Genomic DNA, 56,022 nt, shown 5'->3' on the forward strand with positions numbered 1-56,022 from the left:
CTTAATCCGTCACCGCCCGACCCAAACAAAAACGAGCCTCAGATGAGGCTCGTTATATGATCCCGAAACTGTGGGACAGCAGTGACCTTACGGTGGCTTTTTTATTGGCTTTAAACTTCCTGCAAGCGAAGCTCTTTCGGCAGAGAAAACACTACATTCTCCGGAATCCCCTCAATCTCCTGCGGCTGCTCTCCACCAAGTGAGACCAGTTTTTCCACCACCGCTTTCACCAGCACTTCAGGTGCAGATGCTCCCGCAGTGATACCGACCGCATTTACACCTTGCAGCCATGCAGCTTCGATTTCATCTGCACTGTCGATCAGGTAAGCCTTAGCCCCCATGCGCTCACCCAGTTCGCGTAAACGATTAGAGTTTGAACTGTTCGGCGAGCCAACCACTAACAGCAGATCACAATCCGCTGACAGTGTTTTTACAGCATCCTGACGATTCTGTGTGGCGTAACAGATATCGTCCTTACGCGGTCCCTGAATATCCGGAAACTTCGCGCGCAGCGCATCGATAACACGTGAGGTATCATCCATCGACAACGTCGTTTGCGTGACGTAGAACAGCTTCTGAGGATCATTAACATCCAGATTGGCAGCGTCAGCTTCATCTTCCACAAGATAAATATGACCACCCTTACTGTCGTCGTACTGGCCCATGGTTCCCTCAACTTCCGGGTGACCTTTATGACCAATTAACAGACACTCACTGCCATCCGCACTGTAACGGGCAACTTCCAGATGAACTTTGGTTACCAATGGGCAGGTTGCATCAAATACGCGCAAACCACGGTCTGCTGCATTTTTCCGCACCTGCTGCGATACGCCATGAGCAGAAAAAATAACGATACTGTCGTCCGGCACTTCATCAAGTTCATCGACAAAAATTGCGCCGCGATCACGCAGGCCATTCACCACGAATTTGTTATGCACCACTTCATGACGCACATAAATCGGTGGTTCAAATAAATCGAGCGCGCGGTTAACAATGTCAATCGCCCGGTCAACACCGGCACAGAATCCGCGTGGATTGGCCAGTTTAATCTTCATTGCTGACTTCCAGAATCTGTACTTCGAAATCCAGAGTTTTACCAGCCAGTGGGTGGTTAAAATCAACCGTCACCCAGTCGCCTTCTACGGCTGAAATTACACCAGGAAGCTCAGCACCCTGCGCATCAGCAAACGAAACCATGAGACCTTCGGCAACCGGCATATCCACCGGGAAAGTATTACGTTTCATTTCCTGCACATTTTGCGGATTTGGCTGACCAAACGCTTTCTCCGGCGGAATCTGCAACGTCTTATGATCACCCGTCGTGAGACCAAGCAGATACTCTTCAAAGCCCGGCAGCAGATTGCCATCGCCCAGTGTAAATTTCGCCGGCTCACGCTCGAACGTGGAATCAACCACCTGGCCATCTTCCAGTTTCAGCGCAAAATGCATGCTGATCTGACTACCCTGGGAAATAACTCCAACACTCATAATCGTCTCTCTTGTGTTAAGGCTGCTAACACTAATCAGTTCAGGACTGCGCCTGTTTTCGTTCCTGCCAGAATTCGCGTACCACATCGAGGGCCATCATGGCTGCTCCGACTGTAATCGCTGAATCCGCCAGATTAAACGCTGGAAAATAGGATTTATCCCAATGCACAGAGATAAAGTCCACTACATGTCCGTAAACGATGCGGTCGAATAAATTGCCGACAGCACCACCCAATATCAACGCCAGCGCAACCGGCAACCAGACCTGTTCGCGTGGCAGGCGCTTGAGCCATACCGCCAGCATGATGCTGACGGCGACAGAAACGGCGGTAAAGAACCAGCGCTGCCAGCCTCCCTGATCAGCCAGGAAACTGAACGCCGCGCCCGGGTTATACAACAGTGTGAAATCCAGCACTGGCAGAACATAAACCGGCTGGCCATATGTCAGCACAGATTCCGCCAACACCTTAGTGGCCTGATCCAGCAAACAGACCACAACCGCCAGCCACAACCAGATCAGCGCAGAACGATTATCAGCCATCAGCCAAAGCGACGAACTTCTCCGTCGCCCTCCACGTTCTCTACACAACGACCACACAGAGTAGGATGCTGCTGGTTCTGGCCAACAGAATCACTGTGGTGCCAGCAGCGCTCGCATTTCTCATGCTCAGATGCTTTCACCGTCACACGCAGATCACCCAGCTCAGTTTCTACACCGGCGCTTTCATCGAAGTCGCACAGCTCAACACCTGAGGTAATCAGAATAAAGCGCAGCTCATCACCCAGCTTTTCCAGCTGAGCTTTCAGGTCATCGCCGGCGTACAGTACAACTTCCGCACTCAGGCTGGCACCGATGGTTTTATCGGCACGGGCTTTTTCCAGCACGCCGTTAACAGCAGTTTTGGCTTCCAGAATATCGTTCCAGAAAGTGTCGTCGAACTCACTGCTGCCAGTATCCGGAAACGCTGTGTACCACTCAGCCAGCATGACAGATTCTTCACGCTTGCCTGGCAAACATTCCCAGATTTCTTCTGCGGTAAAGGACAGTACAGGCGCAATCCAGCGGCTCATGGCTTCCAGCACATGGAACAGTGCGGTCTGCGCACTGCGACGTGCCAGACCGTCGGCCTTACAGGTGTACTGACGGTCTTTAATAACGTCGAGGTAGAAACCACCCAGCTCTGCCACACAGAAATTCATCAGCGCTTTAGTCAGGCCTTTGAAGTCGTAGTTGTGGTAGTAGGCAATCACTTTATCCTGCAGCTTGCGGGTGAAGTTCACCATCCACGCATCCAGCGGCAGCAGTTCATTACCCGCAACCATATCGGTTTCCGGATTAAAGCCGTTGATATTGGCCAGCAGGAAACGACAGGTGTTACGTACACGACGATAAGCATCGGCGTTACGCTTCAGGATCACGTCGGATACCGTCATTTCACCGCTGTAATCGGTATCGGCTACCCACCAGCGCAGGATGTCACCACCGAGCTGGTTAATCACTTTCTGCGGCTCAACGGTGTTGCCCAGCGACTTGGACATTTTGCGGCCTTCACCATCCACTGTGAAACCGTGGGTCAGCACCGTTTTGTATGGTGCTTCGCCATAAGCGGCAACGCTGGTCAGCAGGGAACTCTGGAACCAGCCACGGTGCTGATCCGAGCCTTCCAGATACATTTCCGCCGGGAATTTCAGTTCCGCACGCTGACGCAACACCGAGGTGTGAGTGACACCGGAATCGAACCAGACGTCGAGGGTATCGGTTACTTTGACGTACTGATCCGCTTCGCCACCCAGCAGTTCAGAGGCATCCAGGTCGAACCAGGCATCAATGCCTTTTTCTTCGACTTTCTGAGCGACTTTTTCAATCAGCTCAGACGTATTCGGGTGCAGCTCACTGGTTTCTTTGTGAACGAACAACGCGATCGGCACGCCCCAGGTACGCTGACGGGAAATACACCAGTCAGGACGATCGGTCATCATGCTTTCGATACGGGCTTTACCCCAACCCGGTCGCCATTCAACGGTGTTTTCCACTTCGTGCATGGCTTTATCCAGCAGCCCCGCCTGATTCATGCTGATAAACCACTGTGGTGTCGCACGGAAAATGATCGGGGATTTATGGCGCCAGCAATGCGGGTAGCTGTGCTTGATTTTTTCTTTCTTAATCAGCGCGCCTTTTTCTGCCAGGATGCCCAGCACCCGGAAATTACCTTTGTCAGCGGTACTCAGGCCACTCAGCTCCAGAGCGTCCAGCGCAGGGGTAGAAATAAAGTTACCGTCTGCTCCCACCAGCATCTGCGTAGAGCTGATGCCGTATTTGTTAGATACCACAAAGTCATCAGCACCGTGCATTGGCGCAGTGTGAACAGAACCGGTACCGGAGTCGGCGGTTACATGGTCGCCAGTGATAACCGGAACCATTTTCGCACTGCCATCTTCAGCCAGCATAAACGGATGCTGCACAACAAACGGCGCACTGGCCTGGTCTTCAGTCTGACCGAAGGCTGAACCTTTGGCGGTTGCCACTACTTCAAATTCTTCGATGCCGTAACGCTGCATAGCATCTTTCACCAGGTCAGCTGCCAGCAGCAGGATTTCATCCTGCTCTTTCAGCAGCACCAGGGAATATTCCAGCGACGGGTGAACCGACACGCCTTCGTTAGCAGGTAATGTCCACGGAGTAGTGGTCCAGATAACGATGCTGATATTTTTAGCCGCCAGTGCGCTGTCGGCAGCAAATGCCGCCAGCAGACCTTCGCGGTCAGCAAAAGCAAACTTCACATCGATAGCAATGGACTGCTTGTCGTGATATTCCACTTCAGCTTCAGCCAGAGCAGAGCCACAGTCAGAACACCAGTTAACCGGCTTAAAGCCTTTCTGCAGGTGGCCGTTATCGGCAATTTTACCCAGCGTGCGGATAATGTCGGCTTCAGTTTTGAAGTCCATGGTCAGGTATGGATTATCCCAATCACCCAGCACCATCAAACGCTTAAAATCACGACGCTGGCCATCAACCTGCTCAGCGGCATACTCGCGGCAGTGTTTACGGAATTCAGCAGCAGTAACCTTGTCACCAACCTTGCCAACTTTCTCTTCAACTTTCAGTTCGATCGGCAGGCCATGGCAGTCCCAGCCCGGAATGTAAGGAGCATCCTTACCACTCAGCGTCTGAGATTTAACAATCACATCTTTCAGAATTTTATTTACTGCGTGACCAATGTGGATATTGCCGTTCGCGTAAGGAGGGCCATCGTGCAGAATAAACTGATCACGACCCGCACGTGCCTGACGAATTTTCTGGTACAAGCCGGTCTGTTCCCAACGGGCGAGCATTTCCGGCTCACGGTTGGCCAGATTACCGCGCATAGGGAACTCGGTATCCGGAAGATTCAGCGTCGCTTTGTACTGGCTTTCCACTTTATCGTTCATAACTGGGTCACTTATAAATTAAATTCAGTAAAACCAAATTCACACAGAAGATTTGGCAGCGGCAAAATAATCGCGCGCTGATTGTTTATCGTTTTCGATGGCCGCTTGCAGCTGCTCAATGCCGGCAAACTTCTGCTCATCACGGATTTTATGCATAAATTCGACAGTCAGATGGCGGTGATAAAGATCGCCATTAAAATCGAACACATGCACTTCCAGAGAAGGCTCTGGCTGACCAGCAACTGTCGGCTTAACACCAATATTGGCCACGCCGGTAAACTGCCGACCGCTTTCCTCAATTGTTGCCTGCACCGCATACACTCCGGTAAACGGCAATTTACTGCGACGAACCATCACGTTCGCAGTTGGCGTATTCAGCTGTCGTCCCAACTGACGACCATAAATCACCCGCCCGGACATGCGGTACGGACGCCCCAGCAGATGAGCAACCCGCGACAGATTATTCACCTTCAGCTCAGAACGTACGCGCGTACTGCTTACGCGCTCGCTATCCAGCTCCAGCGTCGGTGTATCCTGCACGCTGAAGCCATGCTCGCGGCCGGCTGCTGCCAGTGCATGATAATCACCACTGCGATCGCAGCCGAAACGAAAGTCATCACCGACAATCAGATGACGAACCGCCAGGGCATTTACCAGAATGTCGTGAATAAATGATTGCGCCGACATAGAACGCAACGCCTGGTTAAACGGCAGGCAAAGTACGTAATCAGCGCCTGCGGCTTCCAGATCCTGCAATTTTTCCCGCAGATTAGCTAACCGTGCCGGGGCTGCTTCCGGAGCAAAGAATTCTTTTGGCTGAGGCTCAAACATCATCACCAGCGTTGGTACACCCAGCTTCTGCGACTCCGCTTTCAGCGCATTGAGGATGCCCTGATGACCAAGATGTAAACCATCGAAGTTACCGATAGTCGCCACACAACCGGGAAAATCGGCCGGGATTGTGTGAAGCCCTCGCAATAAACGCATTCGCGGTTAACCTGCCCAAAGAAAATGCCGGATTATAGCTAACCTGACCTCCGCATAACAGCCATTTAGCCAGTCAGTAACCACTTACATGCTGACGTCAGAACACCTCACCGCGCAGATGTCGCACACGCAGACCAGCACTGACCAGAATCGCGAAATACATAGCGACCGAAGCAACCACAATCAGCGTCATCCACCCTGCACGCTGCGCTGCAGACCAGTCCAGCCATTGCGCCGCCGGCCCCATCAGTACCAGCATCAATGCAACCAGTGCTCCATTGGCCAATAGCAATTTCAGAGCAAAGCCCATCCAGCCCTTCTGGTGCTCATACACCCCTTGCTTGCGCAGGCCGCGATACAACATCCACACGTTGTAATAGGCCGACAACGATGTCGCCAGAGCAAGGCCAGCGTGCTGCAGCGGGAACACCAGAATCAGGTTCAGCACCATGTTCACAACCATGGCCTGAATACCGATTTTTACCGGGGTAGCCGTGTCCTGACGGGCGTAATAACCCGGCGCCAGTACCTTGATCAGCATAAAGGCCATCAGGCCGCAGCCGTAAGCCTGCAAGCTCATGGTCATCTTACCGACGTCATAAGCGGTCACTTCACCGTGATAGAAGATGGTAGACATCAGTGGCATTGCCAGCACCACCAGCGCCAGAGCTGCAGGCAGAGCAATCAGGAATACCATACGCACCGCCCAGTCGAGGGTACGCGAGAAACCGTCTTTTTCATCGGCAGCATGCTTACCCGACAACGCTGGCAAAATGACCACACCGATGGCAATGGCAAAAACCCCCAGCGGCAGGTTATTCAGGCGGTCGGAGTAATACAGCCAACTGACAGAGCCAGCTTCAAGAAATGACGCCAGCAGCGTATCCAGCAACAGATTAATCTGGCTGACCGACACCCCGAACAACGCCGGCACCATCAGCTTGCCAATACGACGTACGCCTTCGTCCTGTGCGTTGTACTGTGGTCGCGCCAGCAGGCCCAGACGGGCAACAAATGGCAGCTGGAATACAAACTGCACCAGACCCGCCAGGAACACACCCCAGGCCAGACCAAACAGTGGCTCCTCAAACCAGTCACTCATCACCACCGCAGCGAAAATAAGGCACACATTCAGCAGTACCGGTGTAAAGGCAGGCACAGCAAAACGCCCATAGGCATTCAGCACGCTGGAGGCAAACGCAGTAAGTGAAATAAACAGCAGATACGGAAAGGTAATACGCAGCAGGTCGCCGGTCAGAGCAAACTTGGCAGGGTCATCACGAAAGCCCGGCGAAAACACCCAGGGCAGATAGTCCGCACCTATCAGCGCCAGTACAGTAACCCCGAGCAAAGCCGCCCCCAGTACACCGGACGTTCTGGCAATCAGCAAGCGAACTTCATCAATCGGACGTAAGCGACGATACTCGCTGAGTACCGGGACAAAGGCCACCGAGAAAGCCCCCTCCGCAAATAAGCGACGGAAGAAGTTAGGAATCTTGAAGGCCACAAAGAAGGCATCAGCGCGAGCGCCAAAGTACTGTGCCACCACCACATCGCGGATCAACCCCAGCACCCGACTGAGCAGAGTCAGCACACTCACAATTGAGGACGAACGCAGCAGACCCGGCTGCTTAACCTCCGCGGATGGAGCTTTCGGCGTAGACTCACTCATATCATTCCCTGGGTGATGTAAAAATGTGATGCTGCATTAGCAGGCAGGACAACAGACCCGCTCACGGTAATTTCGTTCAGGCATAAAAAAACCCGCAAGAGCGGGTTTTTTCTTCACCTGAAGCTGAAATCAGCCTTTCAGAGCGAATACCTTAGCGTTCAGACGGCTCTTGGTACGTGCAGCAGTATTTTTGTGCAGAATACCTTTGTTTACCATCTTGTCGATATAAGGTTGTGCTTTAGTAAACGCAGCCTGGGCTTGCTCATAGTCGTTAGTCGCTACAGCTGCCTGTACTTTCTTGATGTAAGTACGGACCATAGAGCGCAGGGCTACTGTGCGAGCACGACGTTTGATAGCCTGACGGGCGCGTTTACGAGAACCAGCGGAATTTGCCACAGTCGGCTCCTCAAAATTGGTTATTCAATCAAATCTTAGAGGGCCGAGATTATCCAGACGCGCCCCCACCTTGTCAACTGATCAGACAAGACTTTTAAAGTCTGCTGCAGATTAGTCGACGATTACCTTCTCAAATGACTTCACCAGCTCATCAACCGCTTTCATCTGGGCCAGATACGGCTCCAGTTTATCCAGCGGCAGAGCACATGGGCCGTCACATTTTGCTTCAGCCGGATTCGGGTGAGCTTCCAGGAACAGACCTGCAATACCCAGCGCCATGCCGGAACGAGCCAGCTGAAATGCCTGCTGACGACGACCATCTGCAGAATCGGCACGACCACCCGGACGCTGCAATGCGTGGGTTGCATCGAAAATCACCGGAGCCATACCCTTCATTTCGTCCATACCCAGCATATCAACCACCAGGTTGTTGTAACCAAAGCTGGAACCACGCTCACACAGCATCACCTTTTCATTACCGGCTTCGGCAAACTTTTTGATGATATGACGCATTTCATGCGGAGCCAGGAACTGAGGCTTTTTCACGTTAATCGCCGCACCGGTTTCCGCCATAGCGACAACCAGATCTGTCTGGCGCGCAAGGAATGCAGGCAGCTGAATCACATCAACCACTTCCGCTACCGGAGCAGCCTGATATGGTTCGTGAACGTCGGTAATCAGCGGTACATTGAAGGTCTTTTTGATCTCTTCGAAGATTTTCAGGCCTTCTTCCATACCCGGACCACGATAGGAGTTGATAGAAGAGCGGTTCGCCTTATCAAAAGACGCCTTGAAAACGTAAGGAATACCCAGTTTTTCGGTTACCTTGACGTAGTGTTCACAGATAGTCATTGCCAGATCGCGGCTTTCCAGAACATTCATACCGCCAAACAGCGTAAAAGGCGTTTCGTTGCTGACATCCAGCCCGGCTACCTTAACAACCTCAATCATCAGAATCCCCGTTGTATTATCGGATTATTATTTCCATACCCGCCGAAATGCGGATCACAAGACTACCAGATTATCCCGGTGGATAATCTCTGGCTCAGCAATATAGCCCAGCGCAGCCTCAATACCTTTCGTTGGCGTACGCACAATTTTCTGTGCATCAACCTGACTGTAATTCACCAGCCCTTTCGCCACCAGATTGCCCTGCTCATCGCGACAAGCCACAACCTGACCACGCTCAAAACGACCATTTGCTGCCACCACACCAATCGGCAGCAGACTGCGCCCGGATTCACGCAACGCCTTCACAGCACCTGCGTCCAGCACCAGCTCTCCATGAGTTTGCAGATGACCGGCAATCCACTGTTTACGCGCAGCATCCGGCTCGTCGTCAGGCACCAGCATGGTACCAATCAATTCACCTGCTCGCAGACGGGTAAGCACATTATCAATACGCCCCCCCACAATCACAGTATCCGCACCGGAACGCGCCGCCAGGCGTGCAGCCTTCACCTTGGTAATCATGCCGCCACGCCCAAGCGAGCCAGCACCACCCGCCATGGCCATATATTGCGGATCAGCAGCCCGCCCCTGAACAATCAGCTCAGCATCAGGATTGGAACGAGGATCAGCGGTAAATAAACCCAGCTGATCGGTAAGAATGACCAGCACGTCGGCTTCAACCAGATTCGCTACCAGCGCGCCCAGGGTATCGTTGTCACCAAAGCGGATTTCATCGGTAACCACGGTATCATTCTCATTAATCACCGGCACAACACCCAGCGACAACAGAGTACGCAGCGTCGAGCGGGCATTAAGATAACGCTTACGATCACTGAGATCGTCGTGGGTCAGCAGAATCTGCGCAGTCGCACGACCATGACCAGCAAACGCCGTCTCATAGGCCTGTACCAACCCCATCTGCCCCACAGCAGCAGCAGCCTGCAGCTTACAGACTTCATCCGGTCGACTTGACCAGCCGAGACGCGTCATGCCCGCAGCCACAGAACCGGAAGAAACCAGAACCACTTCATGGCCCTGCGCCAGCAGACCTGCAATCTGATCAACCCAGCCCTGCATACCAGCCAGATTCAGCCCCCGACCATCATCAGTCAGCAAGGCACTGCCAATTTTTATCACCCAGCGCTTTTGCTGTGCCAGCTTGCCGCGGGTTTCCTGCCACTCAACAGCGGTCATTTTCGCTCAGTCACTCTCATGTAGCCCTGCCGGGCAAACGTACAGAATCTCAACCTGATGCTATCTGGCATCACTCGCGAACGTAGACAACCTCTACGTCGTAGTCATCATCATCGTCGTCTTCATCTTCAAGCTCACGCAGCTGACGGCGACGCTCGCGCAGCATCTCGATATGCTCGCGCGCTTCCGCTTCCACCTGCTCTCGCTCAGCCTGAATCTGCTGTGCGAAGTCTTCATCTTCTTCCGCACGCTGACGACGCTCTTCAATGTATTTCATGATATCGCCACACAGCGGGAAAGTACCTTCCTGACTGATCGCCGCGATTTTATACACAGGACCTGTCCACTGCAGACGATCAACCACGTCCTGACAGCGAGCTTCGCGCTCTTCCTCTGGAATCAGGTCCAGCTTATTCAATACCAGCCAGCGATCACGCTCAGCCAGACCCGGAGAGAACTGCTCCAGCTCATTGGCAATGGCCTGCATGTTTTCTGCTGGGTCTGAATCATCGAACGGCGCCATATCCACGATATGCAGCATCAACTGAGTACGCACCAGATGTTTCAGAAAGCGCGTTCCCAGGCCAGCACCGTCCGACGCACCAGGAATCAGACCCGGAATGTCGGCAATGACAAAGCTGCGATGGTTTTCAATTTTCACCACGCCCAGGTTTGGCACCAGCGTGGTAAACGGATAATCAGCAACCTTCGGCTTGGCTGCCGATACCGCACGAATAAAGGTAGATTTGCCAGCATTCGGCAAGCCCAGCAAGCCCACATCAGCGAGCACTTTCAGCTCCAGCTTGATGTTACGGGACTCACCCGGCTGACCCGGCTTGGACTGAGTTGGCGACTGGTTGGTACTGGACTTATAACGCGTATTGCCCAGACCATGGAAACCACCGCGCACCACCATCAGACGCTGACCCGGCTCGGTAATATCACCCAGAGTTTCTCCGGTATCTTCATCGATGGCAGTCGTACCAACAGGCACCTTCAGAATCAGATCCTCACCCTTGGCACCGGTACAGTTGCGGCTTGAACCGCCCTGACCATTCTGCGCCTGATAGTGACGGGTAAAACGATAGTCAATCAGTGTATTGATCGACTCACTGCCTTCCAGATACACAGAACCGCCATCACCACCGTCGCCACCATCCGGGCCACCTTTAGGAATGAATTTCTCCCGACGGAAACTCACGCAGCCGTTGCCGCCTTTACCCGCCTGAACGGAGATTGGTGCCTCGTCGACGAACTTCATTTCATAAACCTCAGATGATGCCTGCGATCTGCAGACTGTGTGACAAACAAAAACGCCCCGACCGCAATAAAATTGAAGCCAGGGCGCCGGGTAAGCGGTTTCAGCGAATTAAGATGCTGGAACGATGCTTACGAATTTACGGTTCTGTGGACCTTTCACTTCGAAAGTCACTACGCCGTCAGAGGTAGCGAACAGAGTGTGGTCACGACCAACGCGAACGTTAGTACCAGCGTGGAACTTAGTGCCGCGCTGACGAACCAGAATGTTACCTGCTTTAGCAGCCTGACCGCCGAACAGTTTCACACCAAGGCGTTTGCTCTCGGAATCACGTCCGTTACGGGTACTACCACCAGCTTTTTTGTGTGCCATTGTCTTTTCTCCTGTTCTGGGACCACTACAACTCTGCGGATGCGGCGGTTTGGCTAACCGGCACGGGCCCCTGGATTAATCGATAATTAGCCAGCGATGCTGGTGATTTTCAGTTCAGTGAACCACTGACGGTGGCCCATCTGCTTCATGTGGTGCTTACGACGCTTGAACTTCAGGATCTTCACTTTCTTGTGACGACCGTGAGCTACAACTTCTGCAGTCACTTTAGCGCCTTCTACAACCGGTGCGCCGATTTTAACATCGTCGCCGTTACCGATCAGCAGAACTTTTTCCAGTTCAACAGCTTCACCAGTTGCAACTTCCAGTTTTTCAACTTTCAGAGTCTGGCCTTCTTCAACACGGTATTGCTTACCGCCAGTTACCACTACAGCGTACATATTGTACATCTCCACTTGTGCCCATCAGGGCGCTTAACGACTGCTACTTAAAAGACCTGGCTTCTACTGGCAACGCTCTGGTTTCCATATGGCAGGGAGCAGAATTTCGGGGCGCGAGACTATACCGCATCCCATAAACTGGCGCAAGCCGGTTTGAAACAACATTTCTGACCGCGAACAGGCAGTGTAACGAGCCTATCGCCCCATTTTGCGCAGTCGGTCGTTGTCGCCTGCCGAACGGCTCGTTAAACTCCGCGTCTGCGGGTGGTTTAGCACCACCTGAACTGACCATGGCGGTGATTTCCGACCGACACCTTAAGTACAAGGCTCTATCATTCATGCAGATTCAAGACATTCTCGCGGTTGTGAGCGAAGAATTTCAGGCGGTGGATCGCCTGATCCACGCACAACTGGCTTCACGTGTGCCGTTGGTGGAAAAAATCGCAGACTACATTGTCAGCAGTGGTGGTAAGCGTATCCGCCCGCTGCTGGTACTAATGACCGCCAAAGCCTTTGCCAACAAGGAAGCAGACGCCGTCAAGCTGGCAACTGTCATCGAGTTTCTGCATACCGCCACCCTGCTGCATGACGATGTGGTCGATACCTCCGATATGCGCCGTGGCAATCCGACTGCCAACGCCAAATGGGGCAACGCGCCAAGTGTTCTGGTGGGTGACTTCCTCTACAGCCGCTCGTTTGAAATGCTGGTCGAACTGGAATGCCTGCCTGTCATGCAGATTCTGGCCAAGGCCACCAGCGTGATTGCTGAAGGCGAAGTGCTGCAGCTCACCAACGTCAAAAACCCGGACACCACCGAACAGCAGTATATGGACGTTATCCACGGCAAAACCGCCATGCTGTTTGAAGCGTCTACCTGGGGTATGGCCAGCCTGATGAACCGCTCTGACGAAGAACGTGAAGCGATGCGCATCTATGGCCGCGAACTTGGTTTAGCATTCCAGCTGATTGACGACGTGCTCGACTATGACGGCGATGCCGAAACCATGGGCAAGAACGTGGGGGACGACCTGGCCGAAGGCAAGCCAACCCTGCCACTGATTCACGCCATGGCCAACGGCAGCGAAGAACAGCGCAAACTGATCCGTTCCGTTATCCGTAAAGGCGGACTGGACGATATAAGCGACGTACTGAACATCGTGCATGAACTGGGGTCTATCGACTACACCCGCCAGAAAGCCGATGAATGCATTGAACGCGCTCGTGCTCAGCTGGCAATTCTGCCAGACAGCGAAGCCCGAAATGCACTGGATGCTCTGGCTCTGCTGGCGGTTAAACGCAACCAATAATAATACGGAGTTCCCGTGACCAGACTGATTCAACTGCTGTTCCTGTTCATTGGCCTGCAGGCCACATTGGTTACACAGGCCGGTGTACTGGATAGCCTGGTCGGCAACGACGAACCTGAATTCCTGCCGGTCGATCAGGCCTTCCCGCTTTACTATCAGCTTAAAGATGGCCAGTTACTCGCGAACTGGTCAACGCCGGACGGCTATTACCTGTACCAGCATCGTATCTTTCTGAAGCAGGGTGACGTCAAAGTTGAGCCTCTGTCGTTTTCCCACCCGGGCAAAGAAAAAGAAGACGAAGCTTTTGGCTTGGTCACTGCATTCTACGGTGATCTGGATGTTGTGTTTGACCTTAGCACCCTGCAACCCGGTGAAGTCACACTGAATTACCAGGGCTGTGCCGATGCAGGCCTGTGCTATCCGCCCCAGCGTGAAACCATTGCATTAACAGCTGCAGATATAACCACGTCAGAAGTACTGCCGAGCACTGATAAACCAGCAACGACCAACAACGACAGCTGGTTCGCCAACCGCAGTTTTGCTGCCGTCATTGGTCTCTTCTTCCTGCTAGGACTGGGCCTGACCTTCACCCCTTGCGTATTACCCATGATTCCGATTCTGACCAGCGTGGTGCTGGGGCAGGGAAATACGTCTGGCAAAAAAGGCTTTATTCTCTCCAGCATCTACGTACTGGGCATGGCAATTACCTACGCTCTGGCTGGACTGACCGTTGGCCTGCTGGGTGCTGGCGCCAACATTCAGGCGTGGATGCAGACACCTTCCGTACTGATCGCCTTTGCCATCCTTTTTGGCCTGCTGGCACTGGCGATGTTTGGCGTTTACGAGCTGCAACTGCCATCGGGCCTGCGCAACCGTCTGAACGCCATGAGCCAGAAGCAGCAGGGCGGCCAGGCTCTGAGTGTTTTTGTCATCGGTGTACTGTCTGCACTGGTTGTGTCGCCCTGCGTATCGGCACCTCTGGCGGGAGCGCTGGTGTATATAAGCACCACGGGCGATGCCGTTACGGGCTTCTCCGCCTTACTGGCATTGGGTCTGGGTATGGGAGCACCACTCATTGCTCTGGGCACCACAGGCGCCTCCGTTCTGCCGAAAGCCGGTGGCTGGATGAACCAGATTAAAGTGTTCTTTGGCATTCTGCTGCTGGCCGTCGCCATCTGGCTGCTGAGTCGTATTCTGCCTGCCACCATCAGCTTGCTGCTGTGGGCACTGCTGGCGATTGTTTACGCCGTGGTACTGGGCGCCTTTGAACAGGCCGACAGCGGTCGTGCCCGTCTGGTCAAAGGCATCGCCTGGGTGTTGTTGCTGTATGGTGTTATGGCACTTGCAGGGGCTCTGATGGGCAATGGCAATCCGTTGCAGCCGCTGCATACTCTCACTGCCGGCAGCAACATCAGCAGCACCAATGAAGTACACAAGAGTCTGTTTTACCGCACCGACTCGGTGGCGGAGATTGAACAGCGCATCGGCAACAGCCAGCAGGTGGTGATGGTCGATCTCTATGCCGACTGGTGCATTAGCTGCAAAGTGATGGAAGAAGAAATCTTTGCCCAAAATGATGTTCAGGCAGAACTGGCCGACGTCGTCTGGCTGCAACTGGATGTGACCGACAACAGCCCCGAACAGATTCGCTTTATGCAGAGCCACGGCATTTTTGGCCCACCAACCATTCTGTTCTTCGCCAACGGTCAGGAAATCGAAGCAACGCGCATCACCGGCGAGCTGAGCAAAGACGAATTTCTGCAAAGAACCCGTTTCTGACCCCTTGATTCTTCATTACTCCGGACGCATATAGTGTTTATTCACGCGATTCCGGAGATTCATCATGCACTACACCTGCCCTTCCTGCGGCGCGATCAATCGAATTCCTGACGACAAACAGGACCAGCAAGGTACCTGCGGCCGCTGCAAACAGGATCTGTTCAACGGTGTACCGATCGATTTAACCGACGCCGACTTTCAACGCTTTATAAACAAGAACGATATGCCGGTGGTGGTCGACTTCTGGGCCAGCTGGTGTGGCCCGTGTCAGATGATGGCGCCAATTTTCAAGGAAGTGTGCAATCACATGCAGCACAAGGCTCGCTTTGCGAAAGTTAACACCGAAGTCGCTCAGCAGGTCAGTGCACAGTATGGCATTCGCAGCATCCCAACCCTGATCGTGTTTCACAAGGGGCGCGAGGTAGACCGCCTGGCTGGCGCACTGCCAGCCCAGCAGTTACAACAGTGGATTACTCAGGCACTGATAAAGTCTTCCTGAGCATCACGCACTCCGGCCATATGACGCAGCACCGACAATACCGGCTCAAGCAGCCCCTTCAGGTCGGCACTGCGATGGTACATATGGCCTAGCTCGGTCAGGTGTGCGGTAATCAGCTGGGTAAGCTGAGATTCCTGATCAGCATCGAGGTTCAGCAGCATCAGCTCCTCGACGAATAACATACGCAGTTCAGCTGCTGCATCCCTGGCCATATCAAGTTGGCGCTGTTGTGTATACTGCAAAGACTCAAGAGACTGCTGAACTTCATCCAGCGCCTCCAGCAGCGTCTGCTGCTGGGTATAACGCTGCTCACTGGCCAGCGAAGCGAGGCGTGCATTAGCACCACTCATCAATACACACAGGTGATCCTTAAGCCGACCATAGCGTCCGCTGTCATCAAACGGTGTGTTCTTAATCAGCACAGATACACCCTGATAGTTGACCTGCAGACGCCGCTCCATTTCGACGATACGACCGACACACCGACAGGAACGCATAAGCTCAGCTTCCAGTGGACGAACCTCAGCAGCATGTGAGAAAAAGCCGCCACCCTGCTCCCACACAGCAACCACAGCATTCAGGCCAAAGCTTTTCAGGGTAGCAACCAGCTGTTCCGCCACCTCTTCCGGGACATTACAGGCGATCGACTGTTCGATAAAGCGACACACTTCCCCCTGCTCTGCAGAGTGCGTCATCGCCTCAAATGCTGCCATTCGCGCATCATCTGCAGACACTTGCCAGGCTTTCTGACGCTCAACCTGACGCAAGGCCCGATCAACTTTGGCGCGTAGCTCATCGACATCAAAGGGCTTGCCAATGAAGTCATCACCGCCAGCGGCGTAGCCCTGCAGGCGATCGTGAATACCCGTCTGGCCGGAGATAAAAATCACCGGCGTATGTCGACTTTGCTCTCTGGAGCGCAGCACCCGGCAGATATCGTAGCCACAGGCATCCGGCATATTAATATCCAGCAGGTAGCAATCCACCTCCTGATCCAGACCCGACAGAAAGCCCTCAACATTACGGTATGTCACCAGATCATAATCTTTCAGCGCCAGACTAAGCACTCGCACCGCTGCAGCATCATCATCCAACAGAGTAATTCTTCCCGAAGGCATAACGGAAACTCCCTGATAGTTTTATCCATTTGACTCAGATCAACAGGGGAAAAACCCCTACTAGGACTACGTGATCTACGTCAAGACTGTTTTTCACAGACAAGGCAATCTGAACTCATACAACAAGGAGACCTGCGCATGACTATCGAAAACCACAACCTGCACAACGAATTTCCGGAAATGGGCGATCAGATTCGCGCCCTGAAGATGAAAGACCGTCACTTCGCCCGTTTGTTCGACGAATACCATGACGTTGATCGCGAAGTACGCCGCATTGAAGAGGAAGTAGAACCAGCGTCAGACGAGCGCCTGGAAGGCCTGAAGATACGCCGCCTGCACCTGAAAGATGACCTGTATGCGATGCTGAAGGAAGCCTGATAAGGGCCTGTGTCAGACACAAAAAAGCCCGGTTCATACCGGGCTTTTTTTATCACTGAGGCTCAGATGCTACCGACATCCTCGCCCTGCGCCTGCAGGTCGGCATGATAGGAAGAGCGTACCAGCGGACCACTGGTTACGCGGATAAAGCCCATCTCTTTAGCCATATCACCCAGCTGCTTAAACTCCTCAGGCGTGACAAAGCGCTTCACCGGCGAATGATCGCGGCTTGGCTGCAGATACTGGCCCAGCGTGATGTGATCAATGTTATGCGCACGCATATCGCGCATGACCTCAACCACTTCCTCATTGGTTTCGCCCAGTCCCAGCATCAGGCCAGACTTAGTGATGATATCCGGGTTGCTGGCCTTGTAGGCTTTCAGCAGGTCCAGTGACCACTGATAATCGGAACCCGGGCGACACTCTTTGTACAGGCGTGGCACGGTCTCCAGATTGTGATTAAACACATCCGGTGGGGTTGCACCGAGAATTTCCAGCGCAATTTCCATACGACCGCGGAAATCAGGCACCAGGGTTTCGATCTGAATACCCGGCGAGCCTTCACGGGTCAGACGAATACAATCGGCAAAGTGCTGGGCACCACCGTCGCGCAGATCATCACGATCCACCGAGGTAATAACCACGTACTTAAGCCCCATATCGGCAATGGCGGTTGCCAGATTAGCTGGCTCATCCGTATCCAGTGGGTTGGGACGACCATGGCCCACATCACAGAACGGACAGCGACGGGTACAGATATCACCCATGATCATGAAGGTTGCGGTACCACCGCCAAAGCACTCGCCAATGTTCGGACAGCTGGCTTCTTCACAAACAGTGTGCAGTTTGTGCTTGCGCAGCTTCTCTTTGATTTCAGCAATCTTCGGGGTAGCCGGAATACGAACCCGGATCCAGTCCGGTTTACGCGGCAACTCTTCGGTTGGAATAACCTTAATCGGAATACGGGCTACCTTGTCGGCACCTCGCAGCTTTTCACCCTGAACCACTTTTACTTTATCTGTCATGTCACGCTCCGGGCTGACAGAGATGTCTCAGCAGCTGAACTTCTAATTCACCGGCAACCTCATCGAAGGTGACCGGTGCGGCGGTTTCGGCAACCACCTGTGTCATTTCCATTCCCGCATACCCGCACGGGTTAATGCGATGAAAGGGCTCCAGATCCATGTCAATGTTAAGCGCCAGCCCATGGAAAGACCGACCATTCTTAATCCGCAACCCCAGCGAGGCGATCTTGCAGCCGCCGACGTACACTCCCGGCGCGTCATCGCGCGGCGCCGAATCGATACCAAAGGTTGCCAGAGCAGCAACAATCGCCTGCTCTATGGCTGTCACCAGAGCCCGCGGCCCCCACCCTTTGCGCTTGAGATCCAGCATCAGATACACGACCAGCTGGCCCGGTCCATGGTAAGTAACCTGGCCACCACGATCTGACTGAATAACGGGAATATCGCCAGGCATCAGCACATGCTCTGCCTTGCCCGCCTGCCCCTGGGTGAATACGCGTTCATGCTGCAGAAACCAGAGTTCATCAACTGTGCTGTCATCACGCTCTGCTGTGAAAGACAGCATATCGTCGTAAACAGCGCCATAAGGGCAGACACCCAGCTGACGAACCCGGATTTCAGACATCAGATCACCATTGTTACGTAGTCGTGAGCCATCAGGTCCTGGTGCAGATTGCGCAGCTGATCCATTCCGGTCGCGGTAATGAAAACCGTCAGCGAGCGAAAGGTACCTTTGGCACTGTCGCGCACCTGAATGCGTTTAGCGTCAAACCCCGGCGCGTGGACACTCACGATTTCAAGGACGACGTCAGAATAGTCATCGCAACAGCGGCCGAGTATTTTGACCGGATAGTTTTCACAGGGAAATTCGATTTTGGGAGCTTCAGGCTGACTCAAGACAGTGCCCTCGTAACAGATTAACGCCCATATATGGTTGTAACCCGGATGGATTTCAAGCGCTACCGGACTTTGGGCGTAGCCGGCAGCGCAGAAGAGACAGAATCAGGCGAACAAGCGGGCAAAGAACAGCTTAATACTGCCCCACAGACGACCAAAGAAGCCAGCTTCCTCAACATCATTGAGGGCAATCAGCGGGCGCTCAGCACGTACTTCACCTTCCTGGCTCAGAACCAGACGACCGACGACCTGACCTTTACTGATCGGTGCTTCCAGGAAGTCTTCAGTCACGATGTTCACATCCAGCTCGCCTTTCAGACCGCGTGGCAGAGTCAGATACAGCTCATCTTCAATACCGATGTTCAGCTCAGCTGACTTACCCAGCCAGACCTTGCTGGTTTTCAGCGAGTCACCGGCGCTGTAAACCTTACGGGTTTCAAAATAGCGGAAGCCATAGGCCAGCAACTTCTGAGTTTCACGGGCGCGAGCCTCTTCACTGCGAGTGCCCATCACAACGGCAATCAGTCGGGTATTTTCTTTTACCGCCGACGCCGCCAGACAGAAACCTGCTTCATCAGTATGGCCTGTTTTCAAACCATCAACCGAAGGGTCACGCCACAGCAACTTATTGCGGTTGGGCTGGCGAATGTTGTTGTACTCAAAGTACTTCTCCGCATACAGCGAGTAGTAATGCGGATGATCTTTAACAATACGCAATGACAGAGTCGCCAGATCACGCGCAGTGGTCAGGTGATTCTCGGCCGGCCAGCCAGTGGCGTTTACAAAATGCGTGTTATTCATACCGAAGCGCGCCGCGTACTGATTCATCCACTCAGCAAACGCATCTTCAGAGCCTGCAAAATATTCCGCTACCGCAACAGATGCATCATTACCAGACTGAACGATAATGCCGCGCAGCAAATCAATCAGAGGAACCTGAGTGCCGACACGAACGAACATCTTCGAGCCGCCCTTACGCCAGGCTTTTTCACTGATCGGCACCAGCGTATTTTCGTTAACGTTGCCCAGTTCCAGCTCATGCACAGCAATGTAGCTGGTCATCATTTTGGTCAGACTGGCTGGCGGCAGCTGCTCATCAGCATTGTGCTCCACCAGGATTTCGCCACTGTCCGCATCCAGCAGAATGTAAGCAGTTGCGTCCAGATCCGGGGCTTTAGGAACAATAACAGCAGCCTGGGCAACAGATGCCCAGACAGTAAAAAACAGTACGGATAACAATCGCATAATTAAAACTCTGAACCGTAAGATATACACGGGCGCGCATTGTAACACGCTGTCGATTTTTTGCAGGTACCGGCACTCGAACCCACCGTTTACAGTGACCCCGAGTACTACAGAGAGTTCCTACTGGCTGAAAATAAACCAGCAGATACAAAAAAAGCCGGCATCAGCCGGCTTTTTCGCTGAGCAAATCAGTCTGTTGACTGACGCACCAGAGACACTTCACGTGACGGGTGCAGGCTCACAAACGGCTCCGCATCCGCAACCGATTCATAGCTGTGACGCAGACGGAAGGTTTTATCCAGACGACGCATACACAGAGTCAGACGCACTGTCAGCCAACGGTAATCGGCCTTGTCAGAGGTATGCACCACCACGGACGCATCGTTATCAAGAATCGCCTTACAAACCGGCTCCAGCGAATCCACAATGTCACGATCTCGCTCACTCAGCATCTCAGCTGATACCGGATAACTGGCCAGAGGCGCCGATTCTTCTTTTGCATCTTTCCACAGGCCAGATACTTCTGAGCGCTGCTGACGACTGGCAACAGCAATCACTTTAGGTGCTTCCGGCTTGGGCTTCTGCACAACAACCGGTGCAGGCGCCGCAGCAGGTTTTGCCTGCTGAGTGCGGGCTTTTTCAGCATCCGCTACGCGTTTGGCCGCCGCTGCTTTTTCGGCTTTTTCAGCTTCCGCACGACGCAGGCGCTCTTCTTCCGCTTTACGCTTACGATCAGCTTCAGCTTGTTTCTTCGCTTCAGCAGCCAGGCGTTTTTCTTCTTCCGCCTTGCGCTTACGTTCGGCTTCTACACGAGCTTTCTCTTTAGCCGCTGCTTCAGCCAGTTTTTTCTGACGCGCCAGCTCTTCCTTGCTTGGACCTTTGTCTTCCGCTTTGGCTGCTACTGCAGGTGCGCCTTTATACACTTTATCAAGTGTCGCTTGTGCGTCTTCAAGACCAGGGGTCAGCGAGGCAACCAGCCATACCTTATCGAGGTATCCCTGAGCTTTTGCATAATCTTTTGAGGCGATCGCAGACTCAGCCAGTGCAACATACGCTTCGCCCCACTCATACGTCAGTGGCACGACACGGAAATCGAATGGCGCTTCCTCACGGAAAGCGTCAATTTTTTCCAGCGCGTTATTCCCCGATGGGCTGGAAAGGCGTTTGGCTGCAATATCGGCTTTAATACCGCCGAGCAGTTTCTCGAGACTCTCTGTTGCAGCGTCAGCCGGAACGGATACCAGTACCGCAGCAGACAACCAAAGAGGCATAAGGATGTTTTTCATGAACAGCAGCTCGTCGTTGTTATCATTTTATTAGGCGCAATCACCCTGTAAGATGCAGAATTCTGGCGTCAAATGTCAAGTTTCTTTCAGGTTGGAGAGTATTTATGTGGCTTCGTGCCGGTTCCCTGTTATTCGCACTGCCAGCAGTTATTCTGCTGTCGCTCTATGGTATTGAAATGTCGGCGCTGACCGACTGCACCCAGAGCGGAGGCCATTATGACTTTATCAATGGCGTGTGCAGTGATTCTGAGCAACCTCAGATCAGTTATTACCAACGCCACACCATTCTGGTCAATCTGATGATGCTGGTTTCGATTGCCGGCACCTTTGCCATGGTATGGGGCATGATGCTGCGCGGCATGAGTCGCCCAAAAGATTAATAGGCCCGCTCAGCGAGCGCAGCACTTCTTGAATTTTTTCTCGCTGCCGCAGGGGCAAAGGTCATTGCGCCCCGGCTGCCAGCGATGAAAATCGGCATTGCCATCCAGGTAGCGCCAGTAACCATCATCGCCGAGACTGAAGCGGGATATTTCCGTCAGCTCCAGCCACTCACTGCCTTCGCGAAAACGCGCGGTAAAGCGCACACTACCCTCATTGCCCTGCTGTGCAGACTCATGAATCTGCAGTGAGAACCATTGCGTGTCTTGCGTAAATTCAAGATTCGCAGGACGTGTGCGGGCATCCCAGCTGCTTAACAGGTAGTCGGCTTTGTCCAGCGCAAACGCCGCATAGCGCGACCGCATTAACGCCTGCGGTGATGCCGCAGGCTGACCATCATGCAGCGGTTTACAGCACTGTTTATAAACCTGGCCAGAGTGGCACGGACACAGCATTACTGCAGCCCACCATCCGCCTGGCGTGCGAGCGCAAATAACTGCCCGACCATCTGACTGAGTTTTTCACTGCGTTCAGGTGAACCCAGAACCAGCATGAAACGCTCACGCATACCAGGCAGAGCCAGCAAATCAGCCACCAGGGCATTAAATGCGCCTTCTCCCTGTGCGTTCGCAGCCAGACATTCCAGATACATCAGTAACAAGCCACCCTCGAGGTCGCGCCAGCAGCGACTGCCAATAGCGGCCAGTAATTCAACGTCATGTTTCAACGGATGGGCCAGAATCACCTGTAGCAACAACACGCGCTGATCGGCGTTTACGCTGTACGATAACGCTCGAACGAAAGCCGCCAGATCGGCCACCGTTGCCCCCGCTGCCACTACCGCCGACAAGGTATCGTTCAGTGCCGAGGTCAGCCCCTGATCCGGAGTGGCGTTCTCAAGGAAATTCAGCAGTGCATTGCGCGGCACCGCAGGTAAATGCGGCAGAGCTTTCTGCACCAGTAAACTGTTGTGTTCTTCATCCAGACGGGCAACCACTTCCGCGAGCCCCTGCAAGCCCAGCTGCTGCCAGTTATCCCAGCCGATATCACCACTCAGGTAAGCGCGCGCAGTGGCATAAAACTGCGTCGCCGGTTGACCCAGAGTCTGCAAAGCCTGGGCATGGAAATAGGCCATACGCGATGGGTCTGGCTTATAGGTACAAGGCGCCTCACCGTGTTCTTTATCCGGGTTGGCAGCGACACGCAGCCAGTGCTGAATAAAGCCATCACGGAAACCCGGCTGCAGGATGTTCTGTTCATCCAGTGGCAGTTTCAGGAACCAGATATTGTGCTGACCCGGCTGATCCGGATTCCAGCTGAGAATGCCCAGCCATGCATGTTTGAGATAAGGTGACGCATGGGGCGTGGCCAGCTGCTCGAACGAGGCAAAGCGGTCCAGCGGAATCTCTTCAATCCGGCGGCCCATATCGAATACGCGCATCTGTGCGCCACTTTTGCTTACTAATTCACCAATGGTCACGATCTTGTCCTACTGTCTGCAGACACCGGTCAGCCCGGTACAATGGCGCGCAGTGTACCAGTTTTTGCGTTATGCTCCGACCCGCAACCGAATCACCCGCAGGAGATAACATGATCATCGTATTCGCTGTGCTGGCAGGCATCATTATCGGCGCAGGAAGTGCAGGCTACCTGCTGTCCCGTCGATGGCAGAGTCAGATCGAACAGGCAAAAAGAGATATGCAGGCGATCGCTGATCAGCACCAGCAGGAAGCCCAAACCGCTAAAGAGATGAAGCAAAAAGTCGCAGATCTGCAGTTTCAGCTGACTCAGGCCAACAACGAACTGCGTGCACTCAGGAACGGCGCAGCAAATAACGACTGATCAGCAACGCGATAGCGGTAGCGACAATCACCACCAGCGCCAGCCAGGCACTCAGCTGACTGCCCTTCAGTTCATCCCCAAGCCAGTAAAGCGGTGCAATATAAGCCAGGCTCCAGGCAACGGAAGAAACCAGATTCACCAGCCAGAAACGCAGCGGCGACATAGCACAGGCACCGGCGGTTGCCGGAATCAGTGGCCGCAGCGGGCCAATAAAACGGCCAAAGGCAATGCTCATCACCCCGTATCGGTCAAAAAACTGCTGACTGCGTCTGAGCCAGTCCGGATGATTGCGGAACACTCCCCAGTGATAAATACGCTGGCGCGTGCTGTAGCCGATATGAAAGCTGATGCCATCACCGAGCAGCGCACCAACAAAACCGGCCAGCAACAGCCAGTGCAGGGAAATGCCGGCTGCCACTGCCAGCAACACCAGAGCTGATAGCAGCGCCACACCAGGTATAAGCAACCCGACCAGCAGCAACGACTCCAGAAATGCCAGCATCCCCACCGCGAAGATAAGCGTCAGTACTGTCCACTCAGTACCTGCCATCCAATCATCAATCACAGGCCGTGCTCTCCTTCATAGACTTCACTCGTGCAAGGCCGTATTCTGGCACCTCAGCATAACAACAATAAATACAGCTCATGAGCATTCTATCCTCCGATGCCAAGGATACATCCCGCATCAGCATCAGCGCCCATTACACCGGCTATGTCTGGTACCGCCACGGTCTTTCTGCACCGGATTTCGTTACTGTTGCCGGCCGTGTAGCCAACGCCGCCCTGACCCCGATCAACGCTTTTCTGCGTAAAGTCGCCGGCGCCAGTATTGATACCTTTCTGCTACAGCGTCATAACGTGATTGATCATCTGGTCAGCCAGCTGGTTGAAGAACAGGGCGTCGAGCAGATTGTCGAAATCGCCGCCGGTTTATCACCACGGGGCTATCGTCTGCGCCAGAAATATCCGCAGCTGACCTATATCGAAGCCGACCTGCCAGGCATGGCAGCACGCAAAGGATCACTATTAAAGAAAATCGGTGTTGGTGCCCAACACCAGGTCCGGGCCTGCAATATTCTCGAAGAAAGTGGCGATGAGTCCATTGCCGCCCTGCTGGCCACGCTTGATCCGGGTAAGAAAACCGCCATCGTCACCGAAGGCCTGGTGAATTATTTTGAACTGCCAGTGATTCGTCAGGTCTGGGCCCGTATGGCAGATGGTCTGAAAGCCTTTCCGGCGGGTTATTATGTCACCGACCTGTACCCGGATTTTGCCGATCATCCTTCATACAAGTATGTGAAGTTCGCTCAGGGTCTGGTGGGTTTCTTTACCCGTGGCGATTGGCCATTGCACTACCCTTCCGACGAAGCCATCCGTGCCGGATTCAGCGAAGATGGATTTGCCGGCGTAGAGGTACACGACCCGGCGAGCTTTTACGAACAACTCAATCTGCCACGCGCCAAAACCGCAACGCTGGTACGACTGATCCGCTGCGCTGTGTAAGCACAGCGGATACCACCGCCAGATTCAGTCCTGAAAAGCGGCCAGCTGCAGGCTGGTACGCTTCTGTTTCTTCAGTTTGGCCAGTAAGCGTTTTTCCAGATCGCGACTTTCCTCACCATTCTGCCAGCCAACCGCCGAAGCACTGACGGAGATCTCCGCAAATGGCTTCCAGGTCTGTTGCTGCAGGCTGCGTTTGACCCGCTCCATCAACACGATGGCACCGTCTTCCTGACAGTTGGGCAACACCAGTACAAACAGATCATCAGCCAGACGAAACACTTCATCACCGGCACGGATCAGACGCTGCGTACGCTCGGTAAAACGCGGCAGAAACTGGGTCATCACCCGATTACCGTGGATATCAATCAGCTGGCGATAATCATCGATGGCCAGTCCAATCAGGCTGAAGCTCTGACGAGTAGAGTCACATCGGGCAATCTCCCGTTCCAGCGTCTGTAAAAAGTGACGGCGATTGTAGGCTCCGGAGGCCTGATCGGTCAGCGCCAGACGCTTCAGCGACCAGTTTTTCAGAGTAGTCAGATAAGCGAAACACCAGGCGGCCCCCAGCAACAGTCCATAATTGGTACCGGTGCGCAGGGCCTTCATCATGCCAAAATCCAGCCAGATCAGGGCGGTCATCACCACGGCGACGGCTATATTGAACAGCGTCGCCTGATACAGTGGTAAGGCGAAATAGCTGAATAACGGCAAGCCAAACAAATAGTGCTTCATCAGTTCCGGATACTGCGGCAACTGATAAATCGCCAGCCCTGCCAGCGTCAGAATCAACGGATAATTCACCCAACGATAAGTATCCCGATCGCGGTTTACATAGATGTAGACCGCACTGAAGGCGAACGCAGGAATGGCGATAGCGTTAGTCAGTACCAGTGAATACAGCCCCTGGCGATACTGGTCGTACATCAGAATACCAATCGCCAGTGACGCCAGCATGTACACCAGCGTCTGCAGACGCGGCAACAACTCTTCCTGTGACAGATCATGCAGCATACAGACCTCCGCGTACCCGGGCGATCAACGCCTGCGCATCATCGTCCGGACGATAACTCTCAGCGTGAACCAGCAACGAACGTAGCTCCGGATGACGATTATCAAGCAGCAGTTGCTCCAGTGCCTGAGTCAGACCGCGGGCATCATCTTCATCTGAATCCGGCATAAGAATAACGAAGTCATCGGTATTCAATCGGTAGCAGGCATCAAAGCTGCGCAGACACTGGCGTAACTTGCGTCCCAGATAGCCAAGCCGCTGTTCGTAATCTTCTTCTTTCAGCGCGTGCCAGTCCGCTGGCGTCGCAATCGCCAGCACCGTCATTGACGAGCGCTGACGATCAGCGCGGGTCATTTCTTTGTTGAGGTCGAGATACAACTGATGCTCGTTGTACACCTGAGTCAGCGGGTCAGTATTTACAATTTCCGTCAGCGCGTGATTAGTGCGCTCATTGATCAGAGCGTACATCACCGAGAATGCGTAGCAGGCAGCATAAGTGAACAGCACCTGCAGGCGGGTAAAACTGTCAAAGTCGTCCAGCACCAGTATCACCAGCGCCAGACTGTAGGCCAGAGTGATGTAACTGGCAGTGCGAAACGGAAACAGGAAATAGGTATAGACCGGCACCAGGTAGGTCCAGTGAGCAACTTCCGGCCGCTGATGCATGCCAAACAGGGTAAACACCAGTAGCAGACCTACCAGTATCCATTCCGGGTATGGCGACGAGCCCTTGCGGCGACGCACCAGCATATAAGCCGCATACAGCACCAGCAGCAGCGAGAAACTGGCGGCAATAATGGCGAAGTGCTTTTTGTCTTCCAGCAGGTCCAGAGCTGCAATCACACTGAGACCCAGTGCCGTCAGCAGACAGTAGACGACTTTAACCTGCAACATCACCAGGTTGTGAAACTTAACTTTTTCCATAGAGGTGAGCGTCCGCTTCTCTGCTTCCTGTTATCTGATTATTTTTTGAGGCGCTATCTATTCCAGTTATACTAGCGCACTTTATCCGTTACAGGCTGTTCAGGTTATACCGATGAACGTATCTGAGTACATGCAGACTCTGGGGCAGAACGCCCGCAAGGCCGCCCGCGCCATGGCCCGCGCCAGCACCCAGGACAAAAACAAAGCCCTTCTCGCCATCGCTGAAGCCATCAGCGAACAGCGCGAAGCCGTAAAAGCCGCTAACCAGCGCGATATGATCCGAGGCCAGGAAAATGGTCTGGATGCTGCGCTGCTGGATCGTCTGGAACTGACTGACGAGCGCATCGACACCATGATCGAAGGCCTGCATCAGGTTGCCACGCTGGCCGACCCAGTGGGTGAGATCACCGACCTGAAATACCGTCCAAGCGGCATTCAGGTGGGCAAAATGCGTGTACCACTGGGCGTTATCGGCATCATTTACGAAAGTCGTCCGAACGTAACCATTGAAGCAGCCAGCCTGTGTCTGAAGTCTGGTAATGCTGCCATTCTGCGCGGCGGCTCAGAAGCCATTGAAGCCAACCGCGCCCTGGCCGAATGTATCAGCACCGGTCTCGAAGCCGCAGGCCTGCCAGCCAGTGCCGTGCAGGTGGTGGAAACGACCGACCGCGAGGCTGTAGGCGCACTGATCACCATGCCGGAATACGTTGATGTGGTTGTACCTCGTGGTGGTAAAGGCCTGATCGAACGTATCAGCCGCGACGCCAAGGTCACCGTGATTAAACACCTGGATGGTATCTGTCACGTTTATATCGACGAATTCGCCGACAAAACCAAAGCAATCAACATTGCCATCAACGCCAAGACCCACCGCTACGGGACCTGCAACACCATGGAAACCCTGCTGGTGCACCAGGCCGTTGCTGCGGATGTTCTGCCGGAACTGGCCGAAGCCTATCAGGGCATTGGCGTTGAACTGCGTGGCTGTGAGCGTACCCGTGAACTGCTGACCGATATTAACTCAGCGACGAATGAAGACTGGGCGACAGAATATCTGGCTCCGATCCTGTCCATCCGCATTGTCGATGATATGGACAGCGCCATTGATCACATCAATCACTATGGCTCGCACCACACCGATTCCATCGTGTCCGAGAACTACACACTGGCACGCCGCTTCCTTACCGAAGTGGACTCCAGTTCAGTAATGATCAATGCCTCGACCCGTTTTGCTGACGGCTTTGAATACGGTCTGGGGGCTGAAATCGGTATCTCCACCGATAAAATTCACGCCCGCGGCCCGGTAGGCCTGGATGGTCTGACTTCGCAGAAGTACGTCGTACTCGGCAATGGCGAAGTCCGTAAATAAGCCTGACCCGCAGCGCCCGCAACGATGGGCGCTGCTGGGCGGCACCTTCGATCCGATTCATATCGGACACCTGCGTATCGCTGTGCAGCTGAGGGATCAGGGCTTTGATAAAGTTTTGCTGATTCCCAACAGCATTCCCCCTCATCGCCCGCAACCGCAGGCGACCGGCAAGCAACGCCTGGCAATGCTGGCCCTCGCCTGTCAGAACCTGACCGGTGTCGAACCCTGCAGTATTGAGCTGGAACGCGACGACCTGAGCTACAGCGCCGTTACCGTTGCTGCGCTGCGAGCCCAGTATCCGGACGTTGGCTTCACCTGGGTGATGGGGCAGGATGCCTGGCAAGGATTTGAACACTGGTACAAACCGCTGGAACTGCTGGAGCAGGCCAACCTGCTGGTCATCAGCCGCCCCGGAGTACGCAGTGTCAGTCACTGGCAGGAGCTGCAACTGGAACAACGTGAGTGCGATTTGCCGCAATTATTGGGATTCAGTGCCGGACATATATGTCTGCATCACTGGCCTGAACTGGATATATCCGCCTCTGACTTGCGCCGGGCTATCAAGCAGGGCGACAATGTCACCTTTCTGACACCGGACGCGGTGCTGGAATACATCATTCAACAACAACTCTATCGATAGAACTGAATGCAAACTGAGCAAATAAAATCCCTGGTGGTTGACGCCCTTGAAGATATGAAGGCGCAGAACATCACCGTACTGGACGTTCGCGGCCGTACATCCGTTACTGACTGGATGGTAATCGCCACCGGTACGTCCAGCCGTCACGTTTCCGCTGTTGTCGGTAACGTTGAAGAAAAAGCGAAACACGCAGGCCTGCGCCCTAACGGCACAGAAGGTCGTGGCGCATCCGACTGGGTTCTGATTGACCTGTTCGATGTCGTCGTACACGTCATGACCGATCAGGCCCGCCACTTCTATGATCTGGAACGCCTGTGGGGCGAGCCGGACGAGTCAGGTAAGCAGGGATCTGCTGACGCATGAAGCTACGCCTGCTGGCGGTAGGCCATAAGATGCCGGGCTGGGTTGAACAGGGCTTTGCCGAATACGCAAAGCGCCTGCCAGCCGACTGTGCTCTGGAACTGGTCGAAATTGCTCCGGGACACCGGGCAAAAAACACCAGCAAGGAAAAGGCTATGCAGCAGGAAGCTGACGCCTTGCGTAAGGCCATACGTCCTGGCGACCACGTCGTTGCACTCGATGTTCTGGGTGCAACCTGGTCTACCGAAAAACTGTCGCAGCAGCTCGAAGGCTGGCGCATGCAGGGTGGCGATGTGGCCCTGCTAATCGGCGGCCCGGACGGCATGACGCCTGATATTCTGTCTCTGGCCAGTCAGCGCTGGTCGCTGTCGGCACTGACGCTGCCCCACCCTCTGGTGCGCGTGATGCTGGCGGAACAACTGTACCGCGCATGGACCATCCTGCAGGGTCATCCCTACCATAAATAAGAGACGGAACCATGTGGGAGCATTCATTCAGGGATAAAGCTGCCGAAACCAGACTCTTTCGCTCGCGGGCGATCACCCTGGCCGTCTTTATATTACTGATGATCAGCATTCTGGTCTGGCGTATGGCCTATCTGCAGATCACACTGCACGATAAATACAAAGACCTTTCTGAAAACAATCGCATTCAGCTGCAGCCCATTGCTCCCAATCGCGGACTGATCTACGACCGCAACGGTGTGCTGCTGGCGGAAAACGTCCCCTCATACAGTCTGGTTCTGGTCCCTGAACGGGTGACCGACATGGACAAAACCATCGAGTTTCTGGACACCCTGATTGGTGTCAGCGAGCGTGATCGTGAGCAGTTCGACAAACGCAAGAAACTGCGTCGCCGTCCGTTCGAACCCATTGTTCTGCGTCATAAACTGAGCGAGGAAGAGATCGCTCAGGTTATGGTCAACCGTATGTACCTTCCAGGTGTTGATGTGGAAGCACAGCTGGTGCGCCATTATCCGCTGGGTGAATCCTTTGCCCACGTACTGGGCTACGTCGGTCGTATCAATCAGAAAGAGCAGGCAACGCTGGATGCTGATGCAGAAACCAAGCGCCGCTACAGCGCAACCCAGTACATAGGTAAGCTTGGCGTAGAAAAACGTTACGAAGCCGATCTTCACGGCGAAGTCGGATACCAGAAGGTCGAAACCAACGCCCGTGGCCGGATTATTCAGGTGCTTGAGCAACAGGACCCGACACCAGGCCAGGACATTACATTACATCTCGACTCACGCCTGCAGACTCTGGCACAGAAAGAGATGAAAGGGATGCGCGGCGCTCTGGTGGCCATTGAAGTGGCGACTGGCGGTATCCTCAGTCTGTACAGCAACCCGAGCTTCGACCCCAACCTGTTCGTCACCGGGATCTCCCACAAAGACTACTCCGACCTGCGCGACAACCCGGACCTGCCACTGTTCGATCGCACCATCCGTGGTCAGTATCCACCAGCATCAACACTGAAGCCTTTTATCGGACTGGCAGCCGTTAATTCCGGCATTACCAACTGGGGCGAAACCATCGACGATCAGGGCTGGTTCCAGCTGGAAAATGATGAGCGCCTGTATCGCGACTGGAAAAGAACCGGCCATGGCGTTGTAAACCTGGAGCGCGCGATTGTCGAATCCTGTGATACCTATTTCTATGAAATGGCGGTTCGCGCCGGTATCGATACAATTTCGCCTTTTCTTGCCCAGTTCGGCTTCGGCCGGGACATGACGCTCGATGTTATTAATGCTCTGCCCGGCCTGTTACCAGACCGCGACTGGAAACGTGCTCGTCGTAAATCTTTCTGGTATGCCGGTGACACAGTAAACCTCGGTATCGGCCAGGGCTTTATGCTGGTTACGCCACTGCAGCTGGCGACCGCCACCTCGGTTCTGGCCAGCCACGGTGAATGGAAAGTGCCACGCCTGATTTACGCCCATGACGATGTGATTGACGAAGTTCCGCACGGCGACATCCCGGATATTGAACTGAACAATGTCAAAGACTGGGATCGAATGAGCAATGCCATGTCTAAGGTAATTACCGGCACCCACGGTACCGCTCGCCGCTTACTGAGTCGTCTCGACTTTCCTATTGCCGGTAAAACCGGCACGGCGCAGGTAGTGGGTATCAAGCAGGATGAGGAATACGACTCCGAGTCCCTTAAGGAACGTTTGCGCGACCACGCTCTGTTTATTGCCTTTGCTCCGGTCGACAAACCGGAAATTGCCGTTGCCGTGGTCATTGAAAATGGAGAGTCCGCTGGTCGTACCGCGGGTCCGATTGCCCAGAGCATCATCAACGAATACCTTGGAGGCGCAGAGGGCTGATGGCCAGTACAGATTTCAGCCGCACCATCGGCAGCGGTCACCACCACGGTTTCAGCCGCAGTCAGGCATTGTTCGAGCGTATCCACCTGGATCTGCCACTGACCCTGCTGATTCTAGCCCTGACCATTTGCGGGCTGGCCATACTTTACAGCGGTAGTGGCCAGGAATGGGGAATGGTCAAACGTCAGGCCATTCACTTTGCCATCGGTCTGGTGGTAATGATTACCGCTGCACAGCTGCCACCGCGCTTTTATCAGGCAATAGCTCCCTGGGCATATCTGGTCGGTCTGGTCGCCCTGCTACTGGTGCTGATCATGGGTGTTGGCGCCAAAGGTGCGCAGCGCTGGCTGGCAATTCCCGGTTTACCACGTTTCCAGCCATCAGAGCTGGTTAAACTGGCGCTGCCATTAACCGTTGCCTGGTACATGGCGCGCCATCCTGTACCACCGAAATTTTCCGTGCTGGTCAAAGCCATGATCATTATCGGCCTGCCCACGGTGATGATTCTCAAGCAGCCGGATCTCGGCACCTCAATCCTGATCGGTGCTTCAGGTGTCCTGGTGCTGTTTTTCGCCGGCATGTCATGGAAACTGATCATCAGTGGCGGCGCTCTGCTGGCAGCCAGTGCTCCGGCGATGTGGTTTTTTGTGATGCGTGATTACCAGAAGCAACGGGTACTGACCTTCCTCAACCCGGAAAGTGACCCACTGGGATCTGGCTGGAATATTATTCAGTCGAAAACGGCCATTGGCTCAGGCGGTATTGATGGCAAAGGCTTTTTGCAGGGCACACAATCACAACTCGAGTTCCTGCCGGAAAGCCATACCGATTTTATTATCGCCGTACTGGCCGAAGAGCTCGGCCTGATTGGCGTACTGGCACTGCTCACTTTGTATTTTTTCATCATCATGCGTTGCCTGTATTTATCGGCTCAATGCGAAACTTTATTCGGTCGCTTGTTGTCCGGAAGTTTATCGGTCACATTTTTTATTTATGTGTTCGTGAACATCGGCATGGTGAGTGGCATCTTACCAGTGGTAGGCGTACCCTTACCTTTGGTGAGCTACGGTGGTACATCGGTTGTCAGTCTGCTGACAGCCTTTGGTGTTCTGATGTCCATGGCGACTCACCGGCAAAACCCGTAATTATCAGGAAGAAAAATGCGTAATTTGTGGAAGAACGTTTTCGGACTCGGCTGCGGTATTTTATTGTCATCTGCGTTACCAGCTGCAGCGAGCTACGATAGCCATGAAAAAACTGAGGCTTTTATTGCCGAAGCCAGTGACGAATACGATCTGGATCCGCAGGAGATTCGTCAGTGGTTATCTCAGGCTGAAAAAATGCAGTCGGTACTGGACGCCATCCAGCGCCCAGCTGAACGCACCAAAGAATGGGATGAATATCAGGATATTTTTCTCACCAGCAAGCGCATTAACGCCGGCAAAGCCTTCATCGAAAAACATGCTGACCTGTTACAACAGGCTGAAAAAAAATACGGCGTTAAAAAAGAGATTATTGCAGCCATTATTGGCGTAGAAACGTTTTACGGTACTCGTCAGGGTAGCTACCGGGTACTCGACTCACTGTCGACCCTGGCGTTTGATTACCCGAAACGTCCTCTGTTCTGGCGCGAGCTGAAAGCGTTCTTTGCCCTGACTGAAAAAGAGAAACTGGATCCGGCCAATATCAAAGGTTCCTACGCTGGCGCGATGGGTTACGGTCAGTTTATCCCGACCAGCTTTCTGAACTACGCCGTGGATGGCGACGGTGACGGTAAGCGCGACCTGTGGGGGAATCCTGCGGATGCTATTTTCAGCGTTGCCAATTACTTTAAACGCCATGGCTGGCGCAGTGGTGAAGCCATCACCCAGCGCGTACAGATTGAAGGCGACCGCTATCAGGATCTGGTCAATGACAACCTCAAACCAAAGTGGACAGTAGCCGAGTTAAAAGCACTGGGGGTCAAACCGACCGAAAGCGTAGCGGACGATAAAGATGCCAACCTGATCCGCCTGCAGGGCAAGAAAGGGGCTGAATTCTGGCTCGGCGAATACAACTTCTACGTCATAACCCGTTACAACCACAGTCGTCTGTATGCGATGGCCGTTTATCAGCTCAGTGAGGCCCTGCATTGAAGCTGACCCTTGCCCTGCTGATCAGCGTATTGATTCTGCAGGGCTGCTCGGTCTCCCGCTATCAGCACGCTCAGGATTTCACTCCTGAGCCGATTCATGACCTGAGTACTCTGCAGGAGCCAACACCGAAACTGGAACCGCGCAGCGCCATGGGCAACCCCAGTCGCTATACCGTTTGGGGTAAGGAGTATGAAGTCCTGCCGACAGCGCAGGGCTATAAGGAACGGGGAACAGCCTCCTGGTACGGCATGAAATTTCATGGCCACCAGACCTCAAATGGTGAAATCTACGACGTCTATCAGTTCACTGCGGCCCACAAAACGCTGCCGTTACCCAGCTATGTTCGCGTAACACGCGTGGACAGCGGCGAGTCCGTTATTGTGCGGGTTAACGACCGCGGACCGTTTCACGACGGCCGTATTATCGACCTGTCCTATGCAGCAGCCGTTCGTCTGGGTATTAATAAGCAGGGTACAGCGCTGGTCGATGTGGAAGTGATACAGCCGCCATCCGCCGAATCTGTACGTTGGGTTCAGGTCAGCGCTTTGTCTGATATTAAAGCGGCTATGCGCCTGCAACAGGAGCTGCAACGCGGTCTGTTGCCACTGAACTGGCCGGTAGGCATATCCACCAGTGATGGAGAGCGCCCGCTGCATAAAGTACGTATCGGACCAGTACCGGAAGGCGATGCTCTTAATGAGGTACTGGCAAAGCTGAAAAACATTAACATTGCCTCGCCTCTGCTGCTGGCAGAACACCAGCTTTAAGGCATAAAAAAAAGGGCCATCACCACAAAGGTAAGGCCCAGAGGCAAGGTACTCAGCGCAGAAACAGGATAGGTGCACGACCTTTTACAGCAGCTCAGTGCTGCTGCCCCCGGGCCCTGTCGACTCCGGAGTCACTGTACAGTCGATTACTCGCCAGTACCGTGTTTCTTGATATCGTTTTTAACCGCAATGTAGACGCCAGCGAAAAAGACGCAGGTCAGAGTAACAATCAGCAGACCAGCAAATACCACTTCATCCATAAACATAATCATCACCTCACATATTGAGCTGGACCGCAGGCAAGTGCCTGCCTGGCGCATCCGGGTTAATAGCGTTGAGCGATTTCTGTCTGCTCGTTCGCTGTCGTTGAAGTAACTGTAGCAACGGCTGACGAGGCAGAATTGACCCAAATCAAGTGAAAAATCGCCGTTAACCTACAGCGGCGCGAGGTTTGATACAGGTCAAATAACCATGCAGTTATGATGAAAAATGGTCTGAAGCTTGCTCAGGAAGAACGCGTTGCAGCAACCGCCGAATGAGCTCGTCCTTGATCTTTTCCCGCATCTCGCAGCGCAGATGTTTCATCAGTGATTGATCAATACACATAAGAATCGAAGCTTCACGGGCGACAACTGACCGTGTTCTGACGCTCTGAGCAAGGAACCCGATTTCGCCGATCACCTCACCAGGCTCTAATGCAATGGCTGGCTTGCCCTGATCTGCGATCACTTCAATACCACCGGAAAGCAGAATATAGAAGGATGCATCCAGCTCACCGGCCTTCATAATCGTCTCACCTTCCGTGGCAACCAGAAACGATGCCGCTTCTTCTGCCAGACGCTCCCTTTCGGCCAGCGAGAAGGCGCGAAAGAACGGAACCTTCCCCAGAACCATCACAACCTGAGCTCTGCTCAGGCCAGATGCAGTCTTCATATTTACCAACTCCGGACAATTGCCATTTTTATTCAGCATAGTTGGTCAAAGCGCTGGTGATCGTATTTGAGCTCTTATAAGCTGGAAGCACTATGGCACCTTCTGCCACCGCCGCCTGCAAGCCAGTCATGACGCGGGTTACAGGCGACATTGAAGAGTAATAACTCAATAACAACCGGGGCAGACATACCAACCGGTGGGAACTGAATCCAGTAAGGGAAGACATCCGTGAAATCTGTGATCAATCTGACATCGCTTTTGCCACTGACACTGCTGATCGGCGTCCACAGCAGCGTTGCCGAAGAGACAGGGGATGCTGCGCAGACACCCCCTCTGGTCATCACAGAGGAATCTCAGACTGCCAGCGACGCTGAGCAGGAACAGCCAGTGACAGAACTCCAGCCGGTAGAGGAAGCACGCTCCGACCGCAACGATAACGCTTCGTTGCCGACAGACCAGCCTGACTCGCAAGCGGCTGATGCCAACCAATCTCCTCAGACGGTAAATCAGCAACTGGAAAAGCTGATAGCAGACAAGGCTTACGAGCAGGCCTTTACGCTGGGCAGTACCCACCTCAATGAGATGGAAGGTGATGCAGTATTTGATTTCCATTACGGCTTTGCCGCAGCACAGCTGGGGCAGTACAACGATGCGCTGTTTCCATTTGAACGTCTGGTCGCCAGCTACCCTTCGGTGCTGCGCTATCGACTGGAACTGGCCAGAACGTACTTCTATCTGGGCAATGCTGACGCGGCTGAAGAGCAGTTTCAGATCGTAAGAAAAGCTAATCCTCCGGCCAATGTCACCGCCACCATCGACCGTTTTCTGCAGCGAATTGAGCAACAGCGTCTGGCGTTTCAACCCAGCTGGTCAGCCATGGTCGGAACGGCGGCGGGCTATGACACGAACTTTAACAGCGCCACCAGTATTGAGCAGGTGGATATCTATGACGGGGTGTTCCGCGCCATCATTGATAAAGACGACCGCAAGAAAGCCAGTGGTTACTATCAGCTGCGTGGCATGACCAGTTACATCAGCCCGCTGTCGATGCGCAGCGCATGGGATATTCAGCTCGGCGCCAGCCGCAAGGACAACGCCGCTGACGACATCTACGATCTCGATAATCTGTTCGCCAGTGCCGGACTGCGACTGGTGCGCAATGAGCATCAGTTCCGTGTCAGCGCTCGGGTCAGCCAGTACTGGCTGGGCGACCAGTCGCTGCTGAATGAACTTTCTGCCAGTGGTGAATGGCGCTATGACCTGCAGCCTGTTCAGCTTCGTACGACATTATCGCTACGCCAGCAGGACAACGAACTGAATGATGACCTGGACCTGCTGACGCCGGAGCTGCAAGTCTCCGCCAACTATTTCAGCGCCGGTTACTCGCTGCAATCCGCGCTGAGTGTATCGTCAGATCAGGGGGATGCCGATTATCAGGCTCGTGACGCCATATCGCTGTCCCTCGGTGCTCAGTTCCTGACAGGCAGCGCTGGAACACTCTACAGCACACTGCTGCTGCGCAAGTACGATTTCCAGGGTGAATACCCGGATGAAAATGCTTTCGCCGGTGGCCAGACCCGTGACGAACGTATGCTGCAGCTGTCACTGGGCTACAGCCACAGCCTGCGCAGCTGGCTCAGCCTGTACACTCAGGTGGCCTACATCGATTACGACAGCAACATTGATCTTTATGAATACGACCGCACGCTGACCGAAGCGGGCCTCAACCTGGCATTCTGAGCGGGGGACGAAAAATGGAATTACTTAAAACAACCGGACTGACACTCACCACCCTGTTTTTCACCGCCGTCCTCAGCCTGACGGCCCATGCTGCTGACATTGCGGGTCACATCATCATGGTCAAGGGTGATGTCTCCGCCGCAACCGGCGATGGTAACCAGCGTGCTCTGAAGCGCCGTGACCCGGTCTTTGTCTCCGACACCATCACTACCGGCGAAAGCAGCCGGGTGCAGATTCGTTTTATTGATAATGGCCTGCTCGCTTTGCAGGCCAATAGCCAGCTGGCGATTCACTCATACAACCAGAATGCCGATGCCCCGGAGCAGGAAAAAGTTCTGATGGAGCTGGTCGAGGGTGGATTCCGCACGCTGACTGGCACCATCGGCAAAGGAAATAAGGAGGCCTATCAGGTCGACACTCCTGTAGCCTCTATTGGTATTCGCGGCACCCTCTACAGCGCACTGGTGAGTCAGGGCCAGCTGTTTGCCGGTGTCTGGAAAGGTGGTATCCGTTTATCTAATGACAGTGGTAGTTATGACCTTGGCATGGGCGCTGATTATGCCTTCGGCAGCCTTGGCAGCAATGGTTTCACCGGCATGATGACGCCACCGGATGAACTGGGTGACAGCCCGACAGAGGGCAGCGATCAGAGCGGTGACGACGCTGGCGTTGACGATAGCGAAGGTCCTCAGGACGATACGTCTGGCTCTGCCAGCGGTACGGACAACGCACAACGAGAGGAAGGCAACCCGGTTCCGAATCCACTGGATCAGGACGATGACGGCAACACGCTGGAATCGCTGAAAGAACAGGGCCTGGTCAACGATCCGGATGACGATAATACCGACAATGGCAACGGCACTCCGGAGCCTCCTGTTGATATTGCCACCCGCATTTCACCTGACGTACGCCTCAGCGATGATGAATACACATCACTGCTTACCAGCACTGAGGGGGGCATTCTGCTGACAGAAAACGGAACACAGACAGCAGCCGTTATTCGTGATGCCAACGACCAGCCGGTATTCCTGGTAGTCGATGGTGAAGGCGTCGATATTACCCGCTTCAGCTATGCCGGTACGGCAGCAGAAATTCTGGTACCAGCCGGTGTCGGTGATGTCGAATGGGGTATCTGGAACGGCAGTGTGGCAACGCCGGTTGAGCAGTATCTGACCGACGACAGTAACGAAGTAACCAACGTCGAAACCCCGGTTTTCTGGCTGGCAGCTGAGCCGATTCAGGAAACCGTCGTTGCAGCCATGACGGGAAGTGTGTCATTCAGTGGCAGCGAAGCGCTCGGTACCAACAGCGAAGGAGAGCAGATTCTGTACAGCAGTGGCAGTTTCGATCTCGACTTCAGCAGTGGCATCATCTCCAACGGCAACATCAATCTGTCCTACGGTACGGCACCGGAATCCGTTTCCACTAACTGGTATGCCGAATTTGATGGTTCCATTCGCGGTAACGGCTCAACCAACAGTCCGAATGTAACGATGAACCTGACCTACGGTGATCTCACTGATTTGTCAGAGAACATGTCAGAGAACATGTCAGAGATGGATCTGGTCAACAGCAAGCTGGGCGGATTCCTTACCGGTTCAACCGCGCTGCAAGCGTTCGTCGGTGCTTATCATTTCCGCACCATCGATGCTGCTGGAACGGGTGTTGTGCAAACTGCAGATGGGCTGGTCGCCTGGCCGTTGTCGCCGATTGGCAGCATCACCGACCTGCCGCAGTAAAAGTCACTTCTCCGTGTGGCGGAAGACCCCATCCCAGCCTTCCGCCGGCGGATTCTGTTGCAGCGATTCAATACGCTGGCGATATACCTGATACAGCACACGATCTGATTCACTTTGCAGCTCATCCAGAACAGCCAGTGCCTGTTGCCAGTTTTGTGACCGGTACGCTTCTATCATGCACTGATAGTGCTGTAATTCATGCTGTTCAGCGGCACTCACCTGCCCTTGTGGACATAGTGGTTCAAACACGCTGACTGGCTCATTCTTACCCTTCACCTGAATACGATCGACAAAGCGATAAACGAATCCGGGAGCCTGAGCCTGAGTCGTCTCACTGACGAGAATTTTTGCCCCGTAGTACTTAGTGATGCTTTCCAGACGCGAGCCCAGATTCACAGAATCACCCAGCACCGTATAAGCACGACGGTAGGAGGAGCCCATGTCACCAACGTTCATTGGCCCCGTATTGATACCAATTCCGATGGCAATCGGAGGCCAGCCGCGAGCAACAAAATCTGCACTGAGGGCGGTCGTGGTTTCCTGCATCTGAAGCGCGGCGGCAACCGCATGATGAGCATGCTGCTGATCATCCAGAGGCGCCCCCCAGAATGCCATCACCATGTCGCCGACGTATTTATCAATGGTGCCCTCGTGATCAAAAATCACTTTCGTCACCGGCGTAAAATAACTGTTCAGTAAGGCTTTCAGCTCGGAAGCTGTCAGGCTCTCCGACATATTGGTGAAGCTGCGTATATCGCTGAACAGTACCGTCATTTCCTTACTTTCACCGGCAAACTGATAGGCCGCCGGATCGGCCAGCATGCGATCAATATGCGCTGGCGGCACGTACTGATCAAACATACCTTTCAGTACCCGGCGGCTCACGCTTTCACGAATAAAACCCCATGCCATATTCATCATGGTCAGGCTGCCAACCATCAACAGCAAAGAAGCCATGGGTAAGTCCAGCCGGTGCACCATCCACAACCAGAGGTTACCGGCTATCACCAGTAAAGCTGCCGCTCCGCTGAGCGCAATAGACGCCACCGGGCCTGCTGCCGGTAGCCAGAAAGCGAGTATCAGACCGATCAGGCACAGAGCCGCAGCGGTCGCTCCCGCTTCCCACTCTGGCCGGTAAGGGAAGCCATCGTTCAGCATGGCATCAATGATATTGGCGTGAACCTCGACCCCGGGATACTGAGTGCCAACCGGAGTGGCTCTGAGGTCCGACAAGCCCAGTGCCGATGTACCGACCAGAACGATGGCACCCTCCAGCTGCTTCGTGTCTGCACGACCGCTGAGGACGTCTGCTGCCGGAACATAGGGGAAAGTACGGCGCCCACCACGATACGGCACTGTCACCCAACCGGAAGCGTCCGTGCGCGCCTTCAGTCCGCTGAGCGTGATATTGCGGATCGCTTCTACCGAACCGATTCGCGCCGTATCAATATTCACATTGCGATCAAACAGATAAGCCATCAGCGTGGCCAGCGAGAGTGAGGGGTACAGCTGCCCATCATGCCGGATCAACAGCGGGGAACGACGAATAGCACCGTCAGAATCAGCAAAGGTGGTTACAAAGCCACCGCCAGCCGCAGCTGATTGCAACAGTGGCAGATTGGCGGCATAACCTGGCTTGTTAACCACCACCAGACTGTCTCCGGCGCTGCCTGTCAGGCTATCGATGCCGTCAGGCAACTGGCCGACTGAGATTGCCTCATCGAGAAAGAAGAAACCCAGCACGACATCCGTCGCCGGGAGTTCTTCAGCGAAATGCTGATCACCATCGACCTGACGACGCCAGTGTTCCGGTGCTTTCCAGTCTTCGCCATCGCGCAGCAGGCGCTGGCGAATTTCATCGACAGGATTACGTTCAGGCTCAGAAAAGACCACATCAAAGGCCACGACAGTCACGCCATAGCCTGCCAGGGCAGCTACCAGCTCTGCCAGCTTATGGCGACTCCAGGGCCAGCGACCTTCCTGCGCCAACGATTGCTCATCAATGTCGATAATAACAATCGGCTGCTCACCGATAGGAGTGGGTTTTAAAGAAAGCGCCGTGGTAAAACGCCAGTCATAGAGCAGGTAATCGAGACGACTGAGCCAACGCGATGCCCCCTGTGGTTGCAGCGCCAGAATCAGAAATAAGAAGGTAATAACAACACCTGCCATTGCCGGCAGGCGTTTGCGCTGGAGCCGCATCAGAGATTCCGTTCCTGTTCAGTATTCCGGAACCCTATCACAGCACCAGCCGGTGCAGAAGAATCAGGCGACAACCTGTCCGCGGTAGATTTTCTGAGAGCGATTCGCCGTGCGACTGGCATCATCCATCAGCACCGCACTGCCGCGGTAAACCCTCACCACTTCAACCTGAGCAGCGGATGGTTCTTCCGATGGCAGAAAGTCTTCAATCATCTGCAGCAATTCGTGGCTGACGCCACTTTTCACCAGCAGACGCAGGTCGTGCTCCAGCGTTGGTGAATCGTAGTGAATCACACAACCCTGCTCTTCTTTAGCAAGTCGTTTTATTTTCTGCAGTAAAGCAATGTTACGACGGTTAAATTCCATGTGCTTTCCCCCGGCAGCATGACATTCTGTTAATGATAGAAATTATCATTACCTACCGGGTTGCAATGCTCATACCAGAGTTTCAACTGTCGACTGAGCTTTACCTTCTGCTTCGCGTATCACTTCGTGAAGAATCCGCTCAAAGCGCCCCGCCACGCTATGCCAGCTGGCTTTCTCTGCTTCTTTACGAGCCTCGATTCCCTGTTTTTTTACATCAGACGCCAGCAGCGTTAACGTGGCCTGAATGAATTCTTCATCATTTGTGCACTTTGCCAGTTCACCGTTCTTTCCGGAGCACACATGAAGTGCAGCCGCTGCCATATCAAACGCCACCACAGGCAAACCGCTGGCCATCGCCTCAAGAACGACAAGACCAAAGGTTTCCGTCAGACTTGGAAAAATAAAGGCATCAGCTGAAGCAAAATGACGCGCCAGCGCTTCGCCGGTCTGCACGCCGGCAAAGATAATCTGCGGGAACCGCTGCTGTAATTCAGTACGCAAAGGGCCATCGCCAACCATAACCAGACGAGTGTCAGGCCGACTCAGACAGGCGCGCTGCCAGGCCTTTATCGCCAGCGGGATGTTTTTTTCAGCGGCAATCCGCCCCACATACAACAGCACGGGTACTGCACTATCGGCCCCCCATTGTTCACGCAGGTGCGATGAGCGTGCCTGAGGATGAAATAACTGACAATCAACACCGTGCGGCAATACTTCAACACGCTGGAAGCCGCTGGCGCACAAATCATTCGCCACGTCCGCCGAAGGCACGATGGTTCGTGCCGTACGATTGTGGAAACGTCGTAACCAGGCCAGCGCCAGAGTTTTCAGCCAGCCGATACCGTAGTAACCACTGTAGCGATGGAAATTGGTGTGAAAAGCACTGACCACCGGAATGCCACGCAAGCGGGCTTCATTGAAAGCGGCCCAGCCCAGCGGCCCCTCCGTAGCAATGTACACCACATCCGGCTGATAGCTGTCCCACACGCGGGTAATCCGCCGTCTTACCGGTAAACCGAGTTGCAGGTCAGGATACATAGGAATACGTACACCCGGCGTCCAGACTTCTTCGTGCTCTGGACACCAGTCCCGGTCAGGACGGGTACGGATAATCTGAATGCGGATATCAGCCGACAGCGACTTCAGCAGCTGACGCAGGGAATTGGCGACACCGTTAACGTCGGGAACGTAGGTTTCGGTGACAACCGCTAAGCGAAGGGTATTCATGAACAGACAACACTCTGGGACTTCAGACTCCAGTGTGCCGTCGCGTCCATGACACTTTAATGAAGAACAGCCTCTGGCTCAGCACTCAGCAGACAGTTTCGACAGTCGGTAGCGCAGCTGGCGAGGGGTCAGCCCCAGAACTTTGGCGGCCATGGTCTTGTTACCACTGCACTTTTCAATGGCGGCATGAATATCGCTCAGTTCATCGGCCTGTACACGCTGGTAAGGACGGGCATACAGCGTTTTAAAGTTTGGTACCACCTGAGTGGCCAACAGGTGTGCGATCTGAGCAGCAAAGAAGTTAACCAGTGACAGGTCAAGCTCAGCACTACGGGCACCGCGCAGGTCAATCACCATGACGGCCAGCACAGACTGACGCAGCAGCAATGGCACCAGCAGACAACGGTCAGTTTTGCTCAGAGAGTCAGCGTACGGCTCGAAGCGTTCCGGACGTTCACTACCCTCTTTGATCACCAGCCACTCACGGGACTCAAACTGACGGCACAACGCATGCTGTACAGCAAAGCTGTAAACACCGTTAGTCACACCCGTTGAGCAATACTGAGCCTTGAAGCGGCTTGGAGCGTCCGGCAGAGCAATAGAGACATTACTCAACCCCGTTTGCTCAGCCACCAGCATCAGCAGCTGCTGAATGCTTTCGTCATCGTGGTAACGGCTTTCCAGAATTTCCGTTACACAGTTCAGCCAGGCTCCTGGCATAGCACTGTTAGCGGCGTTCTGACGGTAATCCTGCATATCGGCAATCTTGTACATAGGCATAGGCTGTTCCTCCTGAATACTTATGCCTTCGCAAAGACCGTACCAGCTCTGTCAAATACGCTGAAAACGCAGGAATCAAGGGATTCAACGCGCAAAATCAGGATTTAAAACGACAAACGGCGCATTAAATGCGCCATTTGTTAACATTGCGGGATTCGCCGGGAATCATTTTGGTGCAGATTGTGTGTTTTATAATCAGGCCACACCCGGATCATCCGCAGGCAGATACTCTTTCTGCAACCAATGGGCGAATCCCCGACAAGCATCCTGACTGGTCAGAATGCCGGCCAGTTTGTCCTGACGCATCACCAGCACTGCAGAAATTCCCTGCTCCGCCATACCAAGCAGAACCACATCCAGCCGGGTATGAAGATCGACCTGTTTCAACTGGCGTCGGCACATATCACCGGCGGACAACTCACCCAGCTCGGTCACTGAGTGCCCCGGCTGCTGCGCCAGGCGCAGATCTTCAGTAGTCAGCAGGCCAACCACCTCATGACCATTCATTACCGGCAGGTGATGACAGTTATGTTCAGCCATCACCTCAGCCGCCTGCGGCAACGGCAGGCTTTCATCCACATGTACCGGAAAGGCCGTCATGACCTCTGCAAGTGTTGGCATATGACGCATAACTGTCTCCTGTTGATCAGACGCCGATGCGTCCGAGTGTATCAACGATCTGACGCAGAATTTCTGCCAGTGCCGGATGCTCCTGTTCAAACTGAACAGCCTGTTCCTGCACCCGCTCACTCAGGTCAGCAGCATTGCCAACTTCCAGCTCGCCGATATCGACAGCAATCTGTTGCAGCAGGGACTGGGTTTCATCATCAACCTGTGGGGATTCCTTCAGGGTTTCATGCAGCGCCTGCAGCTGTTGTTTCAGTTCATTCCTGGGCATAACTTCATTCCTCGTTCAGATACCTCAGTCTAACAACAGCCAACGGTTCAAGGCTAATCCAGATCAATACAAGGCGTGGAAACTGAATGGAATCCGGCTCTGCTTTGCCATCGCCTGCAGCGGCGCACGGTTAGCATTGTCGCCGACATACAACAGCGTTGCCTGTTGCAGATCCAGAGTGGACAGCTCCGGCAAAATCAGCCGCAATGTATGCAGAATGGCAGCATGACTGGTCGACAGCGGGGCCCAAACCAGCGGACGTCCCTGACAGGAAGTCAGTAGCGACAGCAGGGCTGCTGCGTTGTCAGCAACCGGGTCACGGGGATTAACGTAGAAAAAATAAAGTGGCAGAGAAGCCGTAGCACCGATGCGATCCATCTGGTGCCAGATCAACGGCCAGGCGTCATCAATTAACTGCGATAGCTGCGGAGTGAACCCTACGACACCCTGGCGTTTCGGATCATCGGGAATATTCACCACACTGGCAGCCAGACCATCACGGCGATACACCGCAGCAGGCTGATTCAGCGTGTACGCAGCATCGTGCAGCGCCGTCGCCGTTGACAGACTCATAACAACTCCTTGTTGTTCGCTTCACCGGGAAGCCTTCATCCATGTATAGACAAATATTCGGCCAACTGCGAATCAACTCGTCCAGAGTGTCAGCTGGCGGCCTTGCCCAGAGCCTCAGAAGTCGAGAAATTCAACCAGAACCGTTTTGATAATAAAACCCAACATGCCCAGTCCCAGGGCGAAAAACAGGATAAACATACCAAATTTACCGGCATTGGAACGCTTACCAAGATCCCAGACAATGAAGAACATAAAACCGATGAGAATCGTTATACCGATTGTCATGGAAAGGCTTTCAAACTGTTCTGCATTCATATCAGGGGCCCGTGCTTAGCATCCAAAAAGAGCGCGTATGTTACTCAGGGCTGCACTGCAGCGCTACCCCGGGTATGATGTCCGGCGTCAGACTCACGTACCATTTCAAATAATAATAAAGAGGTAACTAACATGCGTTTGCGCGCCTGTTCCGTTCTGCTGACCCTTGCAACGTCAGCTCTGCTCACTATCAGCTCAGCCGCTACGGCAGAAATCATCGACCGCTCGTTCTGTGTTTTTGACCCGGTGGGTGCGAAGGGGCCGGTATTCGATGCCATGCGCGATTATCAGGCAGCAGCGTTAGGCTGGGGCGTGAACTTTGAATTAAGGGCCTACACCAGCGAAGCCGTAGTCACGGCCGATTTTAACGCCGGGAAATGTGACGCGATGGGAGTTACCGGAACCCGCGTACGTCCCTATAACAGCTTTACCGCCAGTATCGAAGCTCTCGGTGGTGTCAGCGATTACCAGCAGTTGCAGACCCTGATTGCCATGCTGGCCAAGCCACAAGCCAGCAAGTACATGAAGCAGGGGAAGTATGAAGTTGCCGGCATCATGCCAGGCGGGGCGGTGTACGTTTTTGTGCGCGACAAGGCTATCAATTCAGTGGAAGCCGCCGCGGGTAAACGCATAGCCACACTGGATTACGACCAGGCATCGCTGAAAGTCGTGGAGCACATCGGTGCCACCATGGTGCCTTCAACTGTGGCTACCTTTGCCCCGCGCTTTAATAATGGTGATGTGGATATCGCTTACGCGCCTGCTATTGCCTACCAGCCTTTCGAAATGTACAAAGGGCTTGGCGAAAAAGGCGGTATCTACCAGTTCAGTCTGGCGCAGATGAATTTCCAGCTGGTTGTTCAGGCCGACCGTTTTCCTCAGGGCTTTGCCCAGGCCAGTCGTGATTACGCCTTCCGCCATTTTGATCAGGCAATGGAGCACATCCGTCAGGCCGAGAGTGATATTCCGCAAAATTACTGGCAGAAGTTACCGCCTGAAATGGAAACGGACTACAAGGAAATGCTGCGTCAGATCCGTGTCAGTCTGACCAATGATGGCGTCTACGATCCACGCATGATGAAACTGATGTTCCGTCTCCGCTGTCGTGCCGAACCAGGCCACTATGAGTGTGCAGAAAAGCTTGAGGGCTGATGAATTCCTGACACATCCGTTACAATGCCTGCAGGCGAGTAACGGATGTTGAGCACTCATGGCTGAATTTGATTTCTGCATTGCCGGGGGCGGGGTTGTCGGTCTGGCAATCGCCAGAGCACTCAGCCGATCCGGCTCTGTCTTGCTGGCAGAAAAAAACGACCTGTTTGGTTCGGAAACCAGTAGCCGCAACAGTGAGGTTATCCATGCTGGTCTGTACTACCCGGCTGGCTCACTGAAAGAACGCCTGTGCCTGCAGGGCAAAGCCTTACTGTACGATTTCTGCAATCGGCATAATGTCCCCTACCGCAGAACCGGCAAGCTGATTATCGCCCCGACAGCAAACCATCCGAAAATCCAGGCACTGCAAACCACCGCCGCACGCCTGAATATTCCCCTGCAGTATCTGGATCAGCATGCGCTGACCGCTCTGGAACCCGACGTGCAGGGGCAATGTGCGTTACTGTCACCCACCACGGGCATCATCGACAGCCACCACTATATGCAGACGCTGGCACAGCTGGCACAAGCCAACAACGCACTGCTGATGCGCCAGACCCACGTCAGTGCCGCCCGAGTTAAAAACAACCATTGGCAGATTGATCTGCAAACCAGTGATGGCCCCTATCAGACATCGGCCAGTGTATTCATCAACGCCACAGGCTTGCACGCGCAGCAGCTGGCATCACAGTGCGACATGAACAGCGCAGATATTCCGCCGCTGTATCCCTGCCGCGGGCACTATTTCAGTTACTCAGGGAAAGCGCCATTTTCACATCTGATCTACCCGCTGCCAGAAGACAACCTCACCGGTCTGGGCATCCACGCCACGCTGGACCTGAGTGGCCAGGTGCGCTTCGGGCCAGACACCCAGTACCTGCACCGGAATCAGATTGACGACTATCAGGTGCCAACTGAGCGCGAGTCCGCCTTTTACGCCGCCATCCGCAATTACTTCCCCGGCATCGACAGGCAGCGTCTGCACGCCGACTATGCCGGTATCCGCCCCAAGCTGCACAGCGCCAGTCAGCCTGCCGCCGACTTCGATATACGCCTGACTCATGTAACGCCCGCAGCTATACATTTGTTCGGTATCGAAAGTCCGGGCCTGACGTCGTCCCTTGCCATTGCTCAGGAAGTAACAGAGCTGTTACAAATGGCATGAAGAAAAGTCGTTTGCTGATTTATCTGTCAGCCGTATTTTCGGTAAATAAACACCGGAAATCATGGGGTTAAGACCCTATATTCCGCTCAGGACATAGATTGTACTTTTATGTTACTGAAGCGATACACTGTTCACCGGGCAGTCATACACAGTCACATTAAGTGTTACGAATGCTCACCATAACGCCCTGATACGACACAAGCATTAGTCAAACGCCTGCTATTCTAAGAACAGTTGTTAAGAAAATATCAATCGCAAGGGGACTTATATGAGCCAGCCGTTACCGGTAGAAGAACCCATGACCAGCACGGGCGATATCAGTGTCATCCTGTCGGGCAAGGTGATGATCCCTCTTCACTGCGATGACTGCACGGAAAGCACAGACATCTGTCTGGAGACCTTGAAAAAACACGGTACGTACGTCTGTGAACATTGCGCCAGCGTACACTCTTTCTCTGACACCGAGCTGAAACTGATGCGCATGATGCTTGGCCAGGCCGGTTACCATTTCGCGCTGTAAGCGCTTAAAAAAAATGGCGCCTCAGGAGGCGCCATTTTTCAACAGACTCGGCAGCATGATGCTTATATAGCGTCGCAGCGTCGAGGTCAGGAAGGTCATATCTTCCGGCTCATTATTCAGTAACCAGCGATACTCCAGCGAGTGAAAAAGACCGAGGATAATCTCAGCGTCTTCCGCCGGACTGGAAGAACGCGCCACGGTTGAAAAGAATTCAGCGGCACGATCAAACAGCGCTTTACGATGCATCTGTGCAAGGTGGCGGATGTTCTCATTCACAATCGCCTCATAACGGAAGGCCTGTTCTGCCACCAGCATATCGCGCTGGACTGTCACCTGATCTTTCAGGTACTGCGTCATCTGCTCGACCATGTACTCCAGCAGAGCTTCCTGCCCCTCCGCCGTCGCCAGATTGATTCCGGTTCCCGTCATCGAGATCATTGGCTGGTAGAACTGATTGGTAAATTCACTAACCGTTTCCAACGCCTTTTCCGTGTAAAGGGTAAAGGTATCGACGATCAGCTCCTGAATATCCTTGAAATAATAGGTCGTGGCAGCCAGAGGCACGCCTGCTTCCTTTGCCACCGCACGATGGCGAATACCGCGTACACCTTCACTGATAACAATGCGCAACGCGGCTTCCAGAATAACCCGACGGCGATGCTCGCTTTTAGCACGAATCGCCTTACGTCCCTGATACTGCAGCGGTTTCGATTTATCCGTTGCTGATTCAGCAGCCAATACCATCTCCTTCTCCTGAACGGGTCACCTGAAAATTGTTCACATTGTGACTATCAGACAACCAATTGAAAACGCTTTATCGTCGCACGGTGACACTGAATAGGCAAAACTTCACTGACACAGCAGACAAAACTGTACAGATGTTCCACTTTACTGTTTGATAGGCTCACCCAATAACTCAAACAACAAGAGGGCACCCAATGAAATCCGTATTCACGGCGAAGATATCTTTGCGGCTACTTTGTACACTTTTCCTGTCAGGCAGTGCCAGTGTTATGGCCGCAGATGACACAGATAAGTTGCATTTCCTCAATATGCGCTTTGCTCAGGCCGCTCCTGATTCACAACTGTGGCAGTACGGCTGGTTTGGTTTGTTCTCCGGAGTCGCTGCTGTTAACGGCATTGCCTACTCTCAGACAGAAGGTGAGCACAACCGCTACGATCGCAAAGTCGGTTTCACCACAAGCTTCCTTGGTGCCGCCGACATGTTACTGAACCCTATGCGCACTCACAGTTTTGCTGAGCAGCTACGGGCAATGCCAGAGAACACACCGGAACAGCGCTACAGCAAACTGGCCAGAGCCGAAGCCTGGATGAAAATTGCTGCCGAACGTGAACGCTATGAGCAAAGTACGCTCAACCATGTTCTGGCGTCTGTGGTGAATGGTCTGGCCGGACTGGCCGTTGCCAAAGATGATGGCCGCGTTGCCGATGGCTGGATGACCTTCATTACCGGCGTGGTTGCCTCCGAAGTTAAGATCCTGTCAGCGCCAGAGCACATGCTCGCGACTGAGTATCTGTACAACAGCGGCAAGCTGGTTACGGAAACGGCAAAGGCTGACGCTCCGCGCTGGCAAATTGCCGCTTTCGGCCCGGTTCTCAGTGCCTCATACCGCTTCTGATACGGGTTTACGGGGGCTATCGCCCAGCCCCCGGAGACTGGCACAGGATCTGCAATATTCCTCCTGACCGGAGGATTTATCATGATCAGTGCACTCACCAATTACCTGCAGAATCAGCCACTGCCCCTGAGCGAAGAGACAGGCAGTGCGGCCGACATTCAGGCAAGCCAGGCTGTCACCGATAGCTCTGCAGACTCCCCGGAAAATGCACTTTACGCTCCATCACAACGAGCACTGATGGTCAGCGCCGTGGCAACCGACTTCGATGTTACTGCGCTCAGCGCCAGCGATACCTCCAGCCTGCAACAACGTCTGCAACAATACGGGCTGGTCAGTGGCCAGGATCTGAACGCATTTGCTGTCATTAACACCGCACGTGCAGAGCTCAGTGAAGAAGACACCATTAATGCCGTCGCTCTGCTGGATGATGCCGTGGACCAGTTTGCAGTAAAGGGAGTCGCATACAGTGAACGTCAGCAGGTGAGTAAACTGCACACCCTGATTCACAACATTGCCTCCGCTCGCCCACTTCAGTAAGAAGTCTTATTCCACATCTGTATAATGGTGCCCTTTTCCCGGAGGACCGCCATGCGCTTCTTATCCGCTGCCCTGTTAGCAGCCCTTTGTTTCCCGGCTGCGGCCATCACCAATGTCGAAGAAAAACGTGCCGTCGATGAAAAACCGGGCTGGCACAGTAAAGCGGAGGTCGGCTTCGACGCCGAGTCCGGAAACAATGAAAAACGAAAATGGCGCGTTGGCCTTAATACCAGCTGGCAGAACGAAACCGACCGGTTTTTCGCCTGGGGGAACCGTGCGTACGGCACCAGTAATGGTGCCCGCACTGACGATGACACCTTCGTTCATGCCCGTTTCGTGCATAACCATATGGCCAGCTGGTCGCAGGAAGGCTTTGCACAGTTTGAGCGAGATCCGTTTGCCGCCTTACTGCACCGTATGCTTATCGGTGCCGGTGTACGTCACCAGCAGAGCTTCGCTCAGGAGAGTCGCTGGTTTCAGGGCGTGGGTGTTTTTCATGAACAACTGCAGGAACGTGCTGAGGGGACTGAATACAGTAATCAGCTGACTCGCCTGAATCTGTACAGCCACCTGCAATGGCGGCTGAACCCGAGCATGATTCAGACAACCATTTATGTGCAGCCGTCAGTTGACGACGTCGACGATGTGCGCGCGCTATGGCAGCTGGCGATCACTCTCCCTGTCGCCAGCCAGACTGACCTGAAATGGCAATGGCAGAGTCGCTGGGACACGCAACCACCGGAAGGCACGGAATACCACAACCATCAGACCCACCTGACGCTGGCATTCCGTTTCTGAGGCTTACAGGGCTTTTTCAATCCACTCGTTCAGCCAGAACAATGCATCGTCATCCGGGGTAACGGTTTCGGTTGCATCAATAGTGACGCGGGGTACTGGCTCAGTACCCTGCAACTCCAGGAAACGCTCCTGCAGCAAGCCACCAGCGGCACAGAAAGTACTGTCGTAGGATGAATCCCCCAGACTGATGACACCGAACGGACGCCCGTTCTGCAACGGACACTGTTGCTCCAGCTGCATATAGAAAGGGGCGATATTCGCCGGCAGATTGCCGCGGCCAGTGGTCGAGGTACAGATCAGTACAGCATCCGCAGCACTGTCATTCAGCGCTTCGACACCTGGTGTCGTATCCACGATCGCAGAATGACCACACTCTTCAAGACGGGCGGCCAATGCCTGAGCTACGGCGGTCGCGGTGCCTGTCACCGTACCAACCGCCAGATAAACCTTTGCCATAAAACCTCCGGGGTAAAAGCGCGGCAGTATACCCCGAGCAAGCCGTCATCAGAATCCTGCACCAGCCGCCTGATCAGGCCTGGCAATTGCCAGCAACAAACGCTGGTAAAGACTTTCCATGTCGCGCTGATTCCAGTCATTCAGCGTTTTATGAGCGCGACACAAATCGAGTGCCTCATTGCGAATGCGTTGTAATGCCTTGCGCACCGCTGCCGGCGGTAACTGTCGCAGGCATTCGGTCAGCGTCGCCTCATCCGCTGTAGCCATTTCAGGCTGATGCTGACTGATCAGCCATTCATTCAGCAGCTGCCAGTAGAGCGGCAACGGCTCCCGTTCAGCACCCGGCGACTTAAGCCCCGAGGCTTCCAGTGCAGCGTCGATTCGCGCCAGCACTTCCAGTGGCGATGGTATTTCGGAGGGACCTGACATAGCCAATGCTCCCATACATGCTTTACTTAATTGATATCAGAATAGACTGCCAATCAGGAATTCACCGCATAATGAAGGAAACGGAAGGCACAAACGCCGATCCTCTGGACATCGAAGGCTTCTTTAACCGGATACTGCAAAGCCTGTTTCCCGCCTGGTATGCCAAACAGGCGGCGCGGGAAATGCGTCTGCAGCCACTGGGCGTCCTTAATCCGAACAGCTTCCTTTGTCATCGCTGGATGAGCCTGCACGCCATCGTGGCTGCGCTGTCAGAGTCCTTACAGGCCCATGACAGTGACTGGAAAGACCTCTCCGAATTACTCAGCAAGCTGGTAACAGAGCGCGAGCTGAAGCGGCCGGTGTCGATTATGGCGCTGGATGGTCTGGAGCAAAGCAGTCAGGAAGAAGAGTGGCCCAATCTGCTGTCCTGGGCCGAACACACCTGTGGCTCAATCAGTTTTGAGTCGGAAGACGATTTTGACCGCAATCTGCGTGATGCCTTTCCCGACAGCAACAAGCCGCACCGCATGGTTTACCGCGAGTGGGACGGACGTTACTACTGGATAAACAATGGCGATTCGCCGGCATTCGCGGCGGCACTGCGCTATGCCCAGCAAAAACAGCGTAACGCAAATATCCAGGCCACGCTGAGTATCGAAGGCGTGAATCAGAAAGCACTGGACCGGATTCGCAGTGATTACTGGCTGCTGTTGCTGACGCGCGACAGCGCTTACCCGATGTTCGACCTGATCAGCCGCGCCGAGCTTCCGGCTGTGATGGGTGAATTTGAGTGGCGTCGCAGTGATCTCGTATTTCTGGTGGGCCGCAAGAACAACCGCAAGCTGAATCAGATCATGCTCAACCTGCTCAATAATCGCTCCAGCCAGCAAATCCTGGAATTCGGCCGCTGGCTGAGCCGTCAGAACCATCCTTTCAGAAACCAGTGAATACGCCATGGCGTATACTCACCCGGGGTACATTACGCCAAAAACAGGCCCGAATTGACCATTACCCCCTTGATTTACTGGGCAAGCCTGTCATCCTATCGGCAACTATAACAATAATGGTACTCACATGATCCGAGGTACTTGGAGCCTGACCGAACCACTGGTTCCGGTGAATATTCCCGCGACCATGCTTCGTGTAGGCCAGGATAAAGGCATTACTCAGGACGAGCTTTTAGCCCGTACGGGTATCACATCAGAGCAACTGTCTGATCCCAGCGCCCGTCTCACCTACCAGCAAATGCTGCTGCTGGCTGAGAATCTTATACGCCTGTACCCGGATGAAACCCTGGGTCTGGACCTGGGCAAGGCCATCAATATCAATCAGTTCGGCATGCTCGGCTATGCCATTCTCAGCTGTGCCGACCTGCGCAGTGCCGTGCGTCTCGGGCTGAAATACCACACTCTGGTTGATCCGGCATTTACCTTCGAAATGGCGGAAAACGATGACACCACGGCTATTCGCCTGACCTCTCATATTCCGTTTGAGAGCATGTATCGCATGCTGTGTGACGTGTTTGTCGGAATTTTTGTGACACTGGCGCGCTTCCTCAGTGGTCGCAATGACATACAGGCCCGGGAGGTTCACCTCAACCATCCCCGCCCGCAGTATGTTGAAGCTTATGAAGCCCTGTGCCAGTGCCCGGTACTGTTTGATCAGCCACGTACTGAAATCGTATTTGATACCCATATTCTGGATATTCCGGTTGCTATGGCCGACAGTGCAACGGCGGCAATGGCGGAATCACAGTGTGCGGAAATTCTCACCCGCATGGGGCCGAAAGAAGGCATTGTTGCCAAGGTGCGGCGAATTCTGTTGCGCAACCCCGGGACTTTCCCGCCGGTTGACGAAGTGGCCAGCCAACTGGCGACCTCAACCCGTACTCTGAGCCGCAGCCTGCAGGATGTAGGTACCTCTTACCAGCGTATTCTGGATGAGGTTCGTAAAGAGATGGCGATTGAATACCTGCGCAATTCCAACCTGCCGATTGAAGAGCTGGCAGCTCTGGTCGGTTACTCCGACCCATCTAACTTCCGTAAGGCATTCCGCCGCTGGACACAGCACGCACCGTCTTATTACCGCGAAGAACGTCAGGGTTGAATCGATTCACAGCAACGGATTGCTGTGACTTCACCAGACCGTCACCTCACTGAAAGATAACTGTCATACTTGCTGCGCAAAGTAGGTCTTAACAGCCATAAACGTTAAGAACTATGAAGCTAAGCAACCTGCAACGCGTCACCATTGTTACCGAAACCTTTGCACCGGAAGTCAACGGGGTTGCCCACACGCTCGGTCATCTGGTGAATGGTCTGCGTCAGCGCGGTGTTGAAGTTCAGGTCATCCGCCCACGTCAGCAGCGCAAGGAACAGGCTGACTCCGACACTGTACTGCTGCCAGGATTACCAATACCAGGCTACAACAGTATGCGCTTTGGTTTACCGGTTCTCGGTCGTATTGCCCGTTCTCTGCGCGAGTTCCGTCCCCAGGCCGTTTATGTCGCCACAGAAGGACCTATGGGCTGGGCAGCGGTAAAGGCGGCTCGGGCGCAGGGCATCCGCGTAATCAGTGGCTTTCACACCAATTTTCACCAGTACATCGAACACTACCGCCTCGGTGTGCTGGAAACAGTGGCATATCGCTACCTGCGCCATTTTCATAACCTCACTGCTGCCACTCTGGTACCAACCTCAGTACAGCAACAGGAATTGAGCGCACATGGCTTCAATAATGTTGCCGTGATGTCGCGTGGCGTCGACAGCCAGCTGTTCTCACCGGCTCGCCGCGATCAGGCACTGCGTCGCCAGTGGGGCGTACGTGAGGACGATCTGGTGCTGCTTTACGTCGGCCGCATTGCGCCAGAGAAAAATCTCAGTCTGGCCCTCAGCAGTTATCGCTCTATGCGTCAGACCGACGAGCGCGTGCGCCTGGTTCTGGTCGGCGATGGGCCATCACTGAATTCGATTCGGCAGCAGTACCCCGATGTTATCTGCTGTGGCATCAAGCGCGGTGAAGATCTGGCACGCCATTACGCCAGCGGCGACATATTCCTGTTCCCGAGTCTCACCGACACCTTCGGCAACGTCGTCACAGAAGCCCTCGCCAGCGGACTGGCCGTGGTCAGCTTCGACTACGCCGCTGGTCACGAATATATTCGCCATGAAATGAACGGCATGCTGGCCCCCTTTGCGGATGAGCGTGCCTTTACCAACAACGTGTTCGCGCTGGCAGACCGCCCGAATCTGCTGAACAAGGTTCGTGCAGCTGCGCGCAGCCACGCCGAAACGATCGGCTGGAACAGTATTGTGAATGACTTTATGCAACGCCTGAGCGGCGTTCAGAATGAGGAGGCTCGCTATGAATCAGAGCAAAACATTACAGCCCCAAAACGCGCTGCTGTTCAGTAAGGCAGACCGCCTCGAACTGACCCTGTGTCAGCTGCTGAACCGTACCGGTCACTTCCGTGGCATTCGCCTGTTTTTTAAAGGCATCAGTCGCCTCGGAGATGGGGTTTTCTGGTATACGCTGGCATTGTCTTTGCCTTTACTTATGGGGCTGGAACAGGGGCTTGCTGCTATTGGCCATATCGCCGTCAGCGGACTTGTGTG

At 54.0% G+C, this 56,022-nt stretch carries 63 protein-coding genes (1 of these 63 only partly in view); 27 read left to right on the top strand and 36 right to left on the bottom strand.

From position 1 onward, the window contains the following. Positions 1-110: 110 nt before the first annotated feature. The 12 genes from ispH to rplU all read right to left on the bottom strand — a co-directional run bounded on the left by ispH (position 111) and on the right by rplU (position 12,145). A complete protein-coding gene (gene ispH, locus I9W95_RS00005) occupies positions 111-1,055 on the bottom strand; it encodes a 4-hydroxy-3-methylbut-2-enyl diphosphate reductase (protein WP_225670373.1) in 945 nt (314 codons plus the stop codon). Continuing rightward, complete coding sequence (gene fkpB, locus I9W95_RS00010) at positions 1,045-1,488, bottom strand: FKBP-type peptidyl-prolyl cis-trans isomerase (protein WP_225670375.1); 444 nt, start codon at positions 1,486-1,488, stop codon at positions 1,045-1,047. Before fkpB ends, ispH begins: the two co-directional genes overlap by 11 nt. A gap of 40 nt (positions 1,489-1,528) precedes the next feature. Beyond that, positions 1,529-2,029, bottom strand: coding sequence for a signal peptidase II (gene lspA, locus I9W95_RS00015; RefSeq protein WP_225670377.1), 501 nt, complete (start codon positions 2,027-2,029; stop codon positions 1,529-1,531). After that, positions 2,029-4,917, bottom strand: a complete 2,889-nt coding sequence (ileS, locus tag I9W95_RS00020; RefSeq protein ID WP_225670379.1) for an isoleucine--tRNA ligase — start codon at positions 4,915-4,917, stop codon at positions 2,029-2,031. Before ileS ends, lspA begins: the two co-directional genes overlap by 1 nt. Positions 4,918-4,956: 39 nt before the next feature. Beyond that, the gene (ribF, locus tag I9W95_RS00025) at positions 4,957-5,904 is read right to left on the bottom strand and encodes a bifunctional riboflavin kinase/FAD synthetase (RefSeq protein WP_225670381.1); all 948 of its coding nucleotides are present in this window, start codon (positions 5,902-5,904) and stop codon (positions 4,957-4,959) included. 97 nt (positions 5,905-6,001) lie between these two features. After that, the gene (gene murJ, locus I9W95_RS00030; protein WP_225670388.1) at positions 6,002-7,576 is read right to left on the bottom strand and encodes a murein biosynthesis integral membrane protein MurJ; all 1,575 of its coding nucleotides are present in this window, start codon (positions 7,574-7,576) and stop codon (positions 6,002-6,004) included. A 129-nt stretch (positions 7,577-7,705) separates the two neighbouring features. Beyond that, positions 7,706-7,972, bottom strand: coding sequence for a 30S ribosomal protein S20 (gene rpsT / locus I9W95_RS00035; protein WP_225670390.1), 267 nt, complete (start codon positions 7,970-7,972; stop codon positions 7,706-7,708). Between the two features lie 111 nt (positions 7,973-8,083). Continuing rightward, positions 8,084-8,923: a 3-deoxy-8-phosphooctulonate synthase gene (gene kdsA, locus I9W95_RS00040; RefSeq protein ID WP_225670392.1), complete on the bottom strand. Its 840-nt coding sequence runs from the start codon at positions 8,921-8,923 to the stop codon at positions 8,084-8,086. Positions 8,924-8,977: 54 nt separating this feature from the next. Then, positions 8,978-10,117, bottom strand: coding sequence for a glutamate 5-kinase (gene proB, locus I9W95_RS00045; protein WP_225670394.1), 1,140 nt, complete (start codon positions 10,115-10,117; stop codon positions 8,978-8,980). A gap of 70 nt (positions 10,118-10,187) precedes the next feature. Then, positions 10,188-11,378, bottom strand: a complete 1,191-nt coding sequence (gene cgtA, locus I9W95_RS00050; protein WP_225670396.1) for an Obg family GTPase CgtA — start codon at positions 11,376-11,378, stop codon at positions 10,188-10,190. A 108-nt stretch (positions 11,379-11,486) separates the two neighbouring features. Continuing rightward, positions 11,487-11,747, bottom strand: a complete 261-nt coding sequence (rpmA, locus tag I9W95_RS00055; RefSeq protein ID WP_225670398.1) for a 50S ribosomal protein L27 — start codon at positions 11,745-11,747, stop codon at positions 11,487-11,489. Positions 11,748-11,833: 86 nt separating this feature from the next. After that, positions 11,834-12,145 (bottom strand): 50S ribosomal protein L21, encoded by a 312-nt coding sequence (gene rplU, locus I9W95_RS00060; protein WP_225670400.1) that lies wholly within the window; start codon positions 12,143-12,145, stop codon positions 11,834-11,836. A 338-nt stretch (positions 12,146-12,483) separates the two neighbouring features. Between rplU and I9W95_RS00065 the strand changes: the two genes are divergently transcribed. From I9W95_RS00065 to trxC, 3 genes are all read left to right on the top strand, one after another. Next, positions 12,484-13,452: a polyprenyl synthetase family protein gene (locus tag I9W95_RS00065; RefSeq protein ID WP_225670402.1), complete on the top strand. Its 969-nt coding sequence runs from the start codon at positions 12,484-12,486 to the stop codon at positions 13,450-13,452. A gap of 15 nt (positions 13,453-13,467) precedes the next feature. Then, complete coding sequence (dsbD, locus tag I9W95_RS00070; protein ID WP_225670404.1) at positions 13,468-15,231, top strand: protein-disulfide reductase DsbD; 1,764 nt, start codon at positions 13,468-13,470, stop codon at positions 15,229-15,231. Between the two features lie 64 nt (positions 15,232-15,295). Next, positions 15,296-15,730, top strand: a complete 435-nt coding sequence (trxC, locus tag I9W95_RS00075; RefSeq protein WP_225670407.1) for a thioredoxin TrxC — start codon at positions 15,296-15,298, stop codon at positions 15,728-15,730. Here the strand turns inward: trxC and I9W95_RS00080 are convergent. Beyond that, positions 15,706-16,848: a response regulator gene (locus I9W95_RS00080; protein WP_225670409.1), complete on the bottom strand. Its 1,143-nt coding sequence runs from the start codon at positions 16,846-16,848 to the stop codon at positions 15,706-15,708. The two genes, trxC and I9W95_RS00080, sit on opposite strands and share 25 nt — an antisense overlap. Before the next feature lie 138 nt (positions 16,849-16,986). Between I9W95_RS00080 and I9W95_RS00085 the strand changes: the two genes are divergently transcribed. After that, positions 16,987-17,226 carry a YdcH family protein gene (locus I9W95_RS00085; protein ID WP_225670411.1) on the top strand — a complete coding sequence of 80 codons (240 nt, stop codon included), beginning with the start codon at positions 16,987-16,989 and terminating at the stop codon, positions 17,224-17,226. 62 nt (positions 17,227-17,288) lie between these two features. Here the strand turns inward: I9W95_RS00085 and lipA are convergent, their stop codons facing one another. From lipA to I9W95_RS00110, 5 genes are all read right to left on the bottom strand, one after another. After that, the gene (gene lipA / locus I9W95_RS00090; RefSeq protein WP_225670413.1) at positions 17,289-18,251 is read right to left on the bottom strand and encodes a lipoyl synthase; all 963 of its coding nucleotides are present in this window, start codon (positions 18,249-18,251) and stop codon (positions 17,289-17,291) included. A 1-nt stretch (position 18,252) separates the two neighbouring features. Further along, complete coding sequence (gene lipB, locus I9W95_RS00095; RefSeq protein ID WP_225670415.1) at positions 18,253-18,876, bottom strand: lipoyl(octanoyl) transferase LipB; 624 nt, start codon at positions 18,874-18,876, stop codon at positions 18,253-18,255. Further along, positions 18,876-19,148 (bottom strand): YbeD family protein, encoded by a 273-nt coding sequence (locus I9W95_RS00100; RefSeq protein WP_225670417.1) that lies wholly within the window; start codon positions 19,146-19,148, stop codon positions 18,876-18,878. The genes lipB and I9W95_RS00100 overlap by 1 nt, the downstream gene beginning before the upstream one ends. A 105-nt stretch (positions 19,149-19,253) precedes the next feature. Then, on the bottom strand, positions 19,254-20,393 hold the full coding sequence (locus I9W95_RS00105) for a D-alanyl-D-alanine carboxypeptidase family protein (RefSeq protein ID WP_225670419.1): 1,140 nt from the start codon (positions 20,391-20,393) through the stop codon (positions 19,254-19,256). 188 nt (positions 20,394-20,581) lie between these two features. Next, positions 20,582-21,679, bottom strand: coding sequence for a hypothetical protein (locus tag I9W95_RS00110; RefSeq protein ID WP_225670421.1), 1,098 nt, complete (start codon positions 21,677-21,679; stop codon positions 20,582-20,584). 104 nt (positions 21,680-21,783) lie between these two features. Here I9W95_RS00110 and I9W95_RS00115 point away from each other — a divergent pair, with 104 nt between their 5' ends. Beyond that, positions 21,784-22,059, top strand: a complete 276-nt coding sequence (locus I9W95_RS00115) for a hypothetical protein (RefSeq protein WP_225670423.1) — start codon at positions 21,784-21,786, stop codon at positions 22,057-22,059. 9 nt (positions 22,060-22,068) lie between these two features. On the opposite strand, the gene I9W95_RS00120 is transcribed toward I9W95_RS00115, so the two are convergent. Beyond that, complete coding sequence (locus tag I9W95_RS00120; protein WP_225670425.1) at positions 22,069-22,512, bottom strand: YchJ family protein; 444 nt, start codon at positions 22,510-22,512, stop codon at positions 22,069-22,071. Further along, positions 22,512-23,537 (bottom strand): DUF3549 family protein, encoded by a 1,026-nt coding sequence (locus I9W95_RS00125; RefSeq protein ID WP_225670427.1) that lies wholly within the window; start codon positions 23,535-23,537, stop codon positions 22,512-22,514. Before I9W95_RS00125 ends, I9W95_RS00120 begins: the two co-directional genes overlap by 1 nt. 110 nt (positions 23,538-23,647) lie before the next feature. Between I9W95_RS00125 and I9W95_RS00130 the strand changes: the two genes are divergently transcribed. Continuing rightward, on the top strand, positions 23,648-23,899 hold the full coding sequence (locus tag I9W95_RS00130; RefSeq protein WP_225670429.1) for a hypothetical protein: 252 nt from the start codon (positions 23,648-23,650) through the stop codon (positions 23,897-23,899). Here I9W95_RS00130 and I9W95_RS00135 read toward each other — a convergent pair. Beyond that, positions 23,871-24,464 (bottom strand): DedA family protein, encoded by a 594-nt coding sequence (locus I9W95_RS00135; RefSeq protein ID WP_225670431.1) that lies wholly within the window; start codon positions 24,462-24,464, stop codon positions 23,871-23,873. The genes I9W95_RS00130 and I9W95_RS00135 overlap by 29 nt on opposite strands. Before the next feature lie 80 nt (positions 24,465-24,544). Here I9W95_RS00135 and I9W95_RS00140 point away from each other — a divergent pair, with 80 nt between their 5' ends. Then, positions 24,545-25,402 (top strand): class I SAM-dependent methyltransferase, encoded by an 858-nt coding sequence (locus I9W95_RS00140; RefSeq protein WP_225670433.1) that lies wholly within the window; start codon positions 24,545-24,547, stop codon positions 25,400-25,402. A gap of 24 nt (positions 25,403-25,426) precedes the next feature. On the opposite strand, the gene I9W95_RS00145 is transcribed toward I9W95_RS00140, so the two are convergent. Then, positions 25,427-26,413 (bottom strand): diguanylate cyclase domain-containing protein, encoded by a 987-nt coding sequence (locus tag I9W95_RS00145; protein ID WP_225670434.1) that lies wholly within the window; start codon positions 26,411-26,413, stop codon positions 25,427-25,429. After that, the gene (locus I9W95_RS00150) at positions 26,403-27,335 is read right to left on the bottom strand and encodes a GGDEF domain-containing protein (RefSeq protein ID WP_225670442.1); all 933 of its coding nucleotides are present in this window, start codon (positions 27,333-27,335) and stop codon (positions 26,403-26,405) included. The genes I9W95_RS00145 and I9W95_RS00150 overlap by 11 nt, the downstream gene beginning before the upstream one ends. Before the next feature lie 112 nt (positions 27,336-27,447). On the opposite strand from I9W95_RS00150, the gene I9W95_RS00155 reads away from it, so the two are divergent. From I9W95_RS00155 to I9W95_RS00190, 8 genes are read left to right on the top strand one after another with little or no spacing between them, the layout of a single operon-like run. Next, complete coding sequence (locus I9W95_RS00155) at positions 27,448-28,704, top strand: glutamate-5-semialdehyde dehydrogenase (RefSeq protein ID WP_225670444.1); 1,257 nt, start codon at positions 27,448-27,450, stop codon at positions 28,702-28,704. Further along, positions 28,685-29,344: a nicotinate-nucleotide adenylyltransferase gene (gene nadD / locus I9W95_RS00160; RefSeq protein WP_225670446.1), complete on the top strand. Its 660-nt coding sequence runs from the start codon at positions 28,685-28,687 to the stop codon at positions 29,342-29,344. The genes I9W95_RS00155 and nadD overlap by 20 nt, the downstream gene beginning before the upstream one ends. A 6-nt stretch (positions 29,345-29,350) precedes the next feature. After that, complete coding sequence (gene rsfS, locus I9W95_RS00165) at positions 29,351-29,707, top strand: ribosome silencing factor (protein ID WP_225670448.1); 357 nt, start codon at positions 29,351-29,353, stop codon at positions 29,705-29,707. Then, positions 29,704-30,171 (top strand): 23S rRNA (pseudouridine(1915)-N(3))-methyltransferase RlmH, encoded by a 468-nt coding sequence (gene rlmH, locus I9W95_RS00170; RefSeq protein WP_225670450.1) that lies wholly within the window; start codon positions 29,704-29,706, stop codon positions 30,169-30,171. The genes rsfS and rlmH overlap by 4 nt, the downstream gene beginning before the upstream one ends. A gap of 11 nt (positions 30,172-30,182) precedes the next feature. After that, positions 30,183-32,036 (top strand): penicillin-binding protein 2, encoded by a 1,854-nt coding sequence (gene mrdA / locus I9W95_RS00175; RefSeq protein ID WP_225670452.1) that lies wholly within the window; start codon positions 30,183-30,185, stop codon positions 32,034-32,036. Continuing rightward, a complete protein-coding gene (gene rodA, locus I9W95_RS00180) occupies positions 32,036-33,181 on the top strand; it encodes a rod shape-determining protein RodA (protein WP_225670454.1) in 1,146 nt (381 codons plus the stop codon). The genes mrdA and rodA overlap by 1 nt, the downstream gene beginning before the upstream one ends. 15 nt (positions 33,182-33,196) lie before the next feature. Further along, on the top strand, positions 33,197-34,171 hold the full coding sequence (mltB, locus tag I9W95_RS00185) for a lytic murein transglycosylase B (RefSeq protein ID WP_225670456.1): 975 nt from the start codon (positions 33,197-33,199) through the stop codon (positions 34,169-34,171). Next, the gene (locus I9W95_RS00190) at positions 34,168-34,938 is read left to right on the top strand and encodes a septal ring lytic transglycosylase RlpA family protein (RefSeq protein WP_225670458.1); all 771 of its coding nucleotides are present in this window, start codon (positions 34,168-34,170) and stop codon (positions 34,936-34,938) included. Before mltB ends, I9W95_RS00190 begins: the two co-directional genes overlap by 4 nt. Before the next feature lie 146 nt (positions 34,939-35,084). On the opposite strand, the gene ccoM is transcribed toward I9W95_RS00190, so the two are convergent. Together ccoM and I9W95_RS00195 are read right to left on the bottom strand one after the other, a co-directional pair. Further along, the gene (gene ccoM, locus I9W95_RS18445; RefSeq protein ID WP_318653578.1) at positions 35,085-35,204 is read right to left on the bottom strand and encodes a cytochrome c oxidase subunit CcoM; all 120 of its coding nucleotides are present in this window, start codon (positions 35,202-35,204) and stop codon (positions 35,085-35,087) included. Positions 35,205-35,415: 211 nt separating this feature from the next. After that, on the bottom strand, positions 35,416-35,910 hold the full coding sequence (locus I9W95_RS00195; RefSeq protein WP_225670460.1) for a cyclic nucleotide-binding domain-containing protein: 495 nt from the start codon (positions 35,908-35,910) through the stop codon (positions 35,416-35,418). A gap of 189 nt (positions 35,911-36,099) precedes the next feature. Between I9W95_RS00195 and I9W95_RS00200 the strand changes: the two genes are divergently transcribed. Together I9W95_RS00200 and I9W95_RS00205 are read left to right on the top strand one after the other, a co-directional pair. After that, positions 36,100-37,611, top strand: coding sequence for a hypothetical protein (locus I9W95_RS00200; protein WP_225670463.1), 1,512 nt, complete (start codon positions 36,100-36,102; stop codon positions 37,609-37,611). Positions 37,612-37,625: 14 nt separating this feature from the next. Next, complete coding sequence (locus I9W95_RS00205; RefSeq protein ID WP_225670465.1) at positions 37,626-39,350, top strand: FecR family protein; 1,725 nt, start codon at positions 37,626-37,628, stop codon at positions 39,348-39,350. 3 nt (positions 39,351-39,353) lie between these two features. On the opposite strand, the gene I9W95_RS00210 is transcribed toward I9W95_RS00205, so the two are convergent. The 8 genes from I9W95_RS00210 to I9W95_RS00245 form a co-directional block, all read right to left on the bottom strand. Next, positions 39,354-41,552, bottom strand: coding sequence for a CHASE2 domain-containing protein (locus I9W95_RS00210; RefSeq protein ID WP_225670467.1), 2,199 nt, complete (start codon positions 41,550-41,552; stop codon positions 39,354-39,356). 63 nt (positions 41,553-41,615) lie between these two features. Beyond that, entirely contained in the window at positions 41,616-41,918 is a 303-nt protein-coding gene (locus I9W95_RS00215) for a hypothetical protein (protein WP_225670469.1), read from the bottom strand. A 69-nt stretch (positions 41,919-41,987) separates the two neighbouring features. Continuing rightward, complete coding sequence (locus I9W95_RS00220; protein WP_225670471.1) at positions 41,988-43,145, bottom strand: glycosyltransferase family 4 protein; 1,158 nt, start codon at positions 43,143-43,145, stop codon at positions 41,988-41,990. Between the two features lie 78 nt (positions 43,146-43,223). Further along, entirely contained in the window at positions 43,224-43,925 is a 702-nt protein-coding gene (locus I9W95_RS00225; protein ID WP_225670473.1) for a GAF domain-containing protein, read from the bottom strand. Between the two features lie 195 nt (positions 43,926-44,120). Next, positions 44,121-44,555: a CBS domain-containing protein gene (locus I9W95_RS00230; protein WP_225670475.1), complete on the bottom strand. Its 435-nt coding sequence runs from the start codon at positions 44,553-44,555 to the stop codon at positions 44,121-44,123. Between the two features lie 16 nt (positions 44,556-44,571). Further along, entirely contained in the window at positions 44,572-44,823 is a 252-nt protein-coding gene (locus I9W95_RS00235) for a DUF4404 family protein (protein ID WP_225670477.1), read from the bottom strand. Between the two features lie 63 nt (positions 44,824-44,886). After that, the gene (locus I9W95_RS00240; protein ID WP_225670479.1) at positions 44,887-45,396 is read right to left on the bottom strand and encodes a hypothetical protein; all 510 of its coding nucleotides are present in this window, start codon (positions 45,394-45,396) and stop codon (positions 44,887-44,889) included. 114 nt (positions 45,397-45,510) lie between these two features. Next, entirely contained in the window at positions 45,511-45,711 is a 201-nt protein-coding gene (locus tag I9W95_RS00245; protein ID WP_225670481.1) for a DUF2788 domain-containing protein, read from the bottom strand. Positions 45,712-45,843: 132 nt separating this feature from the next. Here I9W95_RS00245 and I9W95_RS00250 point away from each other — a divergent pair, with 132 nt between their 5' ends. From I9W95_RS00250 to I9W95_RS00260, 3 genes are all read left to right on the top strand, one after another. Next, complete coding sequence (locus I9W95_RS00250; RefSeq protein WP_225670482.1) at positions 45,844-46,863, top strand: putative solute-binding protein; 1,020 nt, start codon at positions 45,844-45,846, stop codon at positions 46,861-46,863. 58 nt (positions 46,864-46,921) lie between these two features. Then, a complete protein-coding gene (locus I9W95_RS00255; RefSeq protein WP_225670484.1) occupies positions 46,922-48,028 on the top strand; it encodes an NAD(P)/FAD-dependent oxidoreductase in 1,107 nt (368 codons plus the stop codon). A gap of 268 nt (positions 48,029-48,296) precedes the next feature. Further along, complete coding sequence (locus tag I9W95_RS00260; protein ID WP_225670486.1) at positions 48,297-48,548, top strand: hypothetical protein; 252 nt, start codon at positions 48,297-48,299, stop codon at positions 48,546-48,548. A gap of 21 nt (positions 48,549-48,569) precedes the next feature. On the opposite strand, the gene I9W95_RS00265 is transcribed toward I9W95_RS00260, so the two are convergent. Next, positions 48,570-49,286, bottom strand: a complete 717-nt coding sequence (locus I9W95_RS00265; protein WP_225670488.1) for a TetR/AcrR family transcriptional regulator — start codon at positions 49,284-49,286, stop codon at positions 48,570-48,572. A 275-nt stretch (positions 49,287-49,561) separates the two neighbouring features. Here I9W95_RS00265 and I9W95_RS00270 point away from each other — a divergent pair, with 275 nt between their 5' ends. The 3 genes from I9W95_RS00270 (at position 49,562) to I9W95_RS00280 (ending at position 51,523) form a co-directional block, all read left to right on the top strand. After that, entirely contained in the window at positions 49,562-50,188 is a 627-nt protein-coding gene (locus I9W95_RS00270) for a hypothetical protein (protein WP_225670490.1), read from the top strand. Positions 50,189-50,269: 81 nt separating this feature from the next. After that, positions 50,270-50,725, top strand: a complete 456-nt coding sequence (locus I9W95_RS00275) for a hypothetical protein (RefSeq protein WP_225670493.1) — start codon at positions 50,270-50,272, stop codon at positions 50,723-50,725. Between the two features lie 51 nt (positions 50,726-50,776). Beyond that, a complete protein-coding gene (locus I9W95_RS00280) occupies positions 50,777-51,523 on the top strand; it encodes a DUF481 domain-containing protein (RefSeq protein ID WP_225670495.1) in 747 nt (248 codons plus the stop codon). A 3-nt stretch (positions 51,524-51,526) separates the two neighbouring features. On the opposite strand, the gene I9W95_RS00285 is transcribed toward I9W95_RS00280, so the two are convergent. Both I9W95_RS00285 and I9W95_RS00290 read right to left on the bottom strand, forming a co-directional pair. Next, positions 51,527-51,979: a flavodoxin domain-containing protein gene (locus tag I9W95_RS00285; protein WP_225670497.1), complete on the bottom strand. Its 453-nt coding sequence runs from the start codon at positions 51,977-51,979 to the stop codon at positions 51,527-51,529. A gap of 48 nt (positions 51,980-52,027) precedes the next feature. Further along, positions 52,028-52,408: a hypothetical protein gene (locus I9W95_RS00290; RefSeq protein ID WP_225670498.1), complete on the bottom strand. Its 381-nt coding sequence runs from the start codon at positions 52,406-52,408 to the stop codon at positions 52,028-52,030. Between the two features lie 71 nt (positions 52,409-52,479). Here I9W95_RS00290 and I9W95_RS00295 point away from each other — a divergent pair, with 71 nt between their 5' ends. From I9W95_RS00295 to I9W95_RS00310, 4 genes are all read left to right on the top strand, one after another. Continuing rightward, a complete protein-coding gene (locus I9W95_RS00295) occupies positions 52,480-53,355 on the top strand; it encodes a DUF6685 family protein (RefSeq protein WP_225670500.1) in 876 nt (291 codons plus the stop codon). Positions 53,356-53,482: 127 nt separating this feature from the next. Further along, complete coding sequence (locus tag I9W95_RS00300; RefSeq protein ID WP_225670502.1) at positions 53,483-54,514, top strand: AraC family transcriptional regulator; 1,032 nt, start codon at positions 53,483-53,485, stop codon at positions 54,512-54,514. A 113-nt stretch (positions 54,515-54,627) separates the two neighbouring features. Then, positions 54,628-55,821, top strand: a complete 1,194-nt coding sequence (locus tag I9W95_RS00305; protein ID WP_225670504.1) for a glycosyltransferase family 4 protein — start codon at positions 54,628-54,630, stop codon at positions 55,819-55,821. Next, a protein-coding gene (locus I9W95_RS00310; RefSeq protein ID WP_225670506.1) for a phosphatase PAP2 family protein crosses the window boundary here: on the top strand, positions 55,772-56,022 show its beginning. Its footprint extends 337 nt past the window's final position; only the first 251 of its 588 coding nucleotides appear in the window; the start codon lies at positions 55,772-55,774; its stop codon lies off the right edge, out of view. Before I9W95_RS00305 ends, I9W95_RS00310 begins: the two co-directional genes overlap by 50 nt.

It is taken from the genome of Thalassolituus marinus (assembly GCF_020320395.1).
GTDB classification, from domain to species: domain Bacteria; phylum Pseudomonadota; class Gammaproteobacteria; order Pseudomonadales; family Oceanobacteraceae; genus Venatoribacter; species Venatoribacter marinus.

Excerpts from the sequence above, each read along its gene's own strand:
- ispH (WP_225670373.1), bottom strand. The coding sequence starts at position 1,055 with ATGAAGATTAAACTGGCCAATCCACGCGGATTCTGTGCCGGTGTTGAC.
- fkpB (WP_225670375.1), bottom strand. The coding sequence starts at position 1,488 with ATGAGTGTTGGAGTTATTTCCCAGGGTAGTCAGATCAGCATGCATTTT.
- lspA (WP_225670377.1), bottom strand. The coding sequence starts at position 2,029 with ATGGCTGATAATCGTTCTGCGCTGATCTGGTTGTGGCTGGCGGTTGTG.
- ileS (WP_225670379.1), bottom strand. The coding sequence starts at position 4,917 with ATGAACGATAAAGTGGAAAGCCAGTACAAAGCGACGCTGAATCTTCCG.
- ribF (WP_225670381.1), bottom strand. The coding sequence starts at position 5,904 with ATGCGTTTATTGCGAGGGCTTCACACAATCCCGGCCGATTTTCCCGGT.
- murJ (WP_225670388.1), bottom strand. The coding sequence starts at position 7,576 with ATGAGTGAGTCTACGCCGAAAGCTCCATCCGCGGAGGTTAAGCAGCCG.
- kdsA (WP_225670392.1), bottom strand. The coding sequence starts at position 8,923 with ATGATTGAGGTTGTTAAGGTAGCCGGGCTGGATGTCAGCAACGAAACG.
- proB (WP_225670394.1), bottom strand. The coding sequence starts at position 10,117 with ATGACCGCTGTTGAGTGGCAGGAAACCCGCGGCAAGCTGGCACAGCAA.
- cgtA (WP_225670396.1), bottom strand. The coding sequence starts at position 11,378 with ATGAAGTTCGTCGACGAGGCACCAATCTCCGTTCAGGCGGGTAAAGGC.
- rpmA (WP_225670398.1), bottom strand. The coding sequence starts at position 11,747 with ATGGCACACAAAAAAGCTGGTGGTAGTACCCGTAACGGACGTGATTCC.
- rplU (WP_225670400.1), bottom strand. The coding sequence starts at position 12,145 with ATGTACGCTGTAGTGGTAACTGGCGGTAAGCAATACCGTGTTGAAGAA.
- I9W95_RS00065 (WP_225670402.1), top strand. The coding sequence starts at position 12,484 with ATGCAGATTCAAGACATTCTCGCGGTTGTGAGCGAAGAATTTCAGGCG.
- trxC (WP_225670407.1), top strand. The coding sequence starts at position 15,296 with ATGCACTACACCTGCCCTTCCTGCGGCGCGATCAATCGAATTCCTGAC.
- I9W95_RS00080 (WP_225670409.1), bottom strand. The coding sequence starts at position 16,848 with ATGCCTTCGGGAAGAATTACTCTGTTGGATGATGATGCTGCAGCGGTG.
- I9W95_RS00085 (WP_225670411.1), top strand. The coding sequence starts at position 16,987 with ATGACTATCGAAAACCACAACCTGCACAACGAATTTCCGGAAATGGGC.
- lipA (WP_225670413.1), bottom strand. The coding sequence starts at position 18,251 with ATGACAGATAAAGTAAAAGTGGTTCAGGGTGAAAAGCTGCGAGGTGCC.
- lipB (WP_225670415.1), bottom strand. The coding sequence starts at position 18,876 with ATGTCTGAAATCCGGGTTCGTCAGCTGGGTGTCTGCCCTTATGGCGCT.
- I9W95_RS00105 (WP_225670419.1), bottom strand. The coding sequence starts at position 20,393 with ATGCGATTGTTATCCGTACTGTTTTTTACTGTCTGGGCATCTGTTGCC.
- I9W95_RS00110 (WP_225670421.1), bottom strand. The coding sequence starts at position 21,679 with ATGAAAAACATCCTTATGCCTCTTTGGTTGTCTGCTGCGGTACTGGTA.
- I9W95_RS00115 (WP_225670423.1), top strand. The coding sequence starts at position 21,784 with ATGTGGCTTCGTGCCGGTTCCCTGTTATTCGCACTGCCAGCAGTTATT.
- I9W95_RS00120 (WP_225670425.1), bottom strand. The coding sequence starts at position 22,512 with ATGCTGTGTCCGTGCCACTCTGGCCAGGTTTATAAACAGTGCTGTAAA.
- I9W95_RS00130 (WP_225670429.1), top strand. The coding sequence starts at position 23,648 with ATGATCATCGTATTCGCTGTGCTGGCAGGCATCATTATCGGCGCAGGA.
- I9W95_RS00140 (WP_225670433.1), top strand. The coding sequence starts at position 24,545 with ATGAGCATTCTATCCTCCGATGCCAAGGATACATCCCGCATCAGCATC.
- I9W95_RS00145 (WP_225670434.1), bottom strand. The coding sequence starts at position 26,413 with ATGCTGCATGATCTGTCACAGGAAGAGTTGTTGCCGCGTCTGCAGACG.
- I9W95_RS00150 (WP_225670442.1), bottom strand. The coding sequence starts at position 27,335 with ATGGAAAAAGTTAAGTTTCACAACCTGGTGATGTTGCAGGTTAAAGTC.
- I9W95_RS00155 (WP_225670444.1), top strand. The coding sequence starts at position 27,448 with ATGAACGTATCTGAGTACATGCAGACTCTGGGGCAGAACGCCCGCAAG.
- nadD (WP_225670446.1), top strand. The coding sequence starts at position 28,685 with ATGGCGAAGTCCGTAAATAAGCCTGACCCGCAGCGCCCGCAACGATGG.
- rsfS (WP_225670448.1), top strand. The coding sequence starts at position 29,351 with ATGCAAACTGAGCAAATAAAATCCCTGGTGGTTGACGCCCTTGAAGAT.
- rlmH (WP_225670450.1), top strand. The coding sequence starts at position 29,704 with ATGAAGCTACGCCTGCTGGCGGTAGGCCATAAGATGCCGGGCTGGGTT.
- mrdA (WP_225670452.1), top strand. The coding sequence starts at position 30,183 with ATGTGGGAGCATTCATTCAGGGATAAAGCTGCCGAAACCAGACTCTTT.
- rodA (WP_225670454.1), top strand. The coding sequence starts at position 32,036 with ATGGCCAGTACAGATTTCAGCCGCACCATCGGCAGCGGTCACCACCAC.
- mltB (WP_225670456.1), top strand. The coding sequence starts at position 33,197 with ATGCGTAATTTGTGGAAGAACGTTTTCGGACTCGGCTGCGGTATTTTA.
- ccoM (WP_318653578.1), bottom strand. The coding sequence starts at position 35,204 with ATGTTTATGGATGAAGTGGTATTTGCTGGTCTGCTGATTGTTACTCTG.
- I9W95_RS00195 (WP_225670460.1), bottom strand. The coding sequence starts at position 35,910 with ATGCTGAATAAAAATGGCAATTGTCCGGAGTTGGTAAATATGAAGACT.
- I9W95_RS00205 (WP_225670465.1), top strand. The coding sequence starts at position 37,626 with ATGGAATTACTTAAAACAACCGGACTGACACTCACCACCCTGTTTTTC.
- I9W95_RS00210 (WP_225670467.1), bottom strand. The coding sequence starts at position 41,552 with ATGCGGCTCCAGCGCAAACGCCTGCCGGCAATGGCAGGTGTTGTTATT.
- I9W95_RS00215 (WP_225670469.1), bottom strand. The coding sequence starts at position 41,918 with ATGGAATTTAACCGTCGTAACATTGCTTTACTGCAGAAAATAAAACGA.
- I9W95_RS00220 (WP_225670471.1), bottom strand. The coding sequence starts at position 43,145 with ATGAATACCCTTCGCTTAGCGGTTGTCACCGAAACCTACGTTCCCGAC.
- I9W95_RS00225 (WP_225670473.1), bottom strand. The coding sequence starts at position 43,925 with ATGCCTATGTACAAGATTGCCGATATGCAGGATTACCGTCAGAACGCC.
- I9W95_RS00230 (WP_225670475.1), bottom strand. The coding sequence starts at position 44,555 with ATGCGTCATATGCCAACACTTGCAGAGGTCATGACGGCCTTTCCGGTA.
- I9W95_RS00235 (WP_225670477.1), bottom strand. The coding sequence starts at position 44,823 with ATGCCCAGGAATGAACTGAAACAACAGCTGCAGGCGCTGCATGAAACC.
- I9W95_RS00240 (WP_225670479.1), bottom strand. The coding sequence starts at position 45,396 with ATGAGTCTGTCAACGGCGACGGCGCTGCACGATGCTGCGTACACGCTG.
- I9W95_RS00245 (WP_225670481.1), bottom strand. The coding sequence starts at position 45,711 with ATGAATGCAGAACAGTTTGAAAGCCTTTCCATGACAATCGGTATAACG.
- I9W95_RS00250 (WP_225670482.1), top strand. The coding sequence starts at position 45,844 with ATGCGTTTGCGCGCCTGTTCCGTTCTGCTGACCCTTGCAACGTCAGCT.
- I9W95_RS00255 (WP_225670484.1), top strand. The coding sequence starts at position 46,922 with ATGGCTGAATTTGATTTCTGCATTGCCGGGGGCGGGGTTGTCGGTCTG.
- I9W95_RS00260 (WP_225670486.1), top strand. The coding sequence starts at position 48,297 with ATGAGCCAGCCGTTACCGGTAGAAGAACCCATGACCAGCACGGGCGAT.
- I9W95_RS00270 (WP_225670490.1), top strand. The coding sequence starts at position 49,562 with ATGGCCGCAGATGACACAGATAAGTTGCATTTCCTCAATATGCGCTTT.
- I9W95_RS00275 (WP_225670493.1), top strand. The coding sequence starts at position 50,270 with ATGATCAGTGCACTCACCAATTACCTGCAGAATCAGCCACTGCCCCTG.
- I9W95_RS00280 (WP_225670495.1), top strand. The coding sequence starts at position 50,777 with ATGCGCTTCTTATCCGCTGCCCTGTTAGCAGCCCTTTGTTTCCCGGCT.
- I9W95_RS00285 (WP_225670497.1), bottom strand. The coding sequence starts at position 51,979 with ATGGCAAAGGTTTATCTGGCGGTTGGTACGGTGACAGGCACCGCGACC.
- I9W95_RS00290 (WP_225670498.1), bottom strand. The coding sequence starts at position 52,408 with ATGTCAGGTCCCTCCGAAATACCATCGCCACTGGAAGTGCTGGCGCGA.
- I9W95_RS00295 (WP_225670500.1), top strand. The coding sequence starts at position 52,480 with ATGAAGGAAACGGAAGGCACAAACGCCGATCCTCTGGACATCGAAGGC.
- I9W95_RS00300 (WP_225670502.1), top strand. The coding sequence starts at position 53,483 with ATGATCCGAGGTACTTGGAGCCTGACCGAACCACTGGTTCCGGTGAAT.
- I9W95_RS00305 (WP_225670504.1), top strand. The coding sequence starts at position 54,628 with ATGAAGCTAAGCAACCTGCAACGCGTCACCATTGTTACCGAAACCTTT.